At 72.6% G+C, this 56,579-nt stretch carries 55 protein-coding genes and 1 riboswitch (2 of these 56 only partly in view); of the genes, 37 read left to right on the top strand and 18 right to left on the bottom strand.

All coding sequences use genetic code 11. The features are described from left to right. A protein-coding gene (mrdA, locus tag E3N83_RS00935) for a penicillin-binding protein 2 (RefSeq protein ID WP_151081559.1) crosses the window boundary here: on the top strand, positions 1–668 show its 3' end. It extends 1,483 nt beyond the left edge of the window; only the last 668 of its 2,151 coding nucleotides appear in the window; the start codon falls outside the window, past its left edge; the stop codon is at positions 666–668. Then, complete coding sequence (gene rodA / locus E3N83_RS00940; RefSeq protein ID WP_238343002.1) at positions 665–1,837, top strand: rod shape-determining protein RodA; 1,173 nt, start codon at positions 665–667, stop codon at positions 1,835–1,837. The genes mrdA and rodA overlap by 4 nt, the downstream gene beginning before the upstream one ends. A 53-nt stretch (positions 1,838–1,890) precedes the next feature. Here rodA and E3N83_RS00945 read toward each other — a convergent pair whose 3' ends face one another. The 3 genes from E3N83_RS00945 to E3N83_RS00955 are packed head-to-tail and all read right to left on the bottom strand — an operon-like array spanning position 1,891 to position 4,044. Then, entirely contained in the window at positions 1,891–2,439 is a 549-nt protein-coding gene (locus E3N83_RS00945) for a hypothetical protein (protein ID WP_151081560.1), read from the bottom strand. Then, positions 2,436–2,918 (bottom strand): hypothetical protein, encoded by a 483-nt coding sequence (locus E3N83_RS00950; protein WP_151081561.1) that lies wholly within the window; start codon positions 2,916–2,918, stop codon positions 2,436–2,438. Before E3N83_RS00950 ends, E3N83_RS00945 begins: the two co-directional genes overlap by 4 nt. Next, on the bottom strand, positions 2,899–4,044 hold the full coding sequence (locus tag E3N83_RS00955) for a hypothetical protein (protein ID WP_151081562.1): 1,146 nt from the start codon (positions 4,042–4,044) through the stop codon (positions 2,899–2,901). The genes E3N83_RS00950 and E3N83_RS00955 overlap by 20 nt, the downstream gene beginning before the upstream one ends. 133 nt (positions 4,045–4,177) lie before the next feature. On the opposite strand from E3N83_RS00955, the gene E3N83_RS00960 reads away from it, so the two are divergent. From E3N83_RS00960 to E3N83_RS00980, 5 genes are all read left to right on the top strand, one after another. Continuing rightward, on the top strand, positions 4,178–5,881 hold the full coding sequence (locus tag E3N83_RS00960) for an MDR family MFS transporter (protein WP_151081563.1): 1,704 nt from the start codon (positions 4,178–4,180) through the stop codon (positions 5,879–5,881). 118 nt (positions 5,882–5,999) lie between these two features. Then, positions 6,000–6,917: a TIGR03086 family metal-binding protein gene (locus E3N83_RS00965; protein ID WP_151081564.1), complete on the top strand. Its 918-nt coding sequence runs from the start codon at positions 6,000–6,002 to the stop codon at positions 6,915–6,917. A gap of 44 nt (positions 6,918–6,961) precedes the next feature. Continuing rightward, a complete protein-coding gene (locus E3N83_RS00970; protein ID WP_151081565.1) occupies positions 6,962–7,177 on the top strand; it encodes a hypothetical protein in 216 nt (71 codons plus the stop codon). 90 nt (positions 7,178–7,267) lie between these two features. Beyond that, positions 7,268–9,229: a TIGR03960 family B12-binding radical SAM protein gene (locus E3N83_RS00975; RefSeq protein ID WP_151084758.1), complete on the top strand. Its 1,962-nt coding sequence runs from the start codon at positions 7,268–7,270 to the stop codon at positions 9,227–9,229. 72 nt (positions 9,230–9,301) lie between these two features. Further along, positions 9,302–9,622 (top strand): DMT family transporter, encoded by a 321-nt coding sequence (locus E3N83_RS00980; protein ID WP_151081566.1) that lies wholly within the window; start codon positions 9,302–9,304, stop codon positions 9,620–9,622. Positions 9,623–9,632: 10 nt separating this feature from the next. Here the strand turns inward: E3N83_RS00980 and E3N83_RS00985 are convergent, their stop codons facing one another. From E3N83_RS00985 to E3N83_RS01000, 4 genes are all read right to left on the bottom strand, one after another. Next, positions 9,633–10,244: a hypothetical protein gene (locus E3N83_RS00985; protein ID WP_151081567.1), complete on the bottom strand. Its 612-nt coding sequence runs from the start codon at positions 10,242–10,244 to the stop codon at positions 9,633–9,635. Positions 10,245–10,253: 9 nt separating this feature from the next. After that, the gene (locus tag E3N83_RS00990; RefSeq protein WP_151081568.1) at positions 10,254–10,841 is read right to left on the bottom strand and encodes a GNAT family N-acetyltransferase; all 588 of its coding nucleotides are present in this window, start codon (positions 10,839–10,841) and stop codon (positions 10,254–10,256) included. A gap of 4 nt (positions 10,842–10,845) precedes the next feature. Further along, complete coding sequence (locus E3N83_RS00995; protein WP_202879290.1) at positions 10,846–11,844, bottom strand: potassium channel family protein; 999 nt, start codon at positions 11,842–11,844, stop codon at positions 10,846–10,848. A 79-nt stretch (positions 11,845–11,923) separates the two neighbouring features. Continuing rightward, complete coding sequence (locus E3N83_RS01000) at positions 11,924–13,105, bottom strand: MFS transporter (protein WP_238343003.1); 1,182 nt, start codon at positions 13,103–13,105, stop codon at positions 11,924–11,926. Positions 13,106–13,181: 76 nt separating this feature from the next. On the opposite strand from E3N83_RS01000, the gene E3N83_RS01005 reads away from it, so the two are divergent. The 3 genes from E3N83_RS01005 (at position 13,182) to E3N83_RS01015 (ending at position 18,450) form a co-directional block, all read left to right on the top strand. Then, positions 13,182–14,357 carry a winged helix DNA-binding domain-containing protein gene (locus E3N83_RS01005; protein ID WP_151081570.1) on the top strand — a complete coding sequence of 392 codons (1,176 nt, stop codon included), beginning with the start codon at positions 13,182–13,184 and terminating at the stop codon, positions 14,355–14,357. Positions 14,358–14,367: 10 nt separating this feature from the next. Beyond that, entirely contained in the window at positions 14,368–15,087 is a 720-nt protein-coding gene (locus tag E3N83_RS01010) for a TIGR03936 family radical SAM-associated protein (RefSeq protein WP_191907898.1), read from the top strand. Positions 15,088–15,453: 366 nt separating this feature from the next. Continuing rightward, positions 15,454–18,450 (top strand): Rne/Rng family ribonuclease, encoded by a 2,997-nt coding sequence (locus tag E3N83_RS01015; protein WP_151081571.1) that lies wholly within the window; start codon positions 15,454–15,456, stop codon positions 18,448–18,450. Positions 18,451–18,453: 3 nt separating this feature from the next. Here the strand turns inward: E3N83_RS01015 and E3N83_RS01020 are convergent, their stop codons facing one another. Then, a complete protein-coding gene (locus E3N83_RS01020) occupies positions 18,454–18,975 on the bottom strand; it encodes a DUF4232 domain-containing protein (protein WP_151081572.1) in 522 nt (173 codons plus the stop codon). A 262-nt stretch (positions 18,976–19,237) separates the two neighbouring features. Between E3N83_RS01020 and rplU the strand changes: the two genes are divergently transcribed. The 12 genes from rplU (at position 19,238) to E3N83_RS01080 (ending at position 29,702) form a co-directional block, all read left to right on the top strand. Beyond that, positions 19,238–19,540, top strand: a complete 303-nt coding sequence (gene rplU, locus E3N83_RS01025; protein WP_151081573.1) for a 50S ribosomal protein L21 — start codon at positions 19,238–19,240, stop codon at positions 19,538–19,540. Between the two features lie 52 nt (positions 19,541–19,592). Continuing rightward, positions 19,593–19,847 (top strand): 50S ribosomal protein L27, encoded by a 255-nt coding sequence (rpmA, locus tag E3N83_RS01030; RefSeq protein ID WP_151081574.1) that lies wholly within the window; start codon positions 19,593–19,595, stop codon positions 19,845–19,847. Between the two features lie 92 nt (positions 19,848–19,939). Next, positions 19,940–21,469 (top strand): GTPase ObgE, encoded by a 1,530-nt coding sequence (gene obgE, locus E3N83_RS01035; RefSeq protein ID WP_151081575.1) that lies wholly within the window; start codon positions 19,940–19,942, stop codon positions 21,467–21,469. Beyond that, the gene (gene proB, locus E3N83_RS01040) at positions 21,466–22,593 is read left to right on the top strand and encodes a glutamate 5-kinase (RefSeq protein ID WP_151081576.1); all 1,128 of its coding nucleotides are present in this window, start codon (positions 21,466–21,468) and stop codon (positions 22,591–22,593) included. The genes obgE and proB overlap by 4 nt, the downstream gene beginning before the upstream one ends. A 66-nt stretch (positions 22,594–22,659) precedes the next feature. Then, complete coding sequence (locus tag E3N83_RS19375) at positions 22,660–23,646, top strand: hypothetical protein (protein WP_191907899.1); 987 nt, start codon at positions 22,660–22,662, stop codon at positions 23,644–23,646. A gap of 58 nt (positions 23,647–23,704) precedes the next feature. After that, positions 23,705–24,676 (top strand): zinc metalloprotease, encoded by a 972-nt coding sequence (locus E3N83_RS01055; RefSeq protein WP_151081579.1) that lies wholly within the window; start codon positions 23,705–23,707, stop codon positions 24,674–24,676. 35 nt (positions 24,677–24,711) lie between these two features. Continuing rightward, a complete protein-coding gene (locus E3N83_RS01060) occupies positions 24,712–25,395 on the top strand; it encodes a nucleotidyltransferase domain-containing protein (RefSeq protein WP_151081580.1) in 684 nt (227 codons plus the stop codon). Positions 25,396–25,430: 35 nt separating this feature from the next. Then, positions 25,431–26,630 carry a cysteine desulfurase family protein gene (locus E3N83_RS01065; RefSeq protein ID WP_151081581.1) on the top strand — a complete coding sequence of 400 codons (1,200 nt, stop codon included), beginning with the start codon at positions 25,431–25,433 and terminating at the stop codon, positions 26,628–26,630. Continuing rightward, on the top strand, positions 26,627–27,736 hold the full coding sequence (gene mnmA / locus E3N83_RS01070; protein ID WP_151081582.1) for a tRNA 2-thiouridine(34) synthase MnmA: 1,110 nt from the start codon (positions 26,627–26,629) through the stop codon (positions 27,734–27,736). The genes E3N83_RS01065 and mnmA overlap by 4 nt, the downstream gene beginning before the upstream one ends. Further along, a complete protein-coding gene (locus tag E3N83_RS01075; protein WP_151081583.1) occupies positions 27,733–28,716 on the top strand; it encodes a methionine synthase in 984 nt (327 codons plus the stop codon). The genes mnmA and E3N83_RS01075 overlap by 4 nt, the downstream gene beginning before the upstream one ends. Before the next feature lie 37 nt (positions 28,717–28,753). Beyond that, positions 28,754–29,050 carry a hypothetical protein gene (locus tag E3N83_RS19380; RefSeq protein ID WP_191908076.1) on the top strand — a complete coding sequence of 99 codons (297 nt, stop codon included), beginning with the start codon at positions 28,754–28,756 and terminating at the stop codon, positions 29,048–29,050. Positions 29,051–29,060: 10 nt separating this feature from the next. Beyond that, positions 29,061–29,702: an O-methyltransferase gene (locus E3N83_RS01080; RefSeq protein ID WP_202879291.1), complete on the top strand. Its 642-nt coding sequence runs from the start codon at positions 29,061–29,063 to the stop codon at positions 29,700–29,702. Positions 29,703–29,765: 63 nt separating this feature from the next. On the opposite strand, the gene E3N83_RS01085 is transcribed toward E3N83_RS01080, so the two are convergent. Next, positions 29,766–31,439: an MFS transporter gene (locus tag E3N83_RS01085; protein ID WP_151081584.1), complete on the bottom strand. Its 1,674-nt coding sequence runs from the start codon at positions 31,437–31,439 to the stop codon at positions 29,766–29,768. A gap of 31 nt (positions 31,440–31,470) precedes the next feature. Then, complete coding sequence (locus tag E3N83_RS01090) at positions 31,471–32,064, bottom strand: TetR/AcrR family transcriptional regulator (protein ID WP_151081585.1); 594 nt, start codon at positions 32,062–32,064, stop codon at positions 31,471–31,473. Between the two features lie 462 nt (positions 32,065–32,526). Here E3N83_RS01090 and E3N83_RS01095 point away from each other — a divergent pair, with 462 nt between their 5' ends. Next, positions 32,527–32,973 carry a hypothetical protein gene (locus E3N83_RS01095; RefSeq protein ID WP_151081586.1) on the top strand — a complete coding sequence of 149 codons (447 nt, stop codon included), beginning with the start codon at positions 32,527–32,529 and terminating at the stop codon, positions 32,971–32,973. Beyond that, the gene (locus E3N83_RS01100) at positions 32,973–33,863 is read left to right on the top strand and encodes an HNH endonuclease signature motif containing protein (protein ID WP_151081587.1); all 891 of its coding nucleotides are present in this window, start codon (positions 32,973–32,975) and stop codon (positions 33,861–33,863) included. The genes E3N83_RS01095 and E3N83_RS01100 overlap by 1 nt, the downstream gene beginning before the upstream one ends. 5 nt (positions 33,864–33,868) lie before the next feature. On the opposite strand, the gene E3N83_RS01105 is transcribed toward E3N83_RS01100, so the two are convergent. Continuing rightward, positions 33,869–34,501 carry an alpha/beta fold hydrolase gene (locus tag E3N83_RS01105; RefSeq protein ID WP_151081588.1) on the bottom strand — a complete coding sequence of 211 codons (633 nt, stop codon included), beginning with the start codon at positions 34,499–34,501 and terminating at the stop codon, positions 33,869–33,871. A 180-nt stretch (positions 34,502–34,681) separates the two neighbouring features. Between E3N83_RS01105 and ligA the strand changes: the two genes are divergently transcribed. After that, positions 34,682–36,766, top strand: coding sequence for an NAD-dependent DNA ligase LigA (gene ligA, locus E3N83_RS01110; RefSeq protein WP_151081589.1), 2,085 nt, complete (start codon positions 34,682–34,684; stop codon positions 36,764–36,766). 19 nt (positions 36,767–36,785) lie between these two features. Here ligA and E3N83_RS01115 read toward each other — a convergent pair whose 3' ends face one another. The 4 genes from E3N83_RS01115 to E3N83_RS01130 are packed head-to-tail and all read right to left on the bottom strand — an operon-like array spanning position 36,786 to position 41,107. Then, a complete protein-coding gene (locus tag E3N83_RS01115; protein WP_151081590.1) occupies positions 36,786–37,667 on the bottom strand; it encodes an alpha/beta fold hydrolase in 882 nt (293 codons plus the stop codon). Positions 37,668–37,699: 32 nt separating this feature from the next. Further along, a complete protein-coding gene (locus tag E3N83_RS01120) occupies positions 37,700–39,394 on the bottom strand; it encodes a hypothetical protein (protein ID WP_151081591.1) in 1,695 nt (564 codons plus the stop codon). 59 nt (positions 39,395–39,453) lie between these two features. Then, positions 39,454–40,596, bottom strand: coding sequence for a hypothetical protein (locus E3N83_RS01125; RefSeq protein WP_151081592.1), 1,143 nt, complete (start codon positions 40,594–40,596; stop codon positions 39,454–39,456). Continuing rightward, positions 40,589–41,107 (bottom strand): SigE family RNA polymerase sigma factor, encoded by a 519-nt coding sequence (locus E3N83_RS01130; protein ID WP_151081593.1) that lies wholly within the window; start codon positions 41,105–41,107, stop codon positions 40,589–40,591. The genes E3N83_RS01125 and E3N83_RS01130 overlap by 8 nt, the downstream gene beginning before the upstream one ends. A 93-nt stretch (positions 41,108–41,200) precedes the next feature. On the opposite strand from E3N83_RS01130, the gene gatC reads away from it, so the two are divergent. From gatC to E3N83_RS01185, 11 genes are all read left to right on the top strand, one after another. Next, positions 41,201–41,524: an Asp-tRNA(Asn)/Glu-tRNA(Gln) amidotransferase subunit GatC gene (gene gatC / locus E3N83_RS01135; protein ID WP_151081594.1), complete on the top strand. Its 324-nt coding sequence runs from the start codon at positions 41,201–41,203 to the stop codon at positions 41,522–41,524. Next, positions 41,521–43,035 (top strand): Asp-tRNA(Asn)/Glu-tRNA(Gln) amidotransferase subunit GatA, encoded by a 1,515-nt coding sequence (gene gatA / locus E3N83_RS01140; protein WP_151081595.1) that lies wholly within the window; start codon positions 41,521–41,523, stop codon positions 43,033–43,035. The genes gatC and gatA overlap by 4 nt, the downstream gene beginning before the upstream one ends. Continuing rightward, the gene (gatB, locus tag E3N83_RS01145) at positions 43,035–44,528 is read left to right on the top strand and encodes an Asp-tRNA(Asn)/Glu-tRNA(Gln) amidotransferase subunit GatB (RefSeq protein WP_151081596.1); all 1,494 of its coding nucleotides are present in this window, start codon (positions 43,035–43,037) and stop codon (positions 44,526–44,528) included. The genes gatA and gatB overlap by 1 nt, the downstream gene beginning before the upstream one ends. Before the next feature lie 38 nt (positions 44,529–44,566). Further along, a complete protein-coding gene (locus E3N83_RS01150; RefSeq protein ID WP_151081597.1) occupies positions 44,567–45,454 on the top strand; it encodes an alpha/beta fold hydrolase in 888 nt (295 codons plus the stop codon). 69 nt (positions 45,455–45,523) lie between these two features. Next, positions 45,524–46,864, top strand: a complete 1,341-nt coding sequence (locus E3N83_RS01155; protein WP_151081598.1) for a hypothetical protein — start codon at positions 45,524–45,526, stop codon at positions 46,862–46,864. Positions 46,865–46,931: 67 nt separating this feature from the next. Then, a riboswitch (cobalamin riboswitch) is annotated at positions 46,932–47,058 on the top strand. Positions 47,059–47,135: 77 nt separating this feature from the next. After that, on the top strand, positions 47,136–48,251 hold the full coding sequence (locus E3N83_RS01160; protein WP_151081599.1) for a prenyltransferase/squalene oxidase repeat-containing protein: 1,116 nt from the start codon (positions 47,136–47,138) through the stop codon (positions 48,249–48,251). After that, positions 48,248–49,102 carry a hypothetical protein gene (locus E3N83_RS01165; protein WP_151081600.1) on the top strand — a complete coding sequence of 285 codons (855 nt, stop codon included), beginning with the start codon at positions 48,248–48,250 and terminating at the stop codon, positions 49,100–49,102. Before E3N83_RS01160 ends, E3N83_RS01165 begins: the two co-directional genes overlap by 4 nt. Next, positions 49,102–50,208: an energy-coupling factor transporter transmembrane component T gene (locus E3N83_RS01170; protein ID WP_151081601.1), complete on the top strand. Its 1,107-nt coding sequence runs from the start codon at positions 49,102–49,104 to the stop codon at positions 50,206–50,208. The genes E3N83_RS01165 and E3N83_RS01170 overlap by 1 nt, the downstream gene beginning before the upstream one ends. Next, complete coding sequence (locus E3N83_RS01175; protein WP_151081602.1) at positions 50,205–51,788, top strand: ABC transporter ATP-binding protein; 1,584 nt, start codon at positions 50,205–50,207, stop codon at positions 51,786–51,788. The genes E3N83_RS01170 and E3N83_RS01175 overlap by 4 nt, the downstream gene beginning before the upstream one ends. After that, complete coding sequence (locus E3N83_RS01180) at positions 51,785–52,708, top strand: ECF transporter S component (RefSeq protein WP_151081603.1); 924 nt, start codon at positions 51,785–51,787, stop codon at positions 52,706–52,708. The genes E3N83_RS01175 and E3N83_RS01180 overlap by 4 nt, the downstream gene beginning before the upstream one ends. 8 nt (positions 52,709–52,716) lie before the next feature. Then, a complete protein-coding gene (locus E3N83_RS01185; protein WP_151081604.1) occupies positions 52,717–53,667 on the top strand; it encodes a GNAT family N-acetyltransferase in 951 nt (316 codons plus the stop codon). 40 nt (positions 53,668–53,707) lie between these two features. On the opposite strand, the gene E3N83_RS01190 is transcribed toward E3N83_RS01185, so the two are convergent. From E3N83_RS01190 to E3N83_RS01200, 3 genes are all read right to left on the bottom strand, one after another. Continuing rightward, positions 53,708–54,562 carry an EamA family transporter gene (locus tag E3N83_RS01190; RefSeq protein WP_202879292.1) on the bottom strand — a complete coding sequence of 285 codons (855 nt, stop codon included), beginning with the start codon at positions 54,560–54,562 and terminating at the stop codon, positions 53,708–53,710. Between the two features lie 136 nt (positions 54,563–54,698). Further along, the gene (locus tag E3N83_RS01195; protein ID WP_151081605.1) at positions 54,699–55,241 is read right to left on the bottom strand and encodes a dihydrofolate reductase family protein; all 543 of its coding nucleotides are present in this window, start codon (positions 55,239–55,241) and stop codon (positions 54,699–54,701) included. Then, the gene (locus E3N83_RS01200) at positions 55,238–55,804 is read right to left on the bottom strand and encodes a PadR family transcriptional regulator (protein ID WP_151081606.1); all 567 of its coding nucleotides are present in this window, start codon (positions 55,802–55,804) and stop codon (positions 55,238–55,240) included. The genes E3N83_RS01195 and E3N83_RS01200 overlap by 4 nt, the downstream gene beginning before the upstream one ends. Positions 55,805–55,855: 51 nt before the next feature. On the opposite strand from E3N83_RS01200, the gene E3N83_RS01205 reads away from it, so the two are divergent. Continuing rightward, positions 55,856–56,579: the 5' portion of a sialidase family protein gene (locus E3N83_RS01205; RefSeq protein WP_151081607.1), read on the top strand. Its footprint extends 365 nt past the window's final position; the window shows 724 of its 1,089 coding nt (coding positions 1–724); its start codon is at positions 55,856–55,858; its stop codon lies beyond the right edge, outside the window.

Below are 56,579 nucleotides of genomic sequence, written 5' to 3' on the forward strand. Positions count from 1 at the left end.
ACCCGCCCGGGACCAGCGCCTACCTCCGCCTCTTCGCGCACGAGTTCTGCCTCGAGGGCAGCTACTACCGCGCCGGTGACGCGGTGAACTTCGCGATCGGTCAGGGCGACACCCTGGTCACCCCGCTCCAGCTGGCCCGCGCCTACGCCGCGCTGTCCAACGGCGGCACCCTCTACGAGCCGCGGATCGGCAAGGCGATCGTGAGCCCCGGCGGGCGGGTGATCAAGCGGATCCGGCCCCAGGTGCAGGGCCACGTGACGGACCCCGCGCACGCGATCGCCTACGACAACAACGCGCTGCTCGGCACCGCCAAGGTCGGCACGATGGCCTGGAAGATGATCGGCTTCCCGCTCGACAAGATCCACATCCGCTCCAAGACCGGCTCGGCGGAGGTCTACGGCAAGCAGTCCACGTCGTGGGTGGCGTCGTACGACAAGAACTACGTGGTGCTGATGATGGTCAGTCAGGCCGGCACCGGCTCGGGCTCCTCCGGGCCGTTCGTGCGCAAGATCTGGGAGTCGTTGTACGGCGTGCACGGCACCGCCGTGGACCGGCGCCGCGCCGACATCCCCGGGGTCGTCGCTCCGACGACGCTGCCGTCCTTCCTGCCCGACGGCTCGATCCTGCCGCCTCGCCCGCTCGGCGGCCACGCGAGGAGCTCGCAGTGAACGGTCACCTGCGCACCCCCGGCATCGACCGGCTGCTGATGCTCGCCGTGGTCGGGCTGCTCGTGCTCGGCACGCTGCTGGTGTGGTCGGCCACCTACCACCGCACCGATCTCACCGGCGGCGACTCGTCGGCGTACCTGAAGAAGCAGCTGGTCAACGTCTGCATCGGGCTGGTCCTGATGGTCGTGGTGATGGCGACCGACCACCGGTGGGTGCGGATCGTGGCACCGCTGGTCTACCTCGCCTCGATCGGCGGGCTGGTGCTGGTGCTCACGTCCGGGACGACCATCAACGGGTCTCGCTCGTGGATCGACGTCGGTGGCATGTCCATCCAGCCGTCGGAGTTCGCGAAGCTGGCGGTGGTGATCGGGATGGCGCTGCTGGTGGCCGAGCGGGCCGAGGGTCGCCGAGCCAGGGTCGGCGCGGTCGAGGTGGTCGCGATGCTGGTGATCGCGTCGGTCCCGGCGGCGCTGATCATGCTCCAGCCCGACCTGGGCACCCTGCTGGTGCTCTCGGCCACCGTGTTCGGGGTCCTGGCCGTGGCCGGCGCCCCGCGGCGCTGGCTGGCGCTGCTAGCCGCCGCGGGCGCGGCCGCTGCCGTGGGCGCCTTCGCCGGTCACCTGCTCAAGCCCTACCAGGTCGACCGCTTCCTGGCCTTCACCAACCCGAACCTCGATCCGCGCGGCGCCGGGTACAACACCGAGCAGGCCCGGATCGCGGTCGGCAACGGTGGGCTCCTCGGGCAGGGGCTCTTCCACGGCTCACAGACCCAGGCCGGTTTCGTGCCCGAGCAGCACACCGACTTCGTGTTCACCGTCGCCGGTGAGGAGCTCGGCCTGGTCGGCGCCGGGCTCCTGATCGCGCTGCTGGCGATCGTGATCTGGCGGGCCCTGGCGATCTCCTCGCTGTCCACCGACGTCTTCGGCCGGGTCGCCGCGGCCGGCATCGCCTGCTGGTTCGGATTCCAGGCGTTCCAGAACATCGGGATGTGCCTGGGGATCATGCCGGTGACCGGCGTACCCCTGCCCTTCGTGTCGTACGGCGGCTCGTCGATGTTCGCGGGCCTGCTCGCGGTCGGCCTGCTCCAGAACATCCACCTGCGGGCCACCGCGTCGCTGCCCACCCGCTACGCCCGCCCGGTCCGCCACGCCCCCGCGTCAGCTCGCTGAGGCCCTCCCGGGTCACGGGGCGCCGGAGACCCACGGCAACGGCGTCGGGAAGGTCACCGGCCGCGACCCGGACGGGAACCGGACCGGCTGCGGGGGCGCCCGGGGATGAACCGCCCGGCCCGCATCGCCAGCTCCCCGAGCCGCTCGGCGGCGGGGTCGTTGTGGGCGGCGGTGAGATCGTCGGCGACCGACGTGAGGTCCCAGGGCTCTCCGGCGGCGCGGGCGGCGGCGGCGTCGTTGGCCGCGACCGCCCACAGCTCGTAGGCCGGGTCGATCGCGTACGGCTGGTCGAAGCCGTCGAAGCGGGTGAACCACGAGGTGTCGACCTCGATGTCGCGCCCGAAGACCGCCCGCTGGTGCAGGCTGCCGAGGTACTGCTCCTTCGCCGACTCCAGCACCAGCCAGCGCCGGTCGGTCGCGACGAGCAGGAAGCGGTCCTTCTCGGAGAAGAACGGCCAGACCGTCGCCGCCGCGGCCTTCACCGCCCGACCCAGGCGGGACGACGCGGGGATGACGACGTCCAGGCTCTCGCCGGGTTCGAGGAACGGCGCGACACGCGGCCGGATCTCCTCGCGGGCTCGCACGACGTCGTGGCCGTTCACGGCGCCGGCTCGTCGAAGGGTGGCCCGTCGAGGGTCTGCTGGTAGATCGCGTCGTGCTCGATCCGGGCGACGGCCAGGGTGAGCTGCAGATCGGCGGCGACCGCCTCGGGGTCGACACCCACGGCCAGGGCCTCGTCCGGCACCGATACGGGTGCCAGGTCGGCGTCGGCGAAGTGCTCCCGCGCCGCACCGAAGGCGTCCGCGAGGAACGCCTCGCCGTCGGCACCGGCCCGACGGGCGAAGACGTCGTCCCAGCTGAGCCGGCCGGCGCCGACCTCCCGGGCCAGCCGCCGCAGCGACTCCGGCGCGGTCGGGCTCTCGGCGGCGCGGTGGAGCAGCGCCCGCGTCTCGGCGTCGAGCCCGCGGCGCCGGCGCTCGTCGAGGAAGGCGCGGTTGTCGGCCAGCTCGCGGTCGACCCGGTCGGTCTCCTCGCGCAGCGGGGCGAGCACCGCGTCGATCTCAGGCGATGCCCGGTGCACCGGGGCCTCCGTAAGGGCCGGTCGGCGTGTCACCGAGGTGCGACAGGTGGTCGAGCCGGGTCGGGATCGAGCCGAGCTCGCCGATCAGGTCCTCGAGCTTGGCCACCTCGGCGGAGATCGCCTCGGGGATGTGGGTGGCCAGGTGGTAGAGGTCCACCAGCTTCTCGAAGCCCTTGACGGCCAGGTCGGCCGCGGTGATCACGTGCTTGACCAGCATCACGATCTTGTAGGCGCGGTAGAACGCGACCAGCGCCTCCTCGCACTTCTTGGCGGCCACCGCCTCGCCCACCCCGCACCACCAACCGGCGGCCAGGGCGACCGCGCCGATCTCGACGTCGTGGACCACGCTCTGGAGCAGGTCGACGCACTGCTTGTAGAGCGACTCCCACGTGTCGGCCAGCTGTCCCAGGGCGTACTGGATGGCCAGCGGGATCTCGGCCTCGCCGTGCAGGCCGTTGCCCAGGCGTACGCCGTACTCGTGGAAGCTGGTCGCGGCGACGCCGTCCCAGACGCCGTCGACGTTGGCGGTGTTGAGGAGCACGTCGTCTGCGTGCGCGGTGAGCATCCGCGAGACGTCGGCCCAGGACTCGCCCCGTGCGGTCAGCGTGGTCCAGTTGCCGACGATCTTGTCGATCGGCTCGGTGATGTGGTGGCCGGTGAACTTGTGGAAGACCCAGTCGATGGCGCGGACGTCGGCGTCCATCCCGTGCCGGATCTTCGCGGCCGGGTCGGACTCGATGCCGTGGCAGCTGGCGTAGACGTGGTGCTCGGACCAGGCCTCCCCCGAGCCGAGCGGCGCGTCGTGCTGGCTGCCGACCGCGACCGCATTGCGGTCCATCGCCTCGGCGACGGTGTGGTCGACGCGGGAGTAGTCGTCGGCCGTGCGGGTCAGCGCCGTGCCGGTGCCGGCGACCACCCGGGCGAGGTCGTCGTAGTGGTTGCCGAACGCCGTTGCGGTCGCGTGGATCGCCGGGGCGATCACGTCGAGCAGCCCGTCCATGTCGGCGGTCTGCCCCGCCTCGACCCGGGTGGCCTGGCCGGTGGCACCGACGTTGCTGATCCCGAAGGTGTGGAAGTGACCGCCGAACGCTCGCAGCTGCGGGATCTCGACCTGGAGCTCGCTCATCGGTGGTCCTCGGGTGTCGTGCCGCCCACCGACCCGATGCGGTGCGCGGTCGAGGTGGAGGTTGCCCGGCCCGGGAGGACGTCAAACCGGGAGTTTTTCCGTTGATTTGAGCAACCGATAGGATTCACTCTCGATGAGCACCCCACCCTCCGCCGCCTCGACCGCCCCGTCCGAGACGGGCGAGTACTCCCACGCCCAGATCCTGACCATCCTCGGTGGGCTGATGATGGGCATGTTCCTCGGCGCCCTCGACCAGACCATCGTGAGCACGTCGATCCGCACCATCGCCGACGACCTCAACGGTCTGTCGGTGCAGGCGTGGGTCACCACGGCGTACCTCATCACCTCGACGATCACGACCCCGATCTACGGCAAGCTCGGCGACCTCTACGGCCGCAAGAAGCTGTTCATGTTCGCGATCACCGTCTTCATCGGCGGCTCGGCGCTCTGCTCGTTCGCCACCTCGATGTACATGCTCGCGGCGTTCCGCGCCGTCCAGGGCATCGGCGCCGGGGGGTTGTTCACCCTGGTCCTGGCGATCATCGGCGACATCGTCTCCCCGCGCGAGCGGGCCCGCTACACCGGCTACTTCATGGCGGTCTTCGGTACGTCGAGCGTCCTCGGCCCCGTGATCGGCGGCTTCTTCGCCAGCCACGCGGTGATCCTCGGCGTGACCGGGTGGCGCTGGGTGTTCCTGGTCAACGTGCCGATCGGGATCGCCGCCCTGTTTGTGGTCTACCGCACCCTGCACCTGACCCATCAGCGCCGCGAGGCACGCATCGACTGGTGGGGCGCGGTCACGCTCGTGGTCGGGCTGGTCCCTTTGCTGATCGTCGCCGAGCAGGGCCGCGAGTGGGGCTGGTCGTCGCCGCGATCGATGGCCTGCTACCTGATCGGTGCGGCCGGTCTCGGAGCCTTCGTGTACGCCGAGCGGCGGATGGGTGACGACGCCCTGATCCCGCTGCGGATGTTCCGGACCCGGGCCGTCGCGGTCGGGATCGTCGCCAGCGTCATCGTCGGTGCGGCGATGTTCGGCGGGATCATGCTGCTGCCGCTCTACATGCAGATCGTGCACGGCGCGTCGCCGATGCGGTCCGGCTTCCTCATGCTGCCGATGGTGGTGGGCATGATGAGCGCCTCGATCATCTCCGGCCAGATCATCTCCCGCACCGGCCGGATCCGGGCGTTCCCGATCCTGGGCTCGGGGCTGATCTTCCTGGCCATGTTCGCGCTGTCCCGGATCACCGCCGACACCAACCTGCTGCTGGTGATGGCCGTCATGTTCGTGCTCGGCTACGGGCTGGGCAACTGCATGCAGCCGCTGCTGCTGATCCTCCAGTCCGCCGTACCCCCGCGTGACATCGGCGTGGCCACCTCGTCGGCGACGTTCTTCCGCCAGATCGGCGGCACCCTCGGCGTCGCGATCTTCCTCTCGGTGCTCTTCGGCAGCGTGGGCGGCAACATCAAGACCGCGATCGTCTCCGAGTCGTCGACCCCGGCCTTCCAGCAGGCGGTGCAGACCGCGTCGCACAGCGCCAACCCGCTCGACCGACAGGTCGCCGACGCGTTCCTGCACCAGACCCCGGGCGGGGGTGTGCTGGCCCAGGTGAAGGACGACTCCTCGATCATCCAGCGGATGCCGAGCGTGCTGGCCCACCCGTTCAAGGTCGGCTTCGCCGACTCCATGGACACCGTCTTCCTGCTCGCGGGCGGCGTGGCCGTGCTGGCCTTCCTGGTCCTGCTGCTGATGCCGAAGGTCGAGCTGCGGGCCACCTCGGCCAGCGCCGCGACCCGCTCCGAGGCGGCCCCGACGGCGCCGGTGACCGACCAGGTCTGAGCGCCCCGGCCCGCCCGGGCCATTCCGTCGTACGCCGTCGGGTGCCACCATGAGAACCGGCACCGGGCACTGTCTCGGACCACGACCGGCCCGGGCCGCCTAGGGGCGGGAGACGCAGATGGACGTGGGCACCCTCTACCGGCGCACGGTGGCCGGCTGGACCGACCGGGTCGGTGCGGTCGGTCCCGACCAGTGGGGCGACCCGACGCCCTGCACGGCCTGGACCGTGCGCGACCTGGTCAACCACGTCGTCGGCGAGGACCGCTGGACCGTCCCGCTGATGCGAGGGCTCACCATCGAGGAGGTCGGCACCAGCCTGGACGGCGACCTGCTCGGGGACGACCCGGTCGCCCGGGCGCGAACTGCCGCTGCCGAAGCGGTCGCGGTCGTCGCCGAGCTGCTGCCCAGCGGCGGCACCGTGCACCTGTCGTACGGCGAGGAGCAGATGGCGGAGTACGTCCACCAGCTCGCGGCCGACCACCTGGTGCACGCCTGGGACCTCGCCGCGGCGACCGGTGGCGACACCGCGCTGGACGACGACCTGGTCGCCGAGGTGGCCGGGTGGTACGCCGAGCGCGCCCCTCTCTACCGGGGCGCCGGCATGGTCGGTCCGCGCGGGGTCTCGCGGGGCGGGGCCGCGGGCGACTTCCTCGCCGACTTCGGACGCGATGCCGCCTGGGGTCCGACCCACGCGGCCCTGGCCCGCTTCTCGGCCGCCTTCGGGCGGGGTGACGTCGACGAGATCATGGGCCTGATGACCCAGGACTGCATCTTCGAGTCGACCGGGCCGGCTCCGGACGGGGAGAAGCACGAGGGGGCGGCCGAGGTCCGGGTGATGTGGGAGGAGCTCTTCAACGACGCTCATCGACCGTCGTTCACCGAGGAGGAGTCGTTCGTCAGCGGCGATCGTGCGGTGCTCCGCTGGCTGCTCCAGTGGACCGAGGACGACGGCAGCCCCGGGCACGTGCGCGGGGTCGACGTGATGCGGCTGCGGGACGGGCTCGTCTACGAGAAGCTCTCCTACGTCAAGGGCTGAGTGTCTCGACTGACCCGACGCAGCCCTGTGTTTGGATGTCGTCCATGAGCAGCTCGGACTCGATCGACGCCCCCGCCGACACCCCTCCGCACCCGGAGCCCACCGCCGCCTCCGACATCGACCCCGCGATCGCGGAGGCCGTCGACGGTGTGGCCAACCGGTTCGGGGTCCCGGGCCTCGAGCAGATGATCGCCTACGCCGACGACGCCCTGGACGACGCCCGGGCCGCGCTCGACCGGCTCGCCGAGGTCGTGGACTAGCCCCGTCCCGCAACGGGATTCCCCGTGGCCCGTCCCTGCGACGTAGGCTGACGGTTTCCCGATCTGCTGAGGTGTGCCGTGCCCGCTGGACTGTCCGTCTTCCCGCGCCTGGAGCCGAGGCTCCCGTCGGTGTCGAAGCCGATCCAGTACGTCGGCGGCGAGCTGAACTCCACGGTCAAGGACTGGGAGTCCGTCGACGTCCGCTGGGCCCTGATGTACCCCGACGCCTACGAGGTCGGCCTGCCCAACCAGGGCGTGCAGATCCTCTACGAGGTGCTCAACGAGCGCGAGTGGATCCTGGCCGAGCGGTCGTACGCCGTGTGGCCGGACATGGAGGCGGTGATGCGGGCGGGTGACGAGCACGGCCCGATCCCGCAGTTCACCGTCGACGCCCACCGTCCGGTGCGCGATTTCGACGTGTTCGGGATCAGCTTCTCCACCGAGCTCGGCTACACCAACCTGCTCAACGCCCTCGACCTGGCCGGGATCCCGCTGCATGCCGTCGACCGCGGCGACGACGACCCGATCGTGCTCGCCGGCGGCCACGCGGCGTTCAACCCCGAGCCGATCTCGGACTTCGTCGACGCGGCGGTGCTCGGCGACGGCGAGGAGGTTGTGCTCGCGATCTCCGAGGTCGTCCGGGAGTGGAAGGCGGAGAAGCAAGGCCCGGGGGGCTCGGCCATGACCCGGGACGAGCTGCTGCGCCGGCTCGCGGTCTCGGAGAACATCTACGTTCCGAAGTTCTACGACGTCGCCTACGCCGAGGACGGCACCATCGAGGCGGTCGTCCCCAACAAGCCCGGGATCCCGTTCCGGGTGCGCAAGCACACGCTGATGGACCTCGACGCCTGGCCCTACCCGGCCAAGCCGCTGGTACCGCTGGCCGAGACCGTGCACGAGCGCTTCAGCGTCGAGATCTTCCGCGGCTGCACCCGCGGCTGCCGCTTCTGCCAGGCCGGCATGATCACCCGGCCGGTGCGCGAGCGCTCGCTGCAGACCATCGGCGACATGGTCGAGAACGGCATCCGGACGTCCGGCTTCGAGGAGGTCGGGCTGCTCTCGCTCTCCAGCGCCGACCACACCGAGATCGGCGAGGTGGCCAAGGGCCTCGCGGACCGCTACGACGGCACCAACGTCTCGCTGTCGCTGCCCTCGACGCGGGTCGACGCCTTCAACGTCACCCTGGCCAACGAGCTGTCCCGCAACGGCCGCCGCTCCGGGCTGACCTTCGCGCCCGAGGGCGGCAGCGTCCGGATGCGCAAGGTGATCAACAAGGCGGTCGACGAGGACGACCTGATCCGCACCGTCGCCACGGCGTACGAGAACGGCTGGCGCCAGGTGAAGCTCTACTTCATGTGCGGCCTGCCCACCGAGACCGACGAGGACGTCCTCGAGATCGCCGACCTGGCGACCAAGGTGATCGCCAAGGGCCGCGAGGTCACCGGGCAGAACGACATCCGCTGCACGGTCTCCATCGGCGGCTTCGTACCCAAACCGCACACGCCGTTCCAGTGGGCGGCCCAGCTCGACCACGTGACCACCGACGAACGGCTGAAGAAGCTGCGCGACCTGGTCCGGGCCGACAAGCGCTACGGCCGGGCGATCGGCTTCCGCTACCACGACGGCAAACCCGGCACGATCGAGGGACTGCTCTCGCGCGGCGACCGCCGCGTCGGCGCGGTGATCGAGGAGGTGTGGCGCGACGGCGGCCGCTTCGACGGCTGGTCGGAGCACTTCTCCTACGACCGCTGGGCCGGGGCCGCCGAGCGCGCGCTGGCCGGCACCGGCGTCGACGTCGACTGGTACACCCTGCGCGAGCGCGACTACGACGAGGTCCTGCCGTGGGACCACCTCGACTCGGGGCTCGACAAGGACTGGCTCTGGTCCGACTGGGAGGACGCCCTCGCGGTCGCTGCCGACCCCGATGCCGTGCCCGAGGTCGAGGACTGTCGCTGGACTCCCTGCTACGACTGCGGCGTCTGCCCGGACCTCGGCACCGAGATCCAGATCGGCCCCACCGGCAAGCAGCTGCTCCCGCTCAGCGTCGTCTGACGCTCGCCCCCGGACCCCCGCGGCCCGTTACCGTCGTCGGGTGCACGAGTCGCCCACCATCCCGAGGCCCCGATGACGACCTGGCTGCTCCTCGGCGCCGCGATCGTCTCGGAGGTCACCGCGACGCTCTCGCTGAAGCGAGCGCTCGACCGCCCGGCGTTCTACGTCTTCGTGGCGCTGGGCTACCTGCTGGCCTTCGTCCTGCTGTCCCTGACGCTCCGCGAGGGGCTCGGCATCGGGGTGGCGTACGGCGTCTGGGCAGCGCTCGGCGTCGGCCTCACGGCCCTCGGCTCCCGGGTCTTCTTCGGCGAGCCGATCACCCCGGTGATGGTCGCGGGCCTGGCCCTGATCGTCGGCGGCGTCCTGCTCGTGGAGATCGGCTCGCCACACTGAGCCTTGGCGGTCAGCCCGCGGTGCCCCGGTGCCCGCCGTACGACGCGACGAGGGCGTCCGCCACCCGTGCGGCGTCGGCGTCGGCGACGTCGGAGGGGTACTCCGGCAGCAGGTCGTCCCAGACCACCAGCCAGGAACCGTAGAGCTGGGCCTGGCCCTCGGGACGGGCGAAGAGCCACACGTGCAGGTGGGCGCCGCCGTCACCGATCCGGTAGACGTGGCACCGGCTGATGTGGGGCAGGGCCTCGACGTGCCGGGCCAGATGGGTGGTGAGCACGCCGAGCTCGGCGGCGCGGTCGTCGGGGAGGTCGTCGAGGTCGTGGTGGTCACGCGGGTGCAGCATCAGCACGAGCGGCACCCCGACCCCGCCGATCCGGGTCAGCCGCCAGTGCTCGTCGAGCCAGATGCCCTCGTCGCGTCGGGTGCACGACGAGCAGGCCGCGGGGTCCTCTCCGTGCCGCTCCGGCTCGGGGACGACGGGCGGCCGCAGCCGCGACACCCGCAGCCCCTCGGCCTCGAACGGGCTGACGTCCCACCCCGTCATCCGCGCCAGCGGCAGCCGCTGCTCCTGGTCGGCCGCGGCGAGGGCATGGGTGTAGAAGTCGTCCGGCGAGAGAGGCATGGAGGAACGCTAACCGAGCGAGGGTGAAGCCCCCGTGGTCGGCCCGGACGTCGCCTGCCACTCGCGCCGGAGCAACCCGTAGACCCAGGAGTCCGACACGTCGCCGTCGACCACGCAGTCCTCCCGCAGCGTGCCCTCGAGCACGAAGCCGAGCTTCTCCAGCACCCGGGCCGAGGCGGCGTTGCGGGTGTCCGCCTCTGCCTGCACGCGGTTCAGGTCCAGGGTCTCGAAGGCCCAGCCGAGCACGGCGGACGTCGCCTCGGTCGCGTAGCCGTGGCCCCACGCCTCCTCGTTGAGGACGTAGCCGAGCGAGGCGCTTCGGAAGTCCGGGTTCCACCGGCTCAGCGCGCACCAGCCGAGGAAGGCCGTGTCGGAGACCCGCTCGATGACCAGCCGGGCGCCGCTCCCTTCCTCCTCGATCTTGTGGCAGTTGGCGAGGAACTGCTCGGTCCGCGCCGGGTCGGTCCAGGGTGGCGAGTCCCAGTAGCGCAGCACGGTGGCGTTGCTCTGCAGCGCGTACAGGGCCTCGGAGTCCCGGACTGCGAACGGGCGCAGGCGCAGGCGTTCGGTGTGCAGCGTGGGCGTGGGCAGCGACATGACGTCAGCGTGCCCCGAGGCGGCTGAGCTCGTCGAGCTCGGCCTGGGTCCCGAGGGCGATCAGCACCGCACCGGTGGGCACGACGACGTCGGCCCTCGGGTGCGGCTCGAACGGCTCACCGACGCCTCGACGGATGGCGAGCAGCAGCGCGCCCGTGCGCTCCTGGACGTCGAGCTCGCCCAGGGACCGCCCGACCATGGTCGAGCCGTCCGCGACCTGGATCTGCTGGATCCGGAAGTCGAGGTCCTCGTCGTGCATCACGACGTCGAGGAACTCCGCGACGTCGGGCTGGAGCGCGAAGCCGGCCATCCGTCGACCGCCGATCCGCTGCGGGTTGACCGCCCGGCTGGCCCCGGCCAGCAGCATCTTCGCCTTGGCCTCGGTCGTGCGGGCCCGGGCGATGATCACCAGGTCGGGTCGGATCGCCCGGGCCGAGAGGGTGACGTAGACGGTGTCGGTGTCGGTGTCCAGCGCCGCGATCAACGCCCGGGCCCGCTCGATGCCGGCGTCGCGGAGCACCGAGTCGTCGGTCACGTCTCCGCACAGGTGGTAGCTGAGCCCCGGGCCGAGCTGCTCGAGCCGCTCCGCCTCGTTGTCGACCACCACCACCTCGTGCCCGTTGGCGGCGAGGTACTCCGCGGCCGCCCGGCCGACCCGCCCGTAGCCGCAGATGATCACGTGTCCGGTCATGGCTGCGATGACCTTGTCCATGTGGCGCCTCTCCAGATGTTCGCGCAGGCGGCCCTCGGTGACCGCCTCGAGGATGACACTCAGGCTGTACAGAACGGTGCCGACGCCGAGGAGGATCAGCGCCATGGTGAACACCTGGCCGGCGGGCGTCAGCGGGCGCACCTCCCGGAAGCCGACCGTGGCGACGGTGGTGACGGTCTGGTAGAGCGCCTCCAGGAGCGTGAAGCCGAGCAGCAGGTAGCCGACGGTGCCGACGAACGTCACCACGGCAAGGGCGATCAGGGCCCCCGTGATCCGCCGCACACTCTCCACGGCCCCACCCTTCCGCATCCGGCGCCCGGAGTCTCGCTCCGTCGCGCGCGCGGGCACCGGACCCGGGCCGAACCGGCCGCTACCGGCCCAGCTGGTCCTCGAGGTACGCCGGCCGGCCGGCGTAGGCGCCGACGGCCAGGAGCGGGAGCACGAGCACGAGCAGCAGCCAGAGCGGGAGGGTCCAGCCGCCGGTGGCGTCGTACACCGTCCCGATCACGAACGGCCCGATCGCGGCGATCAGGTAGCCCAGCGACTGGGTGAACCCGGACAGGGCGGCGGTGCCGTCCGGGGTCCGGGCGCGCAGTCCGATCAGGGTGAGCACGACCGGGAAGACGCAGCAGCCGACACCGACCAGCAGCGCCGCGGGGATCGCCAGGGCGTGAGCGTCGACCAGCAGCAGGGCGTAGCCGGCGAGGTAGCAGCCGAGCACGGCCACGATCACGACGCGCTGGTCGGTACGACGTGCGGCAGCGGCCGGCAGCCACAGCGACAGGGGGATGCTGACCCCGGCGACGACCGCAACCAGGAGTCCGGCCTCCTCCGCGGAGTAGCCCGCGTCCCGCCACAGCTGGGGGAACCAGCCGAAGATCGAGTAGGCCTGGAGCGACTGGAGGCCGAAGAAGAGCGCCATCGCCCAGCCGATCCGGGTGCGCGCGACGTCACCGAAGGAGATGCTGCGCGCATCGCTCTCCAGGTGCCGGTCGTGCGCGGCCAGACCGAGCCAGGGCACGATCGCGACCAGGGCGGTCAGCGACCACAGTCCCAGCCCCGCCCGCCAGCTGCCGAAGGCGTGCGAGACCGGGACCGTGAGCAGGAAGGCCGAGGTCAGGCCGATCGCCAGGGCGGTGGTGTAGATCGCGGTGGCCCGGCCGATCCGGTCCGGGAAGTGCAGCTTGACCAGCGACGGGATCAGCACGTTCGCCGTCGCCATGCCCGCCAGGGCCAGCGCGCTGAGCGCCAGGAAGGTCGTCGAGTCGGCCACGGCAGCCCGGCCGCCGAGCCCGACGACGACCGCGACCAGCGACAGGGTGATCGACCGGTGCAGCCCCGCCCGCCGGGCGAAGGCCGGGGCCAGGGCGCCGAACACCGCGAAGGCCAGCACCGGCAGCGAGGTGAGCAACCCGGCCTCGGCCCCGGAGAGGCCGAGCCCGCGGCGTACCTCGGCGAGCACGGGGCCGACGCTGACCGCGGCCGGCCGGAGGTTGAAGGACAGAAGGACGAGTCCGGCCAGGACCAGGGCGGTACGACGTGGCGCGGACACCACGGGATGGTGTCACCCGATGCAGGAGGAGACCACATCGCCGAGACCTGTCGGCGCGCTCCGGCAGGATGACGCCATGCGGCACATCGGCGACGACGAGCGGCGCGCCCGGCTGGGGGTGAGGCACGGCCTCGCGGCGCCGGTGGCCGACACCCTGGCCGCGGCCCGGGCGGTCACCTGCCTGCACGCCACCGAGCCGGCGTCGGTCCACCTGGCGGCCTGGGCCCGCTCCGGGGCGAGCCGTGATGAGGTGGATGCCGCGCTCTACGACGACCGCAGCGTGGTCAAGCAGCTGGCGATGCGGCGCACGGTGTTCGCCTTCCCGCGCGAGCTCCTGCCGGCCGTGTGGGGCAGCGCCAGCGCCCGGGTGGCCGGCCAGCAGGAGCGCCGGCTCGCCAAGGAGGTGGCGGACGCCGGCGTGACCGACGACGGGGAGGCGTGGGTCGCCGACCACCTGTCCCTGGTCGAGGCGCTGCTGCGCGAGCACGGGCCGCACACCGCGGCCGAGGTGCGGGCCGCTCTCCCCGCTCTCGACGCGAGGGTGACGCGGGGCAAGGGCACCTACCAGGCCGAAGTGGCGCTCTCCGGCGGCGTGATCACGGCGCTGGCGGCCTCCGGTGCGATCGTCCGGGGCGACAACGACGGCGGCTGGAAGACCTCGCGACCGCGCTGGACCTCGACCGCCCAGTGGCTCGGCGCTCCGGCCGACCCGTGGCCGGAGCCCGAGGCGTACGCCGCCCTGGTCGCGGCCTGGTTGCGGAGCTTCGGGCCCGGCACCGAGGACGACCTGGTCTGGTGGCTGGGCGCGACCAAGGCCGCGGTGCGGGCCGCCCTCGGTGCCGTCGACGCGGTCCAGGTCTCGCTCGACGGGGGAGTGGTGGGCTGGGTGCTGCCCGACGACCTCGACCCGGTGACCGCCCCGGGGCACTGGGCCGCGCTGCTGCCGGCCCTCGACCCGACGACGATGGGCTGGAAGGGGCGTGGCTTCCACCTCGGCGAGCATCTGGACCGGATCTTCGACCGCAACGGCAACGGTGGGCCCACGGCCTGGTGGGACGGCCGGATCGTCGGCGGCTGGGCGCAGCGCGACGACGGCGAGGTGCTCGTCGTACCCGCTCAGGACCTGCCGGCCGCCGCGCGCCGGGCCCTGACGGCCAGGGCTGCCGAGCTCACCGCCTGGCTCGACGGCGACGTGGTGCGTTCGGTCTACCAGTCGCCCCTCGCCCGGGAGCACCTGGCGACCCTCGCCTAGATTGCTCCTCGTGCGAGCCCAGCCCGAGCAGCAGGCACCTCCGGTGCAGCGACTGCGGATCCGCTACGCCAAGCGGGGGCGGCTCCGGTTCACCAGCCACCGCGACTTCAGCCGGGCCTTCGAGCGCGCCCTGGTCCGCGCCCGGATCCCGATGGCCTACTCGTCGGGCTTCAACCCCCACCCCCGCATCTCCTACGCCGGAGCGTCACCCACCGGCGCCGCCAGCGAGGCGGAGTATCTCGAGATCGGGCTCGCCGTCGTGACCGATCCGGACGAGGTCGCGACGATGCTCGACGAGGCCCTCCCCGACGGGCTCGACGTCGTCGCGGTGGTCGAGGCCGGCGGCGGGAGCCTCGCCGACCGGCTCGACGCGAGCCGCTGGCGGATCGACCTGCCCGACACGCCCGAGGCGGTGCTGTCCGCGGCCGCCGAGTCGTTCCTCGCCGCCGAGTCGGTGGAGGTGGAGCGGATGACCAAGAAGGGGCTCCGCACCTTCGACAGCCGGGCCGCCGTGCTCGCGCTGGGCGTGACGTCGTACGACGCGGGCTCCCGGCTCGAGGTCGTGGTGCAGCACACCGTCCCGTCGGTGCGTCCGGACGACGTGCTGTCCGGGCTCCGGCACTGCTCCGGGCTGGAGGTCGACGGGACCCCGCTGGTGACCCGGCTGGAGCAGGGGAGCTACGACGCGACGACCGGCCTCCTGCGCGACCCCTTCGGGTCCGGGGGCTGAGACCGGCGCGGCCCGGGTCGCGAGGATGGGGTGGTCGTCGGGTCGGATGTGCGATACTCCGGGTGGTTGCTCGAAGCGGCGTGCCGTGCCGAACGACCCGACGACGTTCTCGCCGGTCCGTTTCCTGGGCCGGCACATTGGGACCAGGTCGTCACCCGACCGCGACGCAGCCCGGCTGGAGCAGGTGAGAGCGCCCCAGCCGCGAGGGCGAGGCGACCGCGGTTGGTGACGAGATGGCGTCAGTGACGCATCCGCGGAGGATGTCGCCGCCACCCGAAGGCTTTGCGCCCTCGACTCTGTCCGCTCGGGTCGGAGGCGTCGGACACCGTCCGGTGCTGCAGCGCAGTGACCGGGCCGAGGAGCACCATGCTCGACCAGGACGATCACGACAGCACGACCACCTCCGAGGCGCCGACCGGCGCCGGCGAGGCCGGTGCGACCGCCCCCAAGGCGCGGGCGCCGCGCAAGCGGGCCGCCAAGAAGGCGGCGGCACCGGCGGCCGAGACCACCACCGAGGCGACGGCCCAGACCACGGCCGAGCCGGCCTCGGAGCCGGCGCCCGTGACCGGCGACGCCACGCCGGCGGCCAAGAAGGCCGCGGCTCCGCGCAAGCGCACCTCGACCCGCAAGACCGCGGCCACCGCCGCGCCGTCGTCCGCCCCGGAGGCCCCGACCTCCGCCGAGCCGGCCTTGGCCGCCGACCGCACCGACCAGCCCGCCGACGGCGAGGCCGCGCCGGAGAAGCCGAAGCGGGCACCCCGCAAGCGGACCGCCAAGGCCGCCGCGCCGGCGTCCGACGAGGCCACCGACGGCGCCGCGGGCGCGACCGGAGACGACTCGGCTGCCGCCACCACGACGGCCGTCTCGTCGGCGGTCGTCGCACCCCTGTTCCAGGCGCCCGAGCCGACCACGGCTCCCGCCCGTCGTACCCGCAAGACGGCAGCGGCCGAGCCCGCCGCCGAGAGCCCTGCTGCCGACGGTGCCGCTGACGCCGATGACCGCGACGTGGCAGCCGACGACGCCACCGGCGAGGACGGCGAGAGCACCGCACGCCGCAAGCGGCGCCGCGGCGGCCGCCGTCGCCGCAAGAGCGGCGAGCCCGGTGAGTCCGACCAGGCCGGTGCCGAGTCCGACGAGAGCAGCGACGGGACCGACGACGAGGCCGCGCCGTCGGCCGACGCCGCCTCGGAGACCCCGGCGGCAGGCGAAGGCGAGTCGACCTCCTCGCGCCGGCGGCGTCGTCGTCGTCGGTCCGGCGACGACGGCGGCGACAACGGCGGCGACGACCCGGCGAACACCGTCACCCGGGTCCGGAGCAGCCGCAGCGCCAACGACGAGATCACCGCCGTCTCCGGGTCCACCCGCCTGGAGGCCAAGAAGCAGCGCCGCCGCGAGGGCCGCGAGGCCGGCCGGCGCCGGGCCCCGATCGTCAGCGAGGCCGAGTTCCTGGCCCGCCGCGAGTCGGTCAACCGGGTGATGGCGATCCGCCAGAAGGGCGACATCACCCAGATCGCCGTGCTTGAGGACAACGTCCTGGTCGAGCACTACGTCGCCCGCGAGTCGCAGACGTCGCTGATCGGCAACGTCTACCTCGGCCGGGTGCAGAACGTGCTGCCCTCGATGGAGGCGGCGTTCATCGACATCGGCAAGGGTCGTAACGCCGTCCTCTACGCCGGCGAGGTCAACTGGTCCTCGCTCGGCCACAAGGAGGGTCAGCCGCGCAAGATCGAGTCGGTGCTCTCGTCGGGGCAGATGATCCTGGTCCAGGTCACCAAGGACCCGATCGGGCACAAGGGCGCCCGGCTGACCAGCCAGGTCAGCCTGGCCGGCCGCTTCCTGGTCTACGTGCCCGACGGCACCACCAGCGGCATCTCGCGCAAGCTGCCCGACACCGAGCGCAACCGCCTCAAGACGCTGCTCAAGGACATCGTCCCCGACACCGCCGGCGTCATCGTGCGCACCGCCGCCGAGGGTGCCGCCGAGGACGAGCTCACCCGCGACGTCGAGCGGCTCAAGGCCCGCTGGGAGGACATCGAGAAGAAGGCCGCCAACAAGGGCTCCGGCGCGCAGCTGCTCTACGGCGAGCCGGACCTGACTCTGAAGGTCGTCCGCGACCTGTTCACCGAGGACTTCGCCAAGCTGGTGATCGAGGGCGACGACGCCTGGGAGACCGTGCAGTCGTACGTCGTGCACGTGGCGCCCGACCTCGAGGAGCGGCTGGAGCGCTACGATTCGACCAAGGGCCAGGACGTCTTCGCGGCGTACCGCATCGAGGAGCAGATCAAGAAGGGCCTGGACCGCAAGGTCTGGCTGCCCTCGGGTGGCTCCCTGGTGATCGACCGCACCGAGGCGATGACCGTCGTCGACGTCAACACCGGCAAGTTCACCGGCTCGGGGGGCAACCTCGAGGAGACCGTCACCAAGAACAACCTGGAGGCGGCCGAGGAGATCGTCCGCCAGCTCCGGCTGCGTGACATCGGCGGGATCATCGTCGTCGACTTCATCGACATGGTGCTGGAGTCCAACCGCGACCTCGTGCTGCGCCGTCTCGTCGAGTGCCTCGGCCGCGACCGCACCCGGCACCAGGTCGCCGAGGTCACCTCGCTCGGCCTGGTGCAGATGACCCGCAAGCGGATCGGCACCGGCCTGCTCGAGTCGTTCTCGCACGACTGCCCGACCTGCCACGGTCGCGGCGTCGTGGTGGAGGAGGCTCCCGTCGAGCCCCGGCAGAGCGAGGACGAGCCGCGTCGTGGGCGTCGTACCCGCGCCAAGGGCGGCAGCCAGGACACTCCGGCCGAGCCACCGGCCAAGCCGTCGGCACCCTCGCCCAAGGACATCGCCGCGATGGCCCGCCACGAGCGCGCCGAGGCCGACGCCGAGACGCCTGAGGCCGCGACCGGCGAGCCCGAGACGCCCCATCCCGAGTCCACCGAGCCCGAGTCCACCCAGCCCGAGTCCACTGAGCCCGAGTCCACCGAGCCCGCCGAGCCGGTGACCGAGTCGACCGACGGTGCGGTCGAGCAGACCGATGGTGTGGTCGAGGTCGAGAATGCGCCTGAGACCGCCGTGGTCCCCGAGCCCGAGGTCGAGGCCGAGGCCACCTCGCAGAGCGAGCCCGAGGTCGAGGCCGAGCGGGAGCCCGAGCCGGCCCCCGAGGCCCCGGCGGCGCCCGAGCCGCCCCGGGTGGTCACCCGGACCCGCCGTCGTTCGGCGAGCCGGCCGGCCGGGCCACCGGCCTCCGGTACGCCGACGGACGGCACAGCAGCCGACCCCGGCACGGGGTCCGACGCGGTCGAGCCCGGCGACGAGGGTCATGCCCTGCACGTGCCGGTCAAGCGCAAGGGTGGCGCCCGCAAGCGCTGACCCTCAGGGCCGACGCAGCGGCTTGATGAACATCAGCTTGATGTGCCGGTTGCGGCAGCCCACGTGCGGGTGGGCGACGAACTTCGCCTGGGTGGAGTTCGGCACGTAGACCCGGAAGCCGTCGACGTGGGCCGGGTGGCAGCGGGCCTTCGGGAAGTTGAGGGCGTTCACCTCGTCGAGGGGGCTGCGCAGCCGCTGCCCCGCGGTGAGGACGTACGACGCGACGGCCGCGGCGTCGGTGCGTACGGCGGGTGCCCCGATCTGGGTGCCGTTGCCGTCGCCGACGTAGGAGACCCCGGGGTAGCCGGCAGTGCGGCAGGCGTGGCCGGAGGTGTTGCGCAGCACGATCCAGCCGAAGCTGTGGCCGGCGCCGTTGTCGGAGTGGTGGTAGGCGGCGGTGAGGTCGCCGGCGGTGCAGGACGGTGCCGCGCTCGCGGCGGCGGCGGGCAGGGACGCGAGGGCGCCGCCCCCGGCCAGCGCGAGCGCGGCGAGGCCGGCGGAGAACCGGCGGGTGGACGGGAACATGTGGGACCCCCTGGTCGGCACGACCGGCGGCGCTCGCCGGTCACTGATGAGATGCAGGTCAGGAGGCGAAAGGTTGCCTGCGCGGACATGGCGATCGCCCCGGCGTCCCGAATTGCTGGTGGTGTCGGCATCCGCGTACGATGGACCCTCGGTGCGCTGTGGTGTACCCGCTGCCCGGCCGCTCGCCCCGCTCCGCTCGGAGTCGTGGGTGGCTGTGGGCCGGCAGACCAGAAGTTTTCACGAACCAACGAAGGAGACCGCGGTGTACGCGATCGTGCGCGCTGGCAGCAAGCAGCAGAAGGTTGCCGTGGGCGACGTCATCGAGATCGACAAGACCAACGCAGCCGTGGGCGACACGCTCACGCTGCCGGTCGTGATGACCGTCGATGGCGAGACCGTGACCGCGACCGGTCTCGACAAGGCGGGCGTGACGGTCGAGGTGCTCGGCGCCACCAAGGGCCCCAAGATCATCATCCAGAAGTACAAGAACAAGACCGGCTACAAGAAGCGCCAGGGTCACCGTCAGAAGTACACCCAGGTCAAGGTCACCGACATCTCCCTCTGAGCCCCGGCTCTGATCTCGACAAGCTCGATCAGCGGACTAAAGGACTGAACTCATGGCACACAAGAAGGGTGCGGCCTCGACCAAGAACGGTCGGGACTCCAACTCCCAGCGCCTCGGCGTGAAGCGGTACGGCGGCCAGCTGGTCAACGCCGGCGAGATCATCGTCCGGCAGCGTGGCACCCACTTCCACCCGGGCACCGGCGTGGGTCGCGGTGGCGACGACACCCTGTTCGCGCTGGTCGCGGGCAACGTGGAGTTCGGCACGCGTCGCGGTCGCCGCGTCATCAACATCGTCCCGTCGGAGTAGGTCTCCGCGGACCACTCGAAGGGCGTCCCCGGCCTCGGGGCCGCCCTTCGTCCATTTGATCTCGACAAGCCCGATCGGCGGTTTGATTCACCATGGCGGTTCCGACGTTCGTCGACCGGGTGACGTTGCACGTCGCCGCGGGGCGGGGCGGCAACGGCGTCGCGTCGGTGCACCGGGAGAAGTTCAAGCCCCTGGGTGGCCCGGACGGCGGCAACGGCGGCCCGGGCGGCTCGATCATCCTGCGGGTCGACCCCGACGTGACCACGTTGCTCGACTACCACCACAGCTCGCGGCGGGTGGCCGAGCACGGCGGCCACGGCGCGGGTGCCCACAAGAACGGCTCTCACGGCGCGGACCTCGTGCTGGCGGTGCCCGACGGCACGGTGGTCTCGCGGGTCGGCGGCGAGGTGCTGGCCGACCTGGTGGGCGCCGGCACCGAGCTGGTGGTCGCCCAGGGCGGTCGCGGCGGCCTCGGCAACGCCGCGCTGGCCAGCTCCAAGCGCAAGGCGCCCGGCTTCGCCCTGCTCGGCGAGCCCGGCGACGAGCTGGACATCAGCCTCGAGCTCAAGGTGGTCGCCGACATCGGGCTGGTCGGCTATCCGAGTGCCGGGAAGTCCAGCCTGATCGCGGCGATCTCACGGGCCCGGCCCAAGATCGCCGACTACCCCTTCACGACGCTCGTGCCCAACCTCGGGGTGGTCACCGGCGGCGACACCACCTTCACCGTCGCGGACGTGCCGGGCCTGATCGAGGGGGCCAGCGAGGGTCGCGGCCTGGGCCACGAGTTCCTGCGTCACGTCGAGCGGTGCGCTGCCATCGTCCACGTCGTCGACATGATCACCATCGAGCCCGGGCGCAACCCCGAGGACGACCTGGCGGTGATCGAGCACGAGCTGGCGTCGTACGGCGGGCTCGACGACCGCCCGCGCCTGGTCGCCCTGAACAAGATCGACGTGCCCGACGGCCGCGAGATGGCCGAGATCGTCCGGGCCGACCTCGAGAGCCAGGGGCACCGCGTGTTCGCGGTCAGCGCCGCCTCGGGTGAGGGCCTGCGCGAGCTGACCTTCGCGATGGCCGAGATCGTGCAGGCGGCGCGCGCCGACCGAACCGAGGCGGCCGCCGAGCGGATCGTGCTCCGGCCGCCCGCCGTCGACGGTGGCGGTGACTTCTCGGTGACCCAGTCGCCCGAGGGCTGGCGGGTGCGCGGCACCAAGCCCGAGCGCTGGGTGCGTCAGACCGACTTCAGCAACGACGAGGCGGTCGGCTTCCTGGCCGACCGGCTCAACCGGCTCGGCGTCGAGGCGAAGCTGGTCGAGCTCGGCGCCGTCGAGGGCGACGACGTCCTGATCGGCGACCCCGACAACGCGGTCGTCTTCGACTTCCGGCCCGGGATCGACGCGGGGGTCGAGCTGCTCAGCCGACGCGGTGAGGACCAGCGCTTCGAGGAGTCGCGGCCGGCGGCCCACCGCCGCCGCGCGATCCAGGAGGCGATGCCCGACCGCGCCGAGACCGAGACCCGGGCCGACGTGGCCCGTCGCCTCGACCGGGGTCCGGGCCCGACCAGCTACGAGATCGGCTCGGCCGACGACCCCGACCGCATCGAGAGCGACCCCGCGGAATGAGCCCGACCACCGCGCCGCGGCCGGAGGTGCTGGCCGCCCGCCGCGTGGTGGTCAAGGTCGGCTCGTCCAGCCTGACCACGACGGTGGGTGGGATCGACCCCGAGCGGGTACGCCGGCTGGTCGCGGCGCTGGCCGAGGCCCGGGCCCGCGGGGTCGAGGTCGTGCTGGTCTCCTCGGGCGCGATCGCCGCCGGACTGGCCCCGCTCGGGATGGCGCGACGCCCGCGTGCGCTCCCGGCGCAGCAGGCCGCCGCAGCCGTGGGCCAGGGGCTGCTGGTGCACCGCTACACCGAGGAGCTCGCCGACTACGGTCTGGTGGCCGGTCAGGTCCTGCTGACCGCCGACGACGTCACCCGACGTACGCACTACCGCAACGCCCACCAGACCCTGGCCAAGCTGCTCGATCTCGGGGTGCTCCCGATCGTCAACGAGAACGACACCGTGGCCACCAGCGAGATCCGCTTCGGCGACAACGACCGGCTCGCTGCCCTCGTGGCCCATCTCGTCCACGCCGACCTGCTGGTCCTGCTCAGCGACGTCGAGGGCCTCTACGACGCCGACCCGACCGCCGCCGGGAGCTCGCTGGTTGCCGACGTGGCGCTGGCCGACGACCTGACCGAGGTGCGGGTCGGCCGCGCGAGCGGGGCCGGGCTGGGCACCGGGGGGATGCGCACCAAGCTCGATGCGGCCCGGATCGCCACCGGCGCCGGCATCCCGGTGGTGCTGGCCGCCGCGGCGCGCGCGGACGAGGCGCTCGCGGGCGGGGCCGTCGGCACGTTCTTCCATGCCGCGTCGCGGCGCCGGCCGACCCGGCTGCTCTGGCTGGCCCACGCCACCGAACCGCAGGGCGTGCTGCTCCTCGACGAAGGGGCGGTCCGGGCGGTCACCGAGCGCCGCGCCTCGCTGCTGGCGGCCGGACTGACCGGATCGACCGGCACCTTCGCCGCGGGCGACCCGGTCGACCTGGCCGGCCCCGACGGCACGCCGGTGGCCCGGGGCCTGGTCAACTTCGACTCCGGGGAGATCCCCAGCCTCGTGGGCCGGACCTCCGCCGATCTGCGCCGCGACCTCGGCACGGCGTACGAGCGCGAGGTCGTGCACCGCGACGACCTGGTGCTCCTGTGACGGTCGTGGCATCGTCCCGATCCGCCGGAAGCCGCAACCTGCCGGACTGAGGCAGGATGTGGCCCCATGACGACTCCTCGACGGCCCACCACATGGGTGGCCGGCTGCCTCACCGCCGCCGCGCTCCTCGTCACGTCCGGCCAGACGCCGACCCAGGCCGGCGTCGACGAAGGTCGCTGCGCCGACCGAGCCCCGATCCGGGCGTCGGCACTGAACCGCGACGGATCGATGGCCGGGTGCTCCTTGGTCGGCCGGGTCGTCTATGCCGGTCGAGTCTCGGTGGTCGTGCCGCCTCCGGGGATGACGGTGAGTGGCGAGGGCGTCGGTCGGCACGGTGCCGTGCCCGGCCTGCGCGTGACCAACACGGGTACCGGGGTCCGGGCCGTCGTCGGGAGGGCCGCGAGCGGTGAGCGCGTCGCCCATCGGGGGGCCAGCGCCCCGGCCTGCCAGGACCGAACCTTCCACCTCGAGCCGGGCGCCGACCCATGGGTCACCTCGCTGCGCTACAGCATCAACTTGAGCAAGGCGCCGGCGGATGCCCACCGGAAGACCCTCGTGGACCAGATCAAGGCCGCCAACGCCAACGTCCGCAAGGGCCGCAACACGTGCGGGAAACCGCACCTGGCAACCCCCGGCGCCCATTACCTGGGCCGGTCCGGCGTCCGCCCGCACATCACGTCGAGCTCGTCCTTCGTCTCTTGCGGCACCTACGACAAGAAGAACGTGGTCGCCTTCGGCAACCTGCCGGCCGGGCTGCTCGGCTGGACCTGCAACTGGTCCTCCGGCAGCACGCACCTGTCCGCCGCGGACATCTTGATGGACAACGGTGCATCGATGGCTACCCGGCTGCCGACGAACTGCCTCGACATCTGGGACTTCGAGGGCGTCGTGACCCACGAGATGGGTCACGTCTACGGGATGGCTCACACCGGCTCCGGGTCCGGCCACGACAACCTCACGATGCAACACGAGCTGACGCCGTGCTCGACGTACGCGCGCACGCTCGGCCTCGGTGACTGGCTCGGCATGAAGAAGATGTACGGCGTCCGCTGACCCGCGGCACTCCAGCCCGTTCACGTTTGGTCGGGTGAGGGTGGGGGAGGATCGACTCATGACGATCCTTCGCCGCACGTTCGCCCTCGTGGCCTGTCTCAGCACGGGCACCGTGCTGGCCGCCTCCCTCCAGACCGCCTCCTCCGCCCGCACCGTCGACGAACGCTGCATCGGCCGGGGTCCGATCCCGGCCGCGGCACTCGCCCACGGCTCGGGAGCCCTCGGCTGCTCGCTGGTCGGCCGCGTGGTCACCGCGGGCCGGGTCTCGGTTGTGGTGCCACCTGCGGGGGTCACCGTGGCCGGTGACGGCATCGGGCGGCACGGCGAGGTCACCGGCCTCCGGGTCGCCAACATCGGCAGCGACGTGCGGGCCGTGCTCGGCTCCGCCACCGGCAGCCAGGGAGCGGGTGCGGCGTCCGACCCGCCGGCCTGCCACGACCGCACCTTCCACCTCGAGGGGCACCGCTGGGCCACCTCGCTGCGCTACCGCGTCGCCCTCTCGAACGCGCCCCGGCGCTTCCACCACCGCATCCTGACCCGTCAGATCAAGGCCGCCGACGTCAACATGCGGTCCGGCCGCAACACGTGCGGCAAGCCGCACCTGCGCACCCCGGTGGGCCACTACCTCGGCCACACCTCCGCCCGGCCCAACATCAAGCCGGGCACCAGCGGCATCAAGTGCGGCGCCTACAACACCCACAACGTCGTCGGCTTCGGCCGCCTCCCGGGCGGGCTGCTGGGCTGGACCTGCTACTGGTACCTCAACCGCACCGGCCACATGGGCGCCGCCGACATCATGTTGGACACCGGCAAGGCCCTGACCACCAAGCTCCCGAGCCCGTGCACCAACCAGTGGGACTTCGAGGGGATCGTGACCCACGAGTTCGGGCACGCCTACGGCATGGGCCACACCGGCTCGGGGCACAGCCACCTCACCATGCAGCACGCCGCCACACCGTGCTCGACCTACGCCCGCACCCTGGGGATCGGCGACTGGCTCGGCATGAAGAAGATGTACGGCGCGAAGTGACCGGCCGGCTGTCCGAGTGCACCTAGGCTGCCTGCGTGCGTGAGCCGCTGCCGCGAAGCCCCGACGAGATCGCCGAGGACGAGTACTGGACCCACCTCTACGGGCCCTGGGAGGCCCTCGACCTCGACGGTGCGATCGGGTTCTTCGAGGGCTTCGACCGGCAGTGGTGGCTGGTCGGCGGCTGGGCGATCGAGGCGTTCACCGCCGCTCCTCGCGAGCACGAGGACATCGACGTCTCGGTGCTGGCATGCGACGTCCCGGCGCTCCGGGAGTTCGTCGGCGACCGCTGGCACCTGTGGTCGCTCGTCGAGGGTCGGATCGCTCCGCTGACCCGGGTGCGTCCCGACCTTCCGGCTCCTGACGCCCAGATCTGGGTACGCCGTCACGCCCGCGCGCCGTGGGTGATGGACCTGCCGGTCACCCCCGACGCCGACGGTCTCTGGCAGAACAAGAAGGACCACGACCACGTCGCCCCGCTCGACGAGGTCACCTGGCTGACCAACGAGGGCGTGCGGGTGCTCAACCCCGAGATCGTGCTGATGTTCAAGGCCCGGCTGGACCGGCTCAAGGACCGCCGCGACCTGGCGCGGACCCTGCCCCTGCTCGGCGGTGAGCAGCGCAGGTGGCTGCACGACGTCGTACGCCGGCTGTTCCCCGAGCACCCCTGGCTACCGGAGCTCGCCGAGCTGCCACCCGACCCTGCGCAGTCGCCGGGTTAGCACCGTCACACCCGGAGCCGTACGCTGGGTGGGACATGCACGACGCGCCCGAGACCCTGCCGACCCAGCAGACCGTCTACCTCGACCACGCCGCGACCACGCCGATGCTCCCGGCCGCGCTCGAGGTGATGACGACGCATCTGCGCGACGTCGGCAACCCCTCGTCGCTGCACGCCAGTGGTCGCGCGGCTCGGCGGATCGTGGAGGAGTCGCGGGAGACGATCGCGCAGGCGCTGAACTGCCGCCCGGGCGAGGTGGTCTTCACCTCCGGTGGCACCGAGGCCGACAACCTCGCGCTCAAGGGCCTCTACTGGTCGCGGCACGACGCCGATCCGGCCCGGGTCCGGATCCTCTCGTCGTCGGTGGAGCACCACGCGGTGCTCGACGCCCTGCACTGGTTGGCGACCGAGGAGCAGGCGGTCGTCGAGCTGGTCCCGGTGGACGCCCACGGCGTGCTCGACCTCGACGCGCTCCGGGCCGGCGTCGCCAGCGACCCCGGCAGCGTGGCCCTGATCTCGGTGATGTGGGCCAACAACGAGGTCGGCACCATCCAGCCGATCGAGAAGATCGTGGCGATCGCCGCCGAGCACTCGATCCCGGTGCACACCGACGCGGTCCAGGCCGTCGGAGCGATCCCGGTCGACTTCGCCGCCAGTGGCGTGGATGCGCTGACCCTGACCGGGCACAAGCTCGGTGGTCCTTACGGCGTCGGGGCGCTGCTCGTGCGACGCGAGCTGTCGCTGACCCCGCTGCTGCACGGTGGCGGCCAGGAGCGCGACATCCGCAGCGGAACCCTCGACATGCCCGCGATCGCCGGCTTCGCCGCCGCGGTCGAGCACGCGGTCAAGGCACAGCCCGAGTACGCCGAGCGGGTCTCCGCCCTGCGCGACGACCTCGTGCGCCGGGTCGTCGAGGTGGTCCCCGACGCGCATGTGCACGGCGACCTGGTGCAGCGTCTGCCGGGCAACGCCCACCTCGGCTTCCCCGACTGCGAGGGCGACTCGCTGCTGATGCTGCTCGACGCCCGCGGCATCGAGTGCTCCACCGGCTCGGCGTGCTCCGCGGGCGTGCCGCAGGCGTCCCACGTGCTGCTGGCGATGGGCCTCGACGACGAGGGTGCCCGGCACTCGCTGCGGTTCACCCTCGGTCGCACGTCGACGCCGGCCGATGTCGACGCGCTGGTCGAGGCGATCGGTGCCTGTGTCGAGCGCGCGCGGGGAGCCCGCGACCGATGAAGGTCATCGCCGCGATGTCGGGCGGCGTCGACTCGGCGGTCGCTGCCGCGCGTGCGGTCGAGGCCGGCCACGACGTCACGGGCATCCACCTGGCCCTCTCGCGCAACCCGGCGTCGTACCGCTCGGGGGCGCGCGGCTGCTGCACCCTCGAGGACGCCAACGACGCGCGCCGGGCGGCCGACGTGATCGGGATCCCGTTCTACGTCTGGGACCTGTCCGAGCGGTTCCACGAGGACGTCGTCGTGGACTTCATGGACGAGTACGCCGCCGGCCGCACCCCCAACCCGTGCCTGCGGTGCAACGAGAAGATCAAGTTCGCCGCCGTGCTCGACCGGGCGCTGGGGCTCGGCTTCGAGGCCGTGGCCACCGGCCACTACGCGCAGCTGCGCACCGCAGCCGACCGCACGGTCGAGCTGCACCGGGCGGTCGACCACGACAAGGACCAGTCCTACGTGCTCGGGGTGCTCACCCAGGACCAGCTGCGGCACTCGCTGTTCCCCCTCGGCGACACCACCAAGACCGAGATCCGCGCCGAGGCGGCCGAGCGCGGGCTGCTGGTCGCGGAGAAGCCGGACTCGCACGACATCTGCTTCGTCTCCGACGGCGACAATGCCGGCTGGCTGCGGGAGAAGCTGGGGGAGCGGGCGCCCAACCACGGCGGAGCGATCGTCGACGCCTCGTCGGGGCAGGAGCTCGGGCGGCACGACGGCACCTACGGGTTCACCATCGGGCAGCGGCGCGGGCTCCGACTCGGCACTCCGGCGGCCGACGGGAAGCCGCGCTTCGTGCTCGACATCGAGCCGGTCTCGGGCACGGTCACCGTCGGCCCTCGCGACGCGCTGACCGTCGACCGGATCGACGCCGACCGGCCTCGCTGGTGCGGCGCGGTCCCCACGTCGTACCCCGTCTCGGTGGGGGTGCAGCTGCGCGCTCACGGAGCAGAGCACCGCGCGCGGCTCACCGTGTCCGGAGACCGGGTCGCTGTCGAGCTGCTGGAGCCGGCGCAGGGGGTCGCGCCGGGACAGGCCGCGGTGATCTATGACGGAACCCGGGTGCTGGGCTCGGCCACGATCGTGGCCACCAGCCGCATCGGCGCCGACGCGTGACGGCCGCGACCGGGGTCGGTTCCTGGCCGGGCGACGACGCGCGCGACTACGGCGAAGCGGTGCGGGTCGTGCTCGGCGAGGTACCGGAGCTGCCGCACCTGCCCGAGCTGCCCGCCCGCGGTCCGGGCGCGACGATGGTCGGTCGCGCGCTGGCCATGATCGGTGACCTCTCCTTCGACCTCCAGCCCGCCGGATGGCGGCTTACCGACCGCCCGGGCATCGACCACCGGCGCGCGCGGTCGCTGCTGCTCCAGGACCTCGACGCGCTGGAGGAGCGGGCCCAGCACCTCGAGGGCGTGTTCAAGATCCAGGTGGCCGGACCGTGGACGTTGGCCGCAGCGGTGGAGCGCCCGCGCGGCGACAAGATCCTGGCCGACCACGGTGCCCGGCGCGAGCTGGCCCAGGCGCTGGCCGAGGGCGTGGCCGACCATCTGCACGACGTGCGCGGCCGGGTCGGAGCCGCCCGGATCGTGGTGCAGGTCGACGAGCCGTCGCTGCCCTCGGTCCTGGCCGGAGCAGTACCGACGGCCTCGGGCTTCGGACGGCACCGGGTCGTGCATCCGCCCGAGGCGTCCGACGCCCTGGAATGGGTGCTGGGCGCCGCCGGGGTCGAGCCTTGGGTGCACTCCTGCGCCCTGAGCGTGCCGTGGCAGCTGGTCCGCGGCGCCGGAGCGCGCGGGCTGAGCGCCGACCTGGCGATGCTCGACGCGGATGACATCGACGTCTTCGCCGAGGCGCTCGACGCGGGCGAGACGGTGGTCCTGGGCGTCGTACCCTCGACAGAGCCGGCCCACCCGCCGACCGCGACCGGGCTCACCGAGCAGGTGCTGCGCTGGCTCGACATGACCGGGTTGGACCCGGAGGCGGTCTCGGAGCGCCTCGTGCTCACGCCCGCCTGCGGGCTGGCCGGTGCGTCGCCGGCATGGGCGCGGCGGGCGCTGGCACTGTGTCACGAGGCGGCGACCAACCTCTCGGGCTGATCGTGCAACCCGTCCGGTCGCCGACCTCGTTCTCGGGGTGGCAGCACCCCGGACGACGACCGCGGCGAGGTGTTCGTGCAGCCGGCCACGCGCGCTCCCCCCAGACGGGTCCGCGTGCCGCTCGACCCGGGCTGCCGCCTGCGACCTGCCCCACCTGTCGTTCGCCGGCGACACCCTGCTCTTCCAGGCGAACGAGCTGCCGCTGCGCTACGACCTCGTCACCGGCAGTCTGTCCCGGCTCGGCGCCCCCGGGGCCAGCTCTGTCCTGGGCCTGGGGCGCTACGTCCTCTGGTACGACGCCGACGGCGGGCACGTGGCGGAGCTCGCTCAGTAACCTGAGCCGCATGGACATCGTCAGCCCTGCCATCAACGACTACCTGCTCGCCCACTCCGAGCCCGCCGACGACGTGCTGCGCGACCTCGCCGAGGAGACGCACCGCGAGCTGGCCGGACAGTCCGGGATGCAGATCTCCCACGACGAGGGCGAGCTGCTGACCATGCTGGTCCGCCTGGTCGGGGCCCGGCGGGCGGTCGAGGTCGGCACCTTCACCGGCTACTCCTCGATCTGCATCGCCCGTGGGCTGCCCGACGACGGGCACCTGCTGTGCTGCGACGTGAGCGAGGAGTTCACCTCGGTGGCCCGGCGCTACTGGGAGCGGGCCGGGCTGGCCGGGCGGATCTCGCTGGAGCTCGGACCGGCGCTGGAGACGCTGCGTGCCCTGCCGCCGGGGCGCGACCTCGACTTCGCCTTCATCGATGCCGACAAGACCGGCTACGCGGCGTACTTCGAGGAGATCGTCACCCGAGTCCGCCCGGGGGGTCTGGTCGTGCTCGACAACATGCTCCGGGACGGCCGGGTACTCGAGCCGCGGAACGACGACGACCGGGCCATCCACGCCCTCAACGAGGCGCTGCTCGCCGACGACCGCGTGGACGTCGTCCTCCTCCCGGTCCGCGACGGCGTCAGCCTGGCCCGGGTGCGCTGAGCCGGCCCGGACGCGACGATGCCCCCGGGAGCACCCGGGGGCATCGCGTCGTACGACGTGCGGTCAGCCGACGTGGACACCCTCCGGGGCGTCCGTGGCCAGCTCCTCGTGCTTGACGTCGAGGAAGATCCACACCACGGCAGACCCGGCCAGCATCATGAAGACGCCGACGAGGAACGCGTGGGTGGCCCCGGTCGGGAACCCGCCGATGTAGGCGAGCAGCCCGGCCAGCTGCTGCGGCGTGCTCACGTCCAGCTTGGACATCAACCCCTGGGTGATCTGCGGGTTGAGCGACGACAGACCCTGGCCGATGGTCGGTGCGATCGAGCTGATGTGAGCGTTGGTGAAGTGGCTGCCCACGGTCGACAGCGTCGCCAGACCGAGCGCGCCGCCGACCTGCTGCATGGTGTTCAGCACGCCCGAGCCGACGCCGGAGTCCTCGGCACGCACGTGGTGCACCGCGGTCAGGGTCAGCGGCACGAACACCGCGCCCATGCCCAGCGCCATCAGGCACACGAAGGGCAGGATCTGCGTCCAGTAGTTGACGCCCGCGCCGATCGTGGTACCGGTGCTGACCGCGTGGAGCACGTCGGCGCCACTGTCCGGGACGGTGAGGCGGGAGAACCCGTACAACGCCACCGAGGCCATCAGGGTGCCGACGCCGGCGAGGTAGCGCGGGTCGATCCGGTTGGCCAGGCTGGACACGATCCCGGCGCTGATGATGATGCAGATGCTGAACGGCAGGAACGCGAACCCGGCCTTGAGCGGGCTGTAGCCCATGACGTTCTGGATGAACAGGCTCAGGAAGAAGAACATCGAGAACATCGCGGCCGGCAGCAGCGCCATCGCCACGAAGCTCGCGGCGCGGGTGCGGTTCATGAAGATCCGGAACGGGAGCAAGGGGTGCTCGACCCGGCTCTCGACCAGGAAGAACAGCACCAGCAGGACGACCGCTGCCACGAGGCTGGCGATGGTCAGGCCGTCGCTCCACCCGTACGCCGCGTTGCCGGCCCGGGTGAGCCCGTAGACGAGCGAGAGCAGACCGGCGGTACCGGCGACCGCGCCCGGGACGTCGAGCTGACCGGGGTGCGACTCGGACTCGTTGAGGAACCTCGGCGCGAGCAGCGCCGCGATGATGCCGATCGGAACGTTGATCAGGAAGGTCAGGCGCCAGCCGTCCTGGGGGTTGAACATGTGCACGTCCAGCCCGGTCAGCCAGCCACCGAGGATCAGCCCGACCGCGGCACCGGCGCCCGACATCGCGGCGTACACCGCGAAGGCACGGTTGCGCGCAGGGCCGGCGGGGAACGTCGTGGTGATCAGCGCCAGCGCGGCCGGTGAGGCCAGGGCGGCGCCGAGTCCCTGAAGTCCTCGCGCAGCCAGCAGCAGCGACTCGCTCTGCGCGAGCCCGCCGAGCAGCGAGGCGACGGCGAACACAGTCAGGCCGACCATGAAGACCTTGCGGCGACCGTAGAGGTCACCGAGCCTTCCGCCCAGCAGCAGCAGGCCGCCGAACGAGAGGGAGTAGCCGGTGACGATCCAGGTCAGGTTCGTCCCGGACATGTGGAGGTCCTTGCCGATGTACGGCAGGGCGATGTTGGCGATCGTGGCGTCGAGCACCACCATCAGCTGGGCGATGCAGATCAGCACCAAGGCCCAGCCGAGGTGCTGCTTCTTGCCCTCGGTCTCGGTCGTCGCGGGCCCGGAGGCCTCGACGGCATCGGTCAGTTCTGACATGAGCTTCTTCCTTGTGGTGTGGTGGTGGTGTTCACGCCTGCGTCGGTCGGACGGCCGGCAGGATGATCTGGTCGATGACCCTCTCGATCAGGGAGGGCCCGGGCTGCTCGCCCATGACGAAGAGTCGGTGGAGGACGATCCCGGCCAGGGCCGGGGCGATCAGGTCGAGATCCAGGTCGGCCCGGATCTCGCCTCGGTCGTGGGCGCGCTGGAACACCGTGCGCGACAGTTGCGACTTGGGCAGCAGCACGCGGGTGCGGAACTCGTGGGCGAACTCCGGGTCCGTGGACAGAGCCGTCATCACGGCCCCGAAGGTGGCCATGCTGTCGTGGTCGGTGAGCCCGCCCATGCCGCAGAAGGCCTCCAGCAGGTCGCTGCGCAGGTCGCCGGTGTCGGGTACCGCGGGGGTGGTCTTCTGCGAGGCGAGCCCGTCCACGACCAGGGTGGCCTTGGAGTTCCAGCGTCGGTAGAGCGTCGCCTTGGACGCCTTCGCGCGCTGGGCGACCGCATCCATGGTGAGCCGGTCGTAGCCGACCTCACCGAGGACCTCGAGCGCGGCGTCGAGGATCTCCTGCTCCCGGTCACCCTCGACCCGGGGGCGGAGCGCGGCTTCTGCGGGTGTCATGCGGCCTCTGTCTCCCTCGTGGATGAAACGAAACGGTTTCGTTCCGTCGAGGACGGTAGCGCACCTCCGGCGATGAAACAACTCCGTTTCATCTGGGCCGAACCACGAGTCCTCCGGATCTGTTCCGGGGCCAGGACACAATCCGGCAACAACCCGGGGGCCGATCGCGCCTGGTGGTCGAGCGGAGTCGAGACCACGCCTCGCGGACCGGCTGTGGGTCGCGACCCCTGACCGAGGGGGCGTGGTTGCGGCCGGCTTCTGGTTGCGGTGCCTCCGCAGGTCTGCCGGGTGGTACGGCGTCGTCCGGCTGTTGAGTGTGCTCGGGTGGGCTGCGGTTGACCTCACTCGGGCGTGTGGACGATAAACGGGCCGATAAAAGAGTTTCTGTGGATCATCTCGGATCGTGGGATAACCCCTGTGGATATCACATCGAATGTCGGTGGTTCCTGATTCGATTTTGCTATGTCGATCCACCGCCACGATGCTCCCGGCGCCACACCTGCGGGTGTGGTCGCCGAGCTGGTCGACCGGCTCCGGGAGCTGGGGGAGGTGCTCTGGTCGGCGCAGTCCGACGACACGTTGGTCGAGGTGGTCGAGGGTCTGCAGAGTCTGGCTTCGGCGGCTGCGGTGGTCGAGGCCGGCGCCCTGGTCGAGGCCGAGGCCCGCGACCTCGCAAGAGAGCGCCTGCACTTCGGGTCGACCGGTGACTGGGTCACCCACATGGCCGGGCTGCGCAAGGGGGAGGGGAAGCGGCGGCTGGCCCGGGCCAAGGCCCTGTCCGGGCCGCTGGGCCGGACCCGTGAGGCCTTGTTGGCCGGGGCCCTCTCACCGGGCCAGGCCGACCTGGTGGTCGACGCGGTCGAGGCCCTGCCGGGCGGGGAGTGGACCCGTTGGCGGGGGAGAAACTGATGCTGACCCACGCCGCCCGCCTGGACGCCACCGACCTGGCCAGGACCGGGCGGCATCTGGTCGAGGTCGTCGACCCCGACGCCGCCGACCGGCGCCTGGAAGCCGCGTTGGAGCGTGAGGAACGAGCCGCCCACCTCGGCCGGTTCCTGGCGATCACCGAGGACAGGGCGGGCGGGATGCGCATCAAGGGCTACGGCAGCGTCGAGGACGGTGCGGTCCTCCGGGCTGCGCTCCTCCCATTGACCGCACCCACTCCCGCATGCGCAGGTGCCGTGGACGACACCGGTCAGCCCTGCGGAGACCAGCAGGACCCGCGTGACCACGGCGCCCGGCTCTGGGACGCGCTGGTCCAGACCGCGCAACACGCCCTGGACACGGCACTGCCACCCGAGACCCACGGCACCCGACCCCGGCTCATCGTCACCCTCGACCACCAGACATTGAAGACCCAGCTCGAAGCCCACGGGGTCGCGACCACCGCCGACGGGCTCGACCTGCCCGCGGCCGTGGTCCGCCGACTGGCCTGCGACGCCGACCTGATCCCCGCCGTGCTCGGCGGCCGGGGTGAGGTCCTCGACGTCGGACGGACCCGACGGCTGGTCACCGCGGTGATCTGGATCGCCCTGGTCCTGCGCGACCGGCACTGCACCTTCCCCGGCTGCCACCGACCACCGTTGATGTGCCACGCCCACCACATCCACCACTGGCTCACCGGCGGGAAGACGTCACTTTCCAACCTCGCGCTGTTGTGCGGGCACCACCACCGAGTCATCCACCACACGCCCTGGCGAATACGACTCGACCCCGTCGACCAACGACCCGAATTCCTCCCACCACCCAAACCCGGAATCACACCAGCATGGATCCGATATCGACCACGAAAGGAATAGTGAATTCAGGACGTGACGATCCTGCGGACCCGGTCGAGGGTGAAGGAGTTCCAGGCGTGCACACCCCGGAGCAGGTAGTGGCCGCGGTCGCCCATGTCGGTGAACGACGCTGCGGCCGCCACAGCTCGGGCCCGGTCGACGTACGCGCGGGTGTCTCCGGCCTTCGTGATGTGGTCGCGCCGGCCGTGGGCGGCATGCAGCTCGCGACCGGTGAGGGCGTCGACGGGCTCGTCGGGCGGGAGCCAGGGCGCGAGGGCGACGACGCCCTGGACCAGGCGATGGTCTGCCGCCTGGCACGCCGTCCGGCCGCCCATCGAGTGCCCTACCAGCACGACCGGGACCTCGCCCACGTCGGCCAGCACCCGGTCGAGCGCCCAGCGGGCATCGGCCACCTTGTCGGCACCGTCGCCGTTCCAGCCCACCGTCCGGTAGCGCAGCAACCAGATGCCGACGCCACCGTCGTGCAGCGGCTGCTCGAGCGCCCGGGCCAGGCCCCGAGCGCGTCTCCACGACAGGCTCCGCCCGGTCACCGGGGCGCTCGACCGGTCCTTGCCGCCGTGCAGGACGAGGGCCAGGGCCTGGGTCTGCCCGGGTACGTCGTACCGCGTCAGGGTCGGCTCGCCGACGGGACGGGTCATCTGCTGCTCCACACGCTCGATTCGGACCCGATGCGCACCAGGATGGGTGGACGGGCACCACGCGTGAAGCGCACCGAGGCCAAGTTCAGCGACTACGGCGCCGCGCCGCCCATCGTGTCGGGCGCGCAAACCACGCCCCGATGCCGGACGTCTGTCGGCGCCGGTTGGCAGGATAGGCACATGGGCGAACCGCAGTCAGCGACTCCCGAGGCCAGGGAGCGGCACCGACAGCTGAGCGAGGAGGTCGAGGACGCGCGCTGGCGCTACTACGTGCTGGACGACCCGACCCTCGACGACGCCGACTTCGACCGGCGCCTGCGTGAGCTCGAGGCTCTCGAGGACGACTTCCCCGAGCTGCGCACGCCCGACTCGCCGACGCAGAAGGTCGGTGGGGCGGTGTCGACCGACTTCACGGCCGTCGACCACCTCCAGCGCATGGAGAGTCTCGACAACGCGTTCTCGCGCGAGGAGCTGGAGTCGTGGCACGCCCGGCTCGGGCGCGACGGCGTCGACGATCCGGCCCTGCTCTGCGAGCTCAAGGTGGACGGTCTGGCGATCAACCTGCTCTACGAGGGCGGTCGGCTGGTCCGGGCGCTGACCCGCGGCGACGGCCGTACCGGCGAGGACGTCACGCCCAACGTCCGCACCATCGGCGCCGTGCCCGACCGGCTGACCGGCAGCGACGAGCACCCGGTGCCGGAGCTGCTCGAGGTGCGCGGCGAGGTGTTCTTGCCGGTCCAGGCGTTCGAGCGTCTCAACGAGTCGCTGCTCGAGGCCGGCCGGCCGCCGTTCGCCAACCCGCGCAACTCCGCGGCCGGCTCCCTGCGCCAGAAGGACCCCCGGGTCACGGCCTCGCGCGACCTCGGGATGGTCTGCCACGGCATCGGGGCGCGCCGCGGCTTCGACCCGGTGTCGCAGTCGGCGGCGTACGACGCGCTGCGCAGCTGGGGGCTGCCGGTCTCCGACCAGGTCCGGGTGCTGCCGTCACTGGCGGAGGTGGAGGCGTTCATCGACGACGTGGGCGAGCGCCGGCACACCATCGTCCCCTACGAGATCGACGGCGTCGTGATCAAGGTCGACGACGTCTCGCTCCAGCGCCGGCTCGGCTCGACGTCGCGCGCGCCGCGTTGGGCGATCGCGTTCAAGTACCCGCCCGAGGAGGTCAACGCGAGGCTCCTCTCGATCGAGGTCAACACCGGCCGTACCGGCCGGGTGACGCCCTTCGGGGTGATGGAGCCGACCAAGGTGGCCGGCTCGACCGTGGAGCGCGCCACCCTGCACAACGCCTCCGAGGTGCAGCGCAAGGACGTCCGACCGGGCGACACCGTGGTGCTGCGCAAGGCCGGCGACGTGATCCCCGAGATCGTCGGGCCGGTGCTCGCGCTGCGGCCCGAGGGACTGGCTGCCTGGGTGATGCCCACCGAGTGCCCGTCCTGCGGCACCACCCTGGCCCAGCAGAAGGAGGGCGACAAGGACCTCCGCTGCCCCAACACCCGCGCCTGCCCGGCGCAGCTGCTCGACCGGGTCTACCACGTCGCCAGCCGGGGCGCCTTCGACATCGAGGGGCTCGGCTCAGAGGCCGCGCACGCCCTGCTCGACGCGGGTGTGATCACCAACGAGGGCGACGTGTTCGACCTCGACCGCGACAAGCTGCTGAAGACCGACCTGTTCACCCGGGCCGCGAAGAGGGGCGAGGACGGGCTCCAGCTCAGCGCCAACGGCGCCGGGCTGCTCGCCAACCTGGGTCAGCGCAAGCAGGTCCCCCTCTGGCGGGTGCTCGTGGCGCTCTCGATCCGGCACGTCGGGCCGACGGCCGCCCGCGCCCTGGCCACCGAGTTCGGCTCGATGGAGGCGATCCAGGCGGCGGACGAGTCCGAGCTGGCCGCTGCCGAGGGCGTCGGGCCGACCATCGCCGCGGCGGTGATCGAGTGGTTCACGGTCGACTGGCACGTCGACATCGTCGAGAAGTGGCGCGCCGCCGGCGTCTCGATGCGCGACGAGCGTGACGAGTCCGTCGCCCGCACCCTCGAGGGCCTGACCGTGGTGGTGACCGGCTCGCTGGTCGACTTCTCGCGCGACTCCGCCAAGGAGGCGATCGTCTCCCGCGGCGGGAAGGCGGCCGGATCGGTGTCGAATAACACCGACTACGTCGTGGTCGGTGACAACGCCGGGTCCAAGGCCGACAAGGCCGAGCAGCTCGGTGTCACGGTGCTCGACGAGGGTGGTTTCAAGGTGCTGCTCGAGCACGGGCCGACGGGGCTGTAGCGGCACTCGCGGCGGTCGGTCATGGGGCGGCCAGGTCCGCGAACAGCGCCGGCCACGAGGTGAGCAGGGTGCCCAGGTGACCGACGCCTGGCACCTCGTTCAGGTGGGCACGGGGCAGGTGCTCCTGGAGCCAGCGGCCGTTGCGCACCGGCGCGTTGGCGTCGTGCTCGCCGTACCACAGCGACACCGGGCAGACGACGTCCTCGACCCGGAACTCCCACGGCCGGAAGACGATCGCGGCGTCGCCCAAGTAGCCGGACGGTTCGCCGACCGCCTCCCGGGCGGCGGCGGCGTGGTCGAAGCCGGCGTCGCGCAGCAGCAGCGCGCGGTCGTCGTCGGGAAGGGACGACAGCCAGCGCGTGGCCAGGGCCTCGTCGTCGGGGTCATCGGGGTCGACCCGCGCGCGGTACTGCGCGAAATCGGGCGTCACCAGCGCGACGTTGTCGGCGACGGAGCCTGCCCCGAGCCGGAGGAACTGCTCCTGCCTGTCGGCGTCGAGGTCGTCGCGCGGCCAGGGTGGATCCATCCGGGGCGCCTCACCCGGTGCCGCGACCAGCGCGGCCCGGAGCACCCGGCCGGGGTGGTGAGCTGCGCAGGCCAGCGCGAACATGCCGCCGACCGACATCCCGAGCACCGCGAACGACGCGATCCCGAGCCGGTCGGCCAGACCGACGGCGTCCTGCACCGCGAGGCGGCTCGAGGGGCTCGCGGGCGTCGTCCGTCCGTAACCGGGTCGGCTGGCGGCGACGAGCCGGACCCCTGCGCGACGAGCGGCCTCGGCCCCGCTCCAGGCGGCCCGTCGGGTGTCGGGAGTGCCGTGGAAGAAGAGCACGGGCAGGCCGTCGGGAGCGCCCAGGTCGGAGTACTCGACGACCCGGCCGTCCAGGTCGATCAGCGCCATCGCGCCACCCTAGGGCGGCGGATCGACCCGGGCTAGGGGCTCGCGACGGGGGTCAGCTCGTCCTGGTCGGTGGCCGCGGCCGGCGCCCGACGGAGGACGAGGGTGACGCGAGAGGCCAGGCACAGGGTCACCAGGATCAGACCGCCGCCGACCACGGTATGGCCCCCCGACAGGATGACGACGCCGAGCAGGAAGCAGAGCGCGGCGATCACGATCTGCCCGGCCACGGTCCGCGTGAAGCGGATCGTCGCGGTGGCCGCCAGGTGCGCGGGCGCCATCCGCTGGAAGGTGCCCGGCCGGTCGGGTACGGGAACCCGCAGGTCGGCCGGCAGCCAGGAGTCGAGCTGGGCGGTGAGGTCGTCTCCGCCGCGCCACTCGGCAGGCTCCATCCACAGGGTCGAGCCGTCCCGCCCGATCAGCTGGCGGGTGCCGTCGCGCCAGGCGAAGACCGAGACGATGTCGGGGACCCGCATCACTCGTGCCGTCGTGCCCGAGGCCCGCTCGACGGTCTGGCTGTCGACCGCGAACGTCGCGGCATCCGCGGGCCAGTCCACGTGTCGGTGACGGGGCACCACGCCGACCGGCGGACGCTCGGGGAACGTGATCAGCTGCACCGGGTCACGGCGTCGGATCGGGTGCTCGGGCGCGCCGAGCAGGAGGGTGTCGTTGAACTCGCGGGCCGCGGCGTCGACCTCGGCCGGATCGGTCGACCGCAGCTCGTCGACCATCTCCTCGAGGGTCTGGGGCACCCGGTCGCTGAGCACGGCCAGCGCCGAGCGGTGCGCGATCAAGAAACCCACGTCGCGGTGCTCGAGCTCTCCGAGGCGGTTGTCGACCGCCTCCTGGAGCCAGTCCCGCGGCACGCCGTCGCGACCGAGCCGGGCGGCGATCTCGAGAGCGGTCTCGACCGACTTCACCACTGCGTCGCGCTGGGCGGCGCTGCCGCCGCCGACCACGCTGTGGCGGTCGTCGACGTCGACGAGGCGGGCCCAGGGGGAGTCGACGCCGCCGGTGTGCTCGCGCATGCCGTCGTGGACGGCGCGCTCGAGGATGCCGGGCAGGAACGACGAGGCGTGGGTACGGCGTACCGCGCCGGTCAGCGTCAGCCACGCGTCGTCGACGTAGGTCGCCGGCAGCGGGCGGTCGACCTGCTGGGCCGGGGCCGGAGCGTGGTACTCCCCCGGGGGGAGCGGCAGGGCCAGGTCGGCGGGCGGCGGGCCGTCGAGGACGAGCACCACGTTGGAGCGGTTGAAGACCCGACGCGATCGCTCGGCGAGCAGCTCCGGGGTGGCCCGGAGCGAGCCGACCTCCGCGTAGCTGGCGACTCCGGGCCCGGTCGCGCCGTACCGCCAGGTCAGGGACGCGAGCAGCGGGTCGATGCGCCGCTGCGCCTCGGCCTGGAGCACACCGCGCTCCCGGGCGAGGAGCTGGAGGTCGGGCTCCTCGAGCCAGCGGGCCAGCGCCACGAGGTCGTCGACCACGGACTCCGGGGTGCCGTGGGCGGTGAACCGGGTGAGCAGCATCCCGACCGAGCCCTGGATCGGGCTGCGCAGCGTCTCGCGGTCGAGCAGGGCGAGGTGCTCGAGCAGGTGCAGCCAGCCGGTCTCGGGGAGCGGCTCGTCCGCCAGCCCGTGCCGGAAGTGGAGGTGCGCGGCCGAGAGTGGACGCCCCAGATCGGCCCAGAAGCACAGGGCGCCATCGATCTCGGTCTCGTGGACGGTGACCATGACCCCTGCCATCCTAGAGATGCCGGGGCCTCCGTGCGGGAATTCGGAGAACCCGCTGGTCAGGACTCGTAGACCCGGCCCGTGTACCGCACCAGGCCGTTGCCGGTCGCCCGGGGCACCGTGCTGGAGTGGCAGGTGCCGGTGGTGGCGCCGCAGAGTGTGAGCTGGTCGCCGCGGACGCCGAACAGGTCGTCCTGGGGGGTCCAGCCCACGTCGAACGGCGAGACGTCGACCGACACGTGCGTGCCGGCGTCCACGTCGTACACCTGGGTCGATGAGGCCTGCGACTGCGACCGGGGGTCGACCGGGCCCGCCGAGGCCACCATCGCGAACCGGCCGTCGGGGGACAGGGACACCTGTTCGACCTGCGAGATCGGGATGTCGAGCAGGTCCGACCCGGTGGCGGCGTCCACCACGGCGGCGCTGGCGTGGTCGGTGGCACGGCCGTGCAGCCGCACGGTGCGCCCGCCGGAGACCTCGGGGAACGTGCCGCCGGGCAGGACCGAGCTCGTCGTGGTCGTGCCGGTGCGCCAGTTCACGACCGCGGTGGAGTCGTCGAGGCTGACGAAGACCCGGTCGCCGGCGAGCGACACGGGGGGCGCCGGCCAACCGCCCCACGAGTAGGTGCCGGGGACGTCGACGGTGGCGACGTCCCGGTCGGTGGCGACGTCGTGCACCACCACCTGGATCCGGTCGCCGACCCTCGTCGCCCAGGCCAGGTAGGGCTCGGTCGGGTCGGCGGACGGGACGACCTCGCCGAGCGTGACTCCCAGCCGGGTGGCGGTGCCGTCGGGGGTCACCAGCTCGAAGTGGAAGGGCGCCCCGCCGTCGGAGCTGCCGTCCTTGTTGGTGCGCACCAGGATCCCCGCCGAGGTGTAGTAGAGGGTCTGGGCGACCTCCGGCATCGGCACGGCCCGTGCCTCGGTGCCGAGGTAGACGGTGTCGTCGACCCCCCACGCGAACGGAACCGTCACCGTTGGGACCTGCGTCGGTGCGACGTCCGGGCCCTGGCCGCCGGTGTTCAGGGCCACGGCCGCGCCGCCACCGACCAGGGCCAGGGCGAGGGCGGTGGTGCCCCAGATCGTGCGGGTACGTCGACGCTGCAGGCGGCGGCCGGTGCCGAGGATCTCGGCGGTCGGGGCTGGCGGGACGTCGAGCGTCTCCGCCTCGGCGTGGAGGAGGGTGATCAGGCGTTCAGTCACGGGATGCTCCGGTGTCCAGAGGGATGACGGCCTCACCGAGCAGGCCGCGCAGGTGGGCGAAGGCGTCCGAGGTCTGGCTCTTGACCGTTCCCTCGGAGCACTGGAGGGCGCGTGCGGTCTCGGCGACCGACAGGTCCTCGTAGTAGCGCAGGACGACGACCGCGCGCTGCCGCGGGGCGAGGCGGGCCAGCGCGGCGGTCAGGTCCGGCCGGAGGGTCGGATCGACCTCGTAGGAGCCGGTCTCGATCGTCTCGGTGGGGTGCTCCGCCCGCCAGCCCCGCTTGCGGAACCAGCTGGAGGCGGTGTTCACCAGGGTGGTGCGGGCGTAGCCGCGGGCCGCGTCGAGCTCGCGCACCCGGCCCCACGACGCGTAGGTCTTGGCCAGCGCGGTCTGGACGAGGTCCTCGGCGAGCTCCCGGTCGCCGAGCAGGAGGTACGCCGTGCGGTACAGCGAGGGCCACGAGGCGACGACGAACTCGGTGAACTCGTCGTCGGACGGTGGTCGTGCCATGGAGTCTCCCGAGCTCGGATGATCGGTCACCCATCCAGATGCGGCAGCGGACCGATTGGTTGGGTGCCCGCCTGCGCTCCCTAGGATGAGGCCATGCCCGACACCCCTGGCGGCGCGCCCGCGTCGATCTCACGCGACGAGCTGGCCCACCTGGCCGACCTCGCGCGGATCGACCTCTCCGACGCCGAGCTCGACCACCTCGCACCCCAGCTGAGCGTGATCCTCGAGTCGGTCGCGTCGATCACCGGGGTCGCCGGTGACGACGTACCACCGACGTCGCACGCGCTGCCGCTGACCAACGTCTTCCGCGAGGACGTCGTCCGTCCCGGCCTGACCGCCGAGGAGGCGCTGAGCGGCGCCCCGGCCGTCGAGCAGCAGCGCTTCCGGGTGCCCCGGATCCTGGGAGACGAGCAGTGAGCGCTCCCGAGACCCGCACCGCCGCCGAGCTCGCTGACGCCCTGGCCTCCGGCGACCTCACCAGCGTCGCGCTCACCCAGGCCCATCTCGACCGGATTGCGGACGTCGACGGTGCCGTCCACGCCTTCTTGCAGGTCGACGCCGAGGGCGCCCTTCGCGACGCGGCCGCCGCCGACGAGCGGCGCGGCTCCGGACAGCCGGCGAGCGCGCTGGACGGCGTGCCGATCGCGGTCAAGGACGTGCTCGCGACCCGCGGCCTACCCACCACCTGTGGCTCCCGGATCCTCGAGGGCTGGGTGCCGCCGTACGACGCCACCGTGGTCGCGCGACTGCGCGCGGCGGGGCTGCCGATCCTGGGCAAGACCAACATGGACGAGTTCGCGATGGGCTCCTCGACCGAGCACAGCGCCTACGGACCGACCCACAACCCGTGGGACCTGACCCGGATCCCGGGCGGCTCAGGTGGAGGCAGCGCGGCCGCGGTGGCGGCGTACGAAGCGCCGCTCGCGATCGGCACCGACACCGGCGGCTCGATCCGCCAGCCGGGCGCGGTCACCGGCACGGTGGGCGTGAAGCCGACGTACGGCGGGGTGTCGCGCTACGGCCTGATCGCCCTGGCCAACTCCCTGGACCAGGCGGGGCCGGTCACCCGGACCGTCCTCGACGCGGCGATGCTGCACGAGGTCATCGGCGGCCACGACCCCCTCGACTCCACCTCCATCGACGCGCCGCTGCCCGGCCTGGTCGACGCCGCCCGGCGCGGCGCGGACGGTGATCTCACCGGGGTCCGGATCGGGGTCGTCACCGAGCTCGGTGGCGAGGGCTACCAGGCCGGCGTGCTCGCCCGCTTCCGCGAGTCCGTGGAGCTGATGACCCGGGCCGGCGCCGAGGTGGTCGAGGTGTCGTGCCCGCACTTCGTGCACGCCCTGGCGACCTACTACCTGATCCTCCCCGCCGAGGCGTCGTCCAACCTGGCCCGCTTCGACGCGATGCGCTACGGCCTGCGGGTGACGCCCGACGGCTCACCCTCCGCCGAGGACGTGATGCGGGTGACCCGCGAGGCCGGCTTCGGCGACGAGGTGAAGCGCCGGATCATCCTCGGCACCTACGCGCTGTCCAGCGGCTACTACGACGCCTACTACGGCCAGGCGCAGAAGGTCCGCACCCTGATCGCCCGCGACTTCGACGCGGCGTTCGAGCGGGCCGACGTGCTGGTCAGCCCGACCGCGCCGACCACGGCGTTCAAGCTGGGCGAGAAGGTCGACGACCCGCTGGCGATGTACCTCAACGACCTGGCCACCATCCCGGCCAACCTCTCGGGCGTCCCGGGCATCTCGGTGCCGAGCGGTCTCGCCGACGAGGACGGACTGCCCGCCGGAGTCCAGATCCTGGCCCCGGCCACCGCCGACGACCGCGTCTACCGGGTCGGCGCCGCACTCGAGTCGCTGCTCGCGCAGCAGTGGGGCGGCCGCCTGCTCGACCAGGCTCCGGCCCTGGAAGGAGCCCGCTGATGAGCGACGCCCTGATGCCGTACGACGACGTGGTGGCGCGCTTCGACCCGGCCCTCGGCCTCGAGGTGCACGTCGAGCTCAACACCGCGACCAAGATGTTCTGCGGGTGCCCGACGGAGTTCGGTGCCGAGCCCAACACCCAGACCTGTCCCACGTGCCTGGGCCTGCCGGGCTCGATGCCGGCGCTGAACGCACGCGGTGTCGAGTCGGCGATCCGGATCGGTCTGGCGCTGAACTGCGAGATCGCCGAGTGGTGCCGCTTCGCGCGGAAGAACTACTTCTACCCCGACATGCCGAAGAACTTCCAGACCAGCCAGTACGACGAGCCGATCGCGTTCGAGGGCTACATGGACGTGGACGTCGAGGGGGAGACCTACCGGGTCGAGATCGAGCGCGCCCACATGGAGGAGGACACCGGCAAGTCGCTGCACGTCGGCGGCAGCACCGGGCGGATCCACGGTGCCGACTACTCCCTGGTCGACTACAACCGGGCCGGCATCCCCCTGATCGAGATCGTCACCAAGCCGGTGCTCGGCACCGGCGCCAAGGCACCCGAGGTGGCCCGCGCCTACGTCGGCCAGCTCCGTGAGCTGCTCCTCGGCCTCGGCGTGAGCGACGTACGCATGGAGCAGGGGTCGCTGCGCTGCGACGTGAACCTGTCCCTGGCGCCGACCGGGTCCGGCACTCTCGGCACCCGGACCGAGACCAAGAACGTGAACTCGCTGCGCTCGGTCGAGCGCGCCGCGCGCTTCGAGATGCAGCGGCACGCGGCGATCCTGGCCGGGGGTGGGTCGATCCTCCAGGAGACCCGTCACTGGCACGAGGACACCGGCGTGACCACCAGCGGCCGGGAGAAGTCCGACGCCGAGGACTACCGCTACTTCCCCGAGCCCGACCTGGTGCCGATCGCGCCGAGCCGCGAGTGGGTCGCGGAGCTGAGGGCCACGCTGCCCGAGCCGCCGCACGAGCGTCGTGCGCGGCTGCAGGCCGAGTGGGGCTTCTCCGACCTCGACATGCGCGACACGGTCGGCGCCGGAGCGCTGGGGCTGGTCGAGGAGACGATCGCCGCCGGGGCCACGCCGCAGAGCGCGCGGAAGTGGTGGCTGGGCGAGCTGGCCCGGCGCGCCAACGAGTCCGAGACCGATCTCGCCTCGCTCGGCGTCTCCCCGGCCGACGTCGCCCGGGTGCAGGCCCTGGTTGACGAGGGGAAGCTGAACGACAAGCTCGCCCGGCAGGTGCTCGACGGCGTGCTCGCCGGTGACGGCGGCCCCGACGACGTGGTGGCCGCCCGCGGGCTCGGCATCGTCTCCGACGACGGTGCGCTCACCGAGGCCGTGGACCGGGCGATCGCCGACAACCCCGACGTCGCCGACAAGATCCGCGACGGCAAGGTCGCGGCCGCCGGAGCGCTGATCGGGGCGGTGATGAAGGACATGCGCGGCCAGGCCGACGCCGGGCGGGTCCGGGAGCTGATCCTGGAGCGCCTGGCCTGACCCGGGTCGAGGAGTAGCTCGAGGACGCGGGGGGTTCGGTGGTCAGGTCCGAGGTGCGCCTCGGCAACGGCTCGCGGGTCGTGGTCGCGGACTCCGGCCCGTCGACCTTGCCGGTCAGCGTCGTCGCGCTGCCCGGCTGGAAGGGCGCCGACCTCGGGCTGCGCAGGCTGGTGGCGCACACGGCCCGGCGCGGGCTCCGCGTGGTGACGGTCAACCTCCCGGGGATGGGGGTCTCCGAGAGCACCGGGCGACTCCACCGGGGGTTGACGGAGCTGTCGGAGCTCGTCGAGGAGGTGCTCGACTCGATCGGTGCGACCGAGCCGGTGGTCCTCGTCGGGCACTCCTTCGGTGCCACCATCGGCGTGACGGTCGCCTCCCGACGGCTCGCACCCCTCCGTGGGCTGGTGCTCGTCTCCCCGGTGGTCGTGCGGCCCGATCGCCGGACCGGGCTCAGCGCCTACGCCGGCCACGCCTGTGCCGGCCTGTTCGCCTCGGTGATGTCCCGCGCTCCCCGCCCGATCGCCGACGCCGTCGTCGGATCGACCCTCCTCGAGGACGCCGGCAACCTGACCCTGGCGCGGCACGGGCTCCGCGGGTTCCTCCGCATCCGCGCCGAGGCTGCCCCCGAGCGTCACCTGGGTGCCGATCCGCGCGTCGCGGCCGACCATCTCCGGGTGGCCAGTCGCTCCGGCTGTCTGGAGCGGGCCGGGGAGGTCGGGATCCCGACCTGGATCGTGGCCGGTGACCGCGACCAGCTGTCTCCGGTCGATGACCTGACCCGCCTGTGCGAGGCCCTGCCACACGGACGGCTGAGACTCCTGGCCGGCGCCGGCCACCTGGCCCACCAGGAGGACGCGGAGGCGTTGGCTGCGCTCGTCGCCGACTGTGTGGCCGAAGCGGTGAGGACCAAGATCCCTCCCGCGTGAGTCGCTGGGCACTACCCGGAGCCCGGGGCCGGTGGGTTACTGGAGGGAGCTGAGCTCCGGAGGCATCGGATGAGCAGACGCGGGTCACTGGTGGCGGCCGCCTCGATGGTCGCCCTGGCACTGACGCTGGCGAGCGTGCAGCCGGCCACCGGCACGGGAGGCTCCTGGTCGGCACCGGTGGCGATGCCGAGGGCCGGCTTCGTCTTCGACAGTCACGTCGGGTCCGACTCGACCGGCGCCGTGACGGTGGCCTGGGAGGTCATGCCGGGCTGGCCCGATGCCGGGATCTGGGTCCGGCACCGTTCGCCCCTGGGGAAGTGGGGCAAGTCCGAGAACGTCGACCCGCTCGCGAGCCACTGGCTGGCGATGGACGAGGACCCTGCCGGCAACGTGTGCCTGCTGTACGCCCGCCGGCACCACGGGTTCGTGCCGACCGCCACCTGCGCCGGGCCGGACGGCGTGTTCTCGCCGCCGGCGACGCTGTCGGGTCGCACGCCGTACACCGACTACCACCTCGTCGTGGACGACCACGGGACCTGGACGGCCGCCTGGACCCAGCGCGACCCGGCCGGCCACCTGCGGATCGCCGCCGCTCGCAGGGTCGCGGGTGTCTGGACCGCACCGTCGCTGGTCAGCGATCGCCGGGAGGTCGTGGGGGACCTCGACCTCGACACCAGTCCCGAGGGCGTCGTCGTGCTGGCCTGGGCCGCTCACCCACGCGGGCAGCACGATGCTCCGTGGCGGATCCACGCCCGGGTCCGGGAGCCCGGGGTCGCCTGGGGGCCCGAGACCACGGTGTCCGGTCCGGGGGCGGAGATGCCCGCTGTCGCCGGCGGCCCGGGAGACCGTGCCCAGGTGGTGTGGGTCAGCACCCGCGACGGAGCCCAGCGGCTCCAGCAGCGCACCCACACCCCCACTGGCTGGGGCCGGTCCCGCACCGTGGTCGCCTCACCCCGCGGTCAGTCGAGGATCTGGGCGGGAAGTGTGGCCACCGGCGGTCGCGGGACGATCGTCGTGACCTGGGAGCGGGTCCGGACCGACACCGTCCGCGGCGGCATCTACGCCCAGGTGTGTCAGCGCGACCGCTGTGGCCCTCGGCAGGCGCTCTCCCCGAGGAACGGCGCGAGCGATCCGCCCACGGCGGTGGTCAACCACGAGGGCGTCGTGTGGGTCCTCTGGCAGTGGAAGCTCCGGGCCCGGGTCATGGGGGACGGCTGGACACTCCAGGGGCGGGTTCACGAATCCGCGGGCGGATGGAGCACCCGGGCGGACGTGAGCGCCCCCGACGTGGTGGACCTCTTCCCGGCGTCGGCGACGCTGCTGCCGACGGGTCTGCCGGCGATCGCGTGGACCTCGTCGTTCCCTCAGCTGAACTACGCGTACAGCGCGATGTACTCGGAAGCACGCTGAGCCCGCCCGGTCCGCAGGGAACGCGATTGCCTGCCGGTCCGCTCGCGGCGCTATGCTGCGGCTGATCACACATCAATGCGCCCGTGGTGGGGGAAGCCGGTCCGAATCCGGCGCTGACCCGCAACCGTAGGCCCCGCTCTCCCGTACGACGGGAGCGAGGCGAGCCGGAACACCTGCCCCGACGCGTTCCGAACACACGCTGTCGTGGAAAGCAGCGGGTGGGCCCGCCCGATCATCGGCGCCTTCCCGCTGTCGCAGCGGGAAGGAAAGCATGTCTCTCGTCCATCGCGCCTGCGTGGCGCTGCTCTCGACCGCCCTGGCGGCCTCCCTGGTCTCGGCCGGCGGCTCCGCCCAGGCGGTCTCCTCGTCGTCGCCCGCCGGTCACGGCGCCACCTGGCTCGCCGACCAGCTCGACGCCCAGGGCCTGATCCACAACCCGAACTTCGGGGGCTTCGACGACTACGGCCTGACCATCGACACGACGCTGGCGCTCGTGGCCACCGGCGGACATCGCACCGACGTGGCCAAGGCGCGCACCGCGCTCTCGAAGCACGTCGACGACTACACCACCGGAGCGGCGTTCGGGACCTCCGACGTCTTCGCGGGGGCGATCGCCAAGCTGCTGGTGCTCGCCCAGCAGACCGGGGGCGGAGCCCGCCACTTCGGTGGCGCCAACCTCGTGCACCGGCTCGACCAGCGGGTGATCACGGCAGCGCCGGCGCGCGGTCGGATCCAGGACGTCGTCGACCCCACCAACACGTTCGGCGCGGACTCGGCGAACACGATCGGCCAGGTCTTCGCCGCGCGCGGGCTGCTCGACGCAGGCAGTGACCTGGCTCCGTCGGTGCTCAGGTTCCTCCTGGAGCAGCAGTGCTCCCGGGGCTTCTTCCGGCTCGCCTTCACCTCCGACAAGACCGCGCCGAACCAGGGCTGTCGCGCCGGGGACGACTCGGACGCCGACGTCACCGCCCTCGCCGTCATCGAGCTGGCCCCGGTCGCCCAGGGGCACCGCAAGCTCCGGCAGGCGCTCGCTGACGCGACTCGCTGGCTCAAGCGCCAGCAGGGGGCGAACGGCGCCCTGCACGGTGGCGCCAGCACCGATCCGGTGAACAGCAACACCACCGGCCTGGCCGGCTGGGCGTTCCGCACCGAGGGCGCCTGCTCCCGGGCCCGACGGGCCGCGACGTGGGTCCTCGACCTGCAGGTCTCCGGCGATGTCTCCGGTACGCCGCTGGCCGGCGAGCGGGGCGCTGTCGCCTACGACCGGGCGGCCTTCGCAGCGGCCCGGCAGGACGGCATCACCAAGGCCACCCGCGACCAGTGGCGTCGCGCCACCGCCCAGGCGGCGCCCGCGCTCCTGGCGCTGAACGGCTGCCGGGCGGCGTGACCCGCCACGTCGTACGCCTCGTCGCCGCGGCCCTCCTGGCCGCGGCGATGGGGCTCGGCGTACCCACCGCGGCCCAGGCGGCCACCTGCTCCTCCGCCCGCGGCGTGAGCGTCGTCGTCGACTTCCACCAGCTCGGTGGTGGGGTCCAGGCATCGTGCGACGCGGGCGGTGCCGGCGAGTACGCGGCCGCCCAGTTCGAGGACGCCGGGCACACCCTGACCTACGTGCAGAACGAGCCGTTCGTGTGCCGGGTCGACGGCGTGCCGTCCACCGATCCGTGCGTCCGGACCCCGCCCGCGGACGCCTACTGGTCGCTCTGGTGGTCGGACGGCACCTCGGGCACGTGGCACTTCGCCACGACCGGGGTGGCGTCGCTGAAGGTCCCGGCGGGTGGGTACGTCGCCCTGTCCTGGCAGTCCGGAAACGCCCAGACGCCACCGGGAGTTGCCCCGAAGGCGCATCCCGCAGGGTCCCCGTCGCCCTCGCCCTCCCACTCGCCCTCACCGAGCGGCCAGCCGAGCACGGCTCCGTCGACTCCGAGCACCGCCCCGCCCGGGACGCCGACCAGCGCACCGACCAGCGCGGCGACCTCGTCATCGCCGACCACGTCGGCCACGCCGCAGGGAAAGACGCACCCGAAGCGCCACCGGACGAAGCAAGCCGGTGGGCACCACCATCCCAGCGACCCGCCGTCGCCGGCCGGGCACGCCGACGCGGCGGCCACGACCACTCCGGTCGCCGCCTCCGGCTCCGGGCTTCCCGGCTGGGTCGCCCCGGGGCTGGTCGTCCTGCTGTTCGCCGCCACGGCCGCCGTGGTCGTCGTACGACGCGCCGGTTCCGGCGGCGAGTGATGCGCGCCCGCCTCGCCGTGGCCCGCCTGCCGCGTGACCTGCACCCGGTCGCCTGGTGGTGCTGGTCGGTGGGGCTGGCCGTTGCCGCGTCCCAGACCACCAACCCCTGGCTGCTCCTGCTGCTGATCGGGGTCGCCTGCCTGGCCGTCGCGGCGCGGCGCAGCGCCCAGCCCTGGGCGAACTCCTTCCGGCTCTACCTCTGGCTGGGCGTGGTGATCGTGGTGATCCGGGTCGGCTTCCGGATCCTCCTCGGCGGGTCCGACGGCGGTCAGGGCCACGCGCTGGTCGACCTGCCCGAGGTCCCCTTGCCGCACTGGGCTCTGGGCCTCCACCTGCTCGGGCCGGTGACCCAGGAGGCCCTGCTCGCCGGGCTCTACGACGGGCTCCGGCTGGCGGCGATCGTGATCTGCATCGGCGCCGCCAACGCGCTGGCCAACCCCAAGCGGCTGCTGCGCTCGGTACCGCCCGCCCTCTACGAGATCGGCAGCGCCCTGGTGGTGGCGGTCACCGTGCTCCCGCAGCTGGTCGACAGCGTCCGTCGGGTCCGGGCCGCGCAGGCGCTGCGCGGCGGAGAGACCGGCCGGGTGCGCGGCCTGCGCCGACTCCTGGTGCCGGTGCTCGAGGACGCCCTCGAGCGGTCCCTGTCGCTGGCGGCCGGCATGGACACGCGCGGCTACGGCCGGACCTCGGGCGCCTCGCCGCGCGAGCGTCGTACCACCGGAACGCTGATGGTCCTGGGCCTCTGCGGTCTCTGCGTCGGCGTGTACGCCGGCCTCGACGGCACCACTCCCGACTGGCTCGGCCGGCCGATGCTGCTGGCCGGGTTGGTGGCCTCGGTGGTGGGCATGTACACCGCCGGGCGTCGGGTCGGACGCACCCGCTACCGGCCGGCGCCGTGGCTGTGGCCGGAGCTGGCCGTCGCGCTCTCGGGCGTCCTGGTCGGCACGTCCGGCTGGTGGATGTCGCGGCACCAGCTGACGATCGCCTACCCGTCGCTCACGGTGGCGCCGGCCCTCAGCGGGCTGGCTGTCGCCGCCGCCGCGGCCGGTCTCGCCGGTGCGCTCTGCGCACCACCGGCCGTCGTCCCTCCCGGGGGTACGGCGTGATCGAGCTGCGCGAGATCTCGTTCCGGTACGACGACGACAGCGTCCCGGTGCTGCGCGACGTCGACCTCGCGATCGACGAGGGGGAGCTGCTCGTGGTCTCCGGCCGGACCGGCGTCGGCAAGTCGACGCTGCTCGGGGTGGTGACCGGGCTGGTGCCGCGCTTCAGCGGCGGCACCCTGTCCGGCGACGTGCGCGTCGACGACCGGTCGGTGGTGCACCAGCCGCCTCGGGAGCGGGCGCACCTGGTCGGCTACGTCGGCCAGGACCCGGTCGCCGGCTTCGTCACCGACACCGTCGAGGAGGAGCTCGCCTACGGCATGGAGCAGCTCGGCCTCCCTGCCGACACGATGCGCCGTCGGGTCGAGGAGACCCTCGACCTGCTCGGCATCGCCGAGCTGCGGGCCCGCGACCTGCACCACCTGTCCGGCGGCGAGCAGCAGCGGGTGGCGATCGGGTCGGTGCTGACGATGCACCCGCGGCTGCTCGTGCTCGACGAACCCACCTCGGCCCTCGACCCGACCGCCGCCGAGGAGGTGCTGGCCACCCTGGCCCGACTGGTCCACGACCTCGGCGTCTCGGTGCTGATGGCCGAGCACCGGCTCGAGCGGGTGGTGCCCTTCGCCGACCGGCTGGTGCTGCTGACCGGAGGCGGGTCCGTACACGACGGCCCGCCGGCCGAGATGCTGGCCTGCTCGCCCGTCGTACCCCCGATCGTCGAGCTCGGCCGTGCGCTCGGCTGGTCGCCGCTGCCGGTGAGCGTGCGCGAGGCGCGGCGCCTGGCACGAGGCCTCGACCTCGGACCGGCGCCGAGCCTCCCACCCACCTCGCCGTCGAGGTCGTCCGGCGAGCCGGTGCTGTCCGCCGAGCACCTCACGGTGATGCGCGGCGGCACCGTCGCGCTCCGGGAGGTGGCCGTGACCCTGGACGCCGCGACCGTGACCGCGCTGATGGGCCGCAACGGCTCCGGCAAGTCCACCCTGCTCTGGACCCTCCAGGGTGGCCAGGCGCGCCGGGCGGGAACGGTCGCGATCGGCCAGGCCGACCCGGCCGACCTGCCCGCCGCGGAACGGCGGGCGCTGGTCGGGCTGGTGCCGCAGACCGCGGCCGACCTGCTCTACCTGGAGACGGTGGCCGAGGAGTGCGCTGCCGCCGACCGGGGAGCGGCGCCGGGGGAGTGCCGCGCCCTGCTCGACCGGATGGTGCCCGGGGTGCCCGACGACGCCCACCCCCGTGACCTCTCCGAGGGCCAGCGGCTGGCCCTGGCCCTGGCGGTGGTGCTGGTCGGACGACCACCGGTCGTCCTGCTCGACGAGCCGACCCGGGGTCTGGACTACCCGGCCAAGGCCGCCCTGGCCGCAATCCTGCGTCGGGTGGCCGACGAAAATCGGGCGGTCGTTGTGGCCACCCACGACGTGGAGTTCGCGGCGCTGGCCGCCGACCAGGTGGTGGTCCTGGCCGACGGCGAGGTCGTCTCGTCGGGGCCGACCCGTCGGGTGCTGACCGAGTCGCCGGCCTTCGCTCCGCAGGTCACCAAGATCCTCGGGCCGGGCTGGCTGCGCGTCGACGAGGTGCCGCGATGAGCCGGCTCCACGCCGTACCCCTGGGCCGGCGGTCCGCCCTCGTGCTGACCGTGGCCTCCGTCGCCGGGCTGATGATGCTCGCCTGGCCGCTGCTCGTGCGCAGCCCCGACGGTGGACAGGTCGGGCCGCCTTTCGTCTTCCTGGCGCTGCTGCCGGTGGTGATCGCGGTGGTGCTCTCGGAGGTGACCGAGGGCGGTCTCGACCCGCGGGTGCTGGCGGTGCTCGGGGTGCTCACCGCCGTGAACGCCGTGCTCCGCGGCCTCTCCGCCGGCACCGCCGGCGTCGAGCTGGTGTTCTTCCTGCTGATCCTGGCCGGCCGGGTCTTCGGCCCGGGCTTCGGCTTCGTGCTCGGCTGCACGTCGCTGTTCGCCTCCGCGCTGCTGACCGGCGGCGTCGGGCCGTGGCTGCCGTTCCAGATGCTCTGCTCGGCCTGGGTCGGGATGGGCGCCGGGCTGCTCCCCGGCCGGGTCACCGGCCGCGCCGAGATCGCGATGCTGGCGGCGTACGGCGTGGTGTCGGCGTACGCCTTCGGGATCTTGATGAACCTCTCCTCCTGGCCGTTCGTGCTCGGCATCGCGGTGCCCGGGCACACCGGGATCTCGTTCGTGGCCGGTGACCCCCTCGGCGCGAACCTCCACCGCTTCCTGGTGTTCACCCTGATCACCTCGACCGGCTCCTTCGACACCGGACGTGCGATCACCACGGCGGTCGCGATCGCCCTGCTAGGCCCGGCCGTGCTGACCACGCTGCGGAGGGCCGCCCGGCGGGCCGTCGTGGTGGGCGTCGCGGCCGGCGACCGGGAAACCTCGTTGCCGCCGCCCGACTCGGCCCCTAGCGTGAGCCTTCCGGACGAGAGAGAGGAGGCCGCGATGTCCACGCCGCACTCCGGCCTCCGGGACGAGGCCGGTTCCCAGATCTGAGGAACCCCATGTCTGCTCTGCAGTTCTTCCAGCCCGCCACCACCGATCAGGCGATCGCCTTGCTCGCGGCCAGCCCGCTGCCGGTCGACTCACCCACCCAGCACCGGATCCGCGGTGACGGCCATCTCGTCGACGCCTTCGAGTCCGGGCGTCGGCGCCCGGAATGGGTGTGGGCCGTCCGTCGTGACGACGACCCGGCCGTGCTCGGCGTCGTCGCCGCCTTCGGCGCGCCCGACGGCTCGCGGGTCTGGCTGCTGGACCACTTCGGCCTCCCGACCGACCCGGCGACCGCCCACGAGCTGGTCGCCGTGGCCTCGCGGGCAGCCTGGGCGGCCGGGGCCGAGGAGGCGGGGATCTTTGCTCCGGCGGGCTCCACCGTCGACGACCACGCGCTCGCGCACCTGGTCGAGCCGCTGCGCGACGCCGGCTGGGTGCTGCTCGTCGAGCGCCGGCACTACGAGTTCGAGCCGGCCGATGACCTGGGGTCGGACGTCGGGACCGGGCTCCGCTTCGAGCGGATGGTCGACCCCGCCGACCCGCGGTTGGCCGCCTGCCACCGCGAGGTCATGCGCGACACCCTGGACGAGCACGACCGCGTGTTGGTCGAGCGCGTCGGCTTTGACCGGGCGTGCCGCGAGAGCCTGGCCTTCCTCCTGGATGCCGACCCGGTCGACTGCATCCATCTGGCCCAGGACGCCACGGGTGAGGTCGTGGGCCTGGTCTCGGGTCGCTCGATGCCGACGGGGCGCGCGTTCGTGCTCTTCGTCGGCGTGGGCCGAGAGCACCGGGGCCGGGGCTACGGGCGGCAGCTGCTCGCGTGGCAGACCCGCGAGCTGGTCGCCGGCGGTGCTCACACCCTGGTCGCGGACACCGACAACGCCAACGTCCCGATGGCCCGGGCGTTCGCCGACGTCGGCTGGCCCCAGACCGAGACCCGGATCGACCTCGTGCCGCGATGAACCGGCACCGGGGCCGGCCCGGGGGACGACGGGGCCGGGCTCAGTCGGGCGCCGGCGCGACGAGGCGCGACTCGGCCCGGGTGGCGCCCACGCTGGCGACCACGACGCAGGCGACGGCGGCCCACTGCACCGGGGCCAGGAACTCGTGAACGACGACGATCCCGGCCAGCGCGGCAGCAGCGGGCTCGAGACTCATCAGGATCCCGAACACCGACGGGCGAATCGTCCGCAGTGCGGTGATCTCGCAGGAGTAGGGCACGACCGAGCTGAGCAGCCCGACCAGTGCCCCGAGCAGGACCACCCGCGGGTCGCCGAGACCGCGACCGGAGAGCGTGACCACCACCGGGGTGATCGTCACCGTCGCGACGATGCTGGCCACGGTCAGCCCCTCGAGGCCGGGCCAGCGTCGGCCGGTGTCAGCGCTGAGCAGGATGTAGGCCGCCCACATCGCGGCGGCGAGCAGGGCGAAACCGACCCCGGCCAGGTCCAGGTGACCACGCTCGAGGCCGAGCAGCGCCACACCGAGCGCCGCGAGCAGAGCCCAGACCAGGTCGCGGGCCCGGCGGCTGCCGCTGACGGCCAGGGCCAGGGGGCCGAGGAACTCGATGGTCACCGCGATGCCGAGGGGGATCCGGGCGAAGGACTCGTAGATCGCCCAGTTCATCGCCCCCAGCGTCACGCCGAACGCGACCGCGACCTGCCAGTCGCGCGCCGTACGCCCGCGCAGGGAGGGACGGGCCACCGCCGCGAGCACCACCGAGCTGGTCGCCAGGCGCAGCCACACCAGCGTGGTCGGGGCCGCGTCGTCGAAGAGGTTCTTGGCGATCCCGGCGCCCAGCTGCACCGAGCAGATGCCGACGACCACCAGCCAGACCGGCGGGACCCTCGACAGCACCCCTGCAACCTACCCACCGCCGACTCGGCGCAGACAGGCGCCCAGAACACGCCGAGTCGGCGCAAAGAGACATCAGAAACGCGCCGAGTCGGCGGATACAGGCAGCAGGAACACGCCGAGTCGGCGCACAGACGCATCAGGGGAGTACGTCGTACCAGAGGTTGGCGATGCCGCCCGCCTCGGAGAACTCGCGCATCCGCAGGTCGACCGCGTGCCCGCCGGCCCAGGCGAAGAGCGGGGTGCCGTCGCCGAGGAACACCGGCGCGACCAGGACCAGCACCTCGTCGCAGAGCCCGGCGGCCAGGCACTGGCGGGCGACGTCGGCTCCGAGGATGTTCACGTAGCGACCGCCGGCCGCCTCCCGGGCCGCCGCGACAGCGGTCTCCAGGTCGGTCACGAACGTCGTGTCGGCCGGCGCCTCCGCGGGCGGCCGGTGGGTGAGCACGTACGACGGCCCGTGCCACTGCCCGCCGAACGCACCCTGCTGGTCGGTGCCGCGGTGGGGGTCGTCGCCGTCGAAGGTACGACGACCCACGAGCAGCGCGCCGACCTGCGGCACGAGCGCCTCGGCCACCGGGTTCGGCCCCAGGTGCCGGGTCAGCCACTGCATGTCGCCGCCCGGCCCGGCCATGAAGCCGTCCAGCGACATCGTGCACGAGAAGAGCGTCCTGCTGGTCATGCGTCCTCCGAGATCACCGACAGGCGGTCGAGTGCGGTGCGGGTGTGCCGCTTCTCGGCGGCGAAGTAGTCCAGCCCCCAGTCGGCGACCACGGACGGGTAGTGGAACGCCTGGCCGGGCTCGTCCGCGCCGTGCAGCGAGCTCCGGACCGCGCGCAGGTCGTCGAGCGCCGCCGTGAGCTCGACGTCGTACTCCTCGAGCATCGCGGTGATCCGCTCGGGCTCGGTCGCGTGCCCGATCAGGAGCCGCAGCAGCACGGTGTGCTTGAGCACCGGGAAGCCGACCGGGGCCTCGGCGATCCACGCGCGCAGGGCGGTCCGGCCCGCCTCGGTGATCCGGTACGTCGTGGTGCGGCGCCCCTCGCCGGTCGAGGTGGTCGGCTCGACGAGGCCGTGCCCGGTCAGGCGGGCCAGCTCGGAGTAGATCTGGCTCATCGCCGGCGCCACCCAGTAGAAGCGCAACGTGTTGTCCGCGCGCTGCTTGAGCTCGTAGCCGGTCAGCTCGTCGCCGAAGGTCAGGAGCCCCAGGAGGGCGAACGAGGTCGTCGGCAGCTCTTGACTCATGACGCCACCACACTACTGTTCCTAACAGGAAGACACGAGGAAGGGACGCTGATGGCGGACACGTTGGTGATGGTGGGGACCCGCAAGGGTCTGTGGATCGGGCGCTCCGACGAGGCGCGCACCGACTGGTCCTGGACCGGACCGCACTTCGCGATGGAGGAGGTCTACTCCTGCCTGGTCGACACCCGCGGCGACCGGCCGCGCCTGCTGGTCGGCGCGTCCTCGAGCTGGCTCGGCCCGCAGGTGTGGCGCTCCGACGACCTCGGCGAGAGCTGGCAGGAGACGCCGAACGGCGCCGTTCGCTTCCCCGAGGACACCGGCGAGGCGGTGGCGCGGGTCTGGCAGCTGACCCCCGGCGCCGAGGACGGCGTCGTGTACGCCGGCACCGAGCCCGGAGCGATCTTCAAGTCGACCGACCGGGGCGAGACCTTCGAGCTCGAGCGCGGGCTCTGGGACAACCCGCAGCGCAAGGAGTGGAACGCCGGGTACGGCGGCCAGGCCTTCCACACGATCCTGCCCCACCCGGAGGACCCGCAACAGGTGTTGGCGGCCATCTCGACGGGTGGGGTCTACCGCACCGACGACGGCGGCGGGTCGTGGTACCCCTCCAACACCGGGGTGAAGGCCGAGTTCATGCCCGGCGAGCGCACCTACCCCGAGTTCGGCCAGTGCGTGCACAAGGTGACCCGCCACCCGGCGCGACCCGAGCGGCTCTACCTCCAGAACCACGGCGGCGTCTACCGCTCCGACGACGGGGGGGACAGCTGGCAGGACA

It is taken from the genome of Nocardioides cynanchi (genome assembly GCF_008761635.1).
Taxonomy (GTDB): Bacteria; Actinomycetota; Actinomycetes; order Propionibacteriales; family Nocardioidaceae; genus Nocardioides; species Nocardioides cynanchi.

Bases quoted from the DNA above. Each gene is read 5' to 3' on its own strand.
- E3N83_RS19375 (WP_191907899.1), top strand. From the start codon at position 22,660: ATGACGACTCCTCGACGGCCCACCACATGGGTGGCCGGCTGCCTCACC.
- E3N83_RS00970 (WP_151081565.1), top strand. From the start codon at position 6,962: ATGAGCAGCTCGGACTCGATCGACGCCCCCGCCGACACCCCTCCGCAC.
- E3N83_RS01015 (WP_151081571.1), top strand. From the start codon at position 15,454: ATGCTCGACCAGGACGATCACGACAGCACGACCACCTCCGAGGCGCCG.
- gatC (WP_151081594.1), top strand. From the start codon at position 41,201: ATGCCCGACACCCCTGGCGGCGCGCCCGCGTCGATCTCACGCGACGAG.
- E3N83_RS01200 (WP_151081606.1), bottom strand. From the start codon at position 55,804: ATGAGTCAAGAGCTGCCGACGACCTCGTTCGCCCTCCTGGGGCTCCTG.
- E3N83_RS01020 (WP_151081572.1), bottom strand. From the start codon at position 18,975: ATGTTCCCGTCCACCCGCCGGTTCTCCGCCGGCCTCGCCGCGCTCGCG.
- gatB (WP_151081596.1), top strand. From the start codon at position 43,035: ATGAGCGACGCCCTGATGCCGTACGACGACGTGGTGGCGCGCTTCGAC.
- E3N83_RS01100 (WP_151081587.1), top strand. From the start codon at position 32,973: ATGCTGACCCACGCCGCCCGCCTGGACGCCACCGACCTGGCCAGGACC.
- E3N83_RS01005 (WP_151081570.1), top strand. From the start codon at position 13,182: ATGCGGCACATCGGCGACGACGAGCGGCGCGCCCGGCTGGGGGTGAGG.
- E3N83_RS00980 (WP_151081566.1), top strand. From the start codon at position 9,302: ATGACGACCTGGCTGCTCCTCGGCGCCGCGATCGTCTCGGAGGTCACC.
- E3N83_RS01195 (WP_151081605.1), bottom strand. From the start codon at position 55,241: ATGACCAGCAGGACGCTCTTCTCGTGCACGATGTCGCTGGACGGCTTC.
- proB (WP_151081576.1), top strand. From the start codon at position 21,466: ATGAGCCCGACCACCGCGCCGCGGCCGGAGGTGCTGGCCGCCCGCCGC.
- ligA (WP_151081589.1), top strand. From the start codon at position 34,682: ATGGGCGAACCGCAGTCAGCGACTCCCGAGGCCAGGGAGCGGCACCGA.
- E3N83_RS01065 (WP_151081581.1), top strand. From the start codon at position 25,431: ATGCACGACGCGCCCGAGACCCTGCCGACCCAGCAGACCGTCTACCTC.
- E3N83_RS01090 (WP_151081585.1), bottom strand. From the start codon at position 32,064: ATGACACCCGCAGAAGCCGCGCTCCGCCCCCGGGTCGAGGGTGACCGG.
- rpmA (WP_151081574.1), top strand. From the start codon at position 19,593: ATGGCACACAAGAAGGGTGCGGCCTCGACCAAGAACGGTCGGGACTCC.
- E3N83_RS00960 (WP_151081563.1), top strand. From the start codon at position 4,178: ATGAGCACCCCACCCTCCGCCGCCTCGACCGCCCCGTCCGAGACGGGC.
- E3N83_RS00985 (WP_151081567.1), bottom strand. From the start codon at position 10,244: ATGCCTCTCTCGCCGGACGACTTCTACACCCATGCCCTCGCCGCGGCC.
- E3N83_RS01085 (WP_151081584.1), bottom strand. From the start codon at position 31,439: ATGTCAGAACTGACCGATGCCGTCGAGGCCTCCGGGCCCGCGACGACC.
- E3N83_RS00955 (WP_151081562.1), bottom strand. From the start codon at position 4,044: ATGAGCGAGCTCCAGGTCGAGATCCCGCAGCTGCGAGCGTTCGGCGGT.
- E3N83_RS00965 (WP_151081564.1), top strand. From the start codon at position 6,000: ATGGACGTGGGCACCCTCTACCGGCGCACGGTGGCCGGCTGGACCGAC.
- E3N83_RS01080 (WP_202879291.1), top strand. From the start codon at position 29,061: ATGGACATCGTCAGCCCTGCCATCAACGACTACCTGCTCGCCCACTCC.
- E3N83_RS01120 (WP_151081591.1), bottom strand. From the start codon at position 39,394: ATGGTCACCGTCCACGAGACCGAGATCGATGGCGCCCTGTGCTTCTGG.
- E3N83_RS01160 (WP_151081599.1), top strand. From the start codon at position 47,136: ATGTCTCTCGTCCATCGCGCCTGCGTGGCGCTGCTCTCGACCGCCCTG.
- obgE (WP_151081575.1), top strand. From the start codon at position 19,940: ATGGCGGTTCCGACGTTCGTCGACCGGGTGACGTTGCACGTCGCCGCG.
- E3N83_RS01185 (WP_151081604.1), top strand. From the start codon at position 52,717: ATGTCTGCTCTGCAGTTCTTCCAGCCCGCCACCACCGATCAGGCGATC.
- E3N83_RS01095 (WP_151081586.1), top strand. From the start codon at position 32,527: ATGTCGATCCACCGCCACGATGCTCCCGGCGCCACACCTGCGGGTGTG.
- E3N83_RS01155 (WP_151081598.1), top strand. From the start codon at position 45,524: ATGAGCAGACGCGGGTCACTGGTGGCGGCCGCCTCGATGGTCGCCCTG.
- E3N83_RS01130 (WP_151081593.1), bottom strand. From the start codon at position 41,107: ATGGCACGACCACCGTCCGACGACGAGTTCACCGAGTTCGTCGTCGCC.
- E3N83_RS00990 (WP_151081568.1), bottom strand. From the start codon at position 10,841: ATGTCGCTGCCCACGCCCACGCTGCACACCGAACGCCTGCGCCTGCGC.
- E3N83_RS01170 (WP_151081601.1), top strand. From the start codon at position 49,102: ATGCGCGCCCGCCTCGCCGTGGCCCGCCTGCCGCGTGACCTGCACCCG.
- E3N83_RS01115 (WP_151081590.1), bottom strand. From the start codon at position 37,667: ATGGCGCTGATCGACCTGGACGGCCGGGTCGTCGAGTACTCCGACCTG.
- E3N83_RS01105 (WP_151081588.1), bottom strand. From the start codon at position 34,501: ATGACCCGTCCCGTCGGCGAGCCGACCCTGACGCGGTACGACGTACCC.
- mnmA (WP_151081582.1), top strand. From the start codon at position 26,627: ATGAAGGTCATCGCCGCGATGTCGGGCGGCGTCGACTCGGCGGTCGCT.
- E3N83_RS01055 (WP_151081579.1), top strand. From the start codon at position 23,705: ATGACGATCCTTCGCCGCACGTTCGCCCTCGTGGCCTGTCTCAGCACG.
- E3N83_RS01180 (WP_151081603.1), top strand. From the start codon at position 51,785: ATGAGCCGGCTCCACGCCGTACCCCTGGGCCGGCGGTCCGCCCTCGTG.